Genomic DNA, 57,671 nt, shown 5'->3' with positions numbered 1-57,671 from the left:
AACAGTCCGGCGACGAGAGGAAGGACCGACCATGAGATATCGCGCGCGATCGATAGCGGCGATGTGCGGCCGAGCAGGAGCACGATCACGGTCACCATCGCCCCGCAGGCAAATGTCGGGATTCCAAGATCCAGACCCAACGCCGATGTGGCGAGCAGGACCGCCGCCGTCGCGCCGATGCCGGCGGCGACGATCGCGGCACTTCTGGCAAGCACGGCCGGCTCTCCGTCGCGCACATCGACACTACCCGACAGGCTGTTCCGCAGGCTGAGCCGGAGCATGATGAAGGTCGCTGCAATCGCCACGATCGAGGGCAGCAGGAAGTAGTGCAGCCACTGCGGCAGCGTCGGCATCCGCGCGCCGAACAACACGAGGTTGGCCGGATTAGAGATCGGCAGCACGAAGCTGGCGGCGTTGGCGATGAACGCACAGACGAAAAGATACGGCAGCGGCTCGACCTTCGCGGCACGGGTCGCGGCGTAGACCGCGGGCGTCAGCACGACGGCGGTGGCGTCGTTCGACAGGAAAATGGTGACCAGCGTACCGACCGCATAGACGATCGAAAACAACCGCGACGCTGAGTTGCGCGAATGCTTGACGGCGAGTTCGGCGAACCAATCGAACAAGCCCTCTTTCCGAGCGACCTCGGCCAGCAGCATCATGCCGATCAAAAAGAAGTAGACGTCCGTTCCCTTGCCTGCCGCCGCGACGGCGTCTCGCCACGGCAACAGGTCGAAGGCGATCAGCAGGACGGCGCCGGTCACTGCCCAGATGTATTCCGGCAGATTCCAGGGGCGCGCAATGACGCCCAAGGTCGCAAGACCGGCGATTCCCCAGGTCGCGGCGTTGTGAGTGAACATCAGGCGACACTCGCGGCGCTTGAAACCATTGCATCCGATGCGTGCCCGGGCTTTGTCGCACAAGCAGGCTTCAACAACGGCGCGAAGACGCTCCACAGCGCGACTGAGACCGTGGCGCTGCCACCGAGAATGAGAAACATCGGCCCATACCCGAACTCCTGTGCGATCCAGCCACCGATCGCAGGGCTGAGCGAGGCACCGATGTTTTGGACCGTCATGACCGCGCCATGGCCGGCATTGATCCGCCCGGTCCCGTCGAGAATCCGCGCGACGAGGCCGGGCACTGCCACGCTCTGCAATCCCGCGCCGACGCCGTCAAGAATCTGTACCGGATAAACGCCCCAGCTGTTCAGGAGCCACGCCGCGATGAGGCTCCGGACCGGCAAGGCGATGAAGGACACCAGCATGACCAGCCAGTAGCCCTCCCTTTCGGCCATCCGCATCGCAACCAGCGAGGTCAGGATCATGGTGCCCTGGGCGATGACGATGGTCATCGCGACGAAGCTCGCGGGGTCGGCCTGCTTGTCGGCCACGACCGCCAGGCCGTACAGCGGGAGCATCGCCGCATTGCCGAGGTGGAAGAACAGCAGAGTTGCGGCGAGGATCAGCAATGGCTTCGATTCGATCAGCACTTGCAACCCGCTCGCGCGCTTGTCGTCCGTGCTCTCGCGTTCGAGCCCGCGGGCTGCGTCGTCGTCGATGGACGCGCTCGGGATCATCATAACGGAAGCGATCGAGAGAACACCGAAGACCGCCGCGAGCCAGAACACCGCGGTGAAGCCGTACACCCAGCCGACGAATCCGGACAGCCCGGCGCCGACCATGTTGCCGGCGTGGTTGAAGGCCTGGTTACGGCCGTTCTGTCGATTGAAGCCTGCCTGGCGGACGATACCCAGCGTGATGCCGGCGACGGCCGGACCGATCGCGGCGCCGGCAATCGCCGTCGCGACCTGTGAGGCTGCCACGAGCCAGAACTCCTGCGACAGCAGCACGATGCCGGAGGCGACGACACTGCAGATGCCGGGGATGATGACGAACAGCTTCTTGCTGCGCGTGGCGTCGATCAGGGCTCCGGCCGGCGTCGTCATCAACATCCCGGCAACGCCGCCCGCCGTCATCACCGTCCCGATCCAGCCGGCCTGCCAGCCCTGCGCGAGCAGAAATACGCCGAGGAACGGCCCGATGCCGGCCTGCATGTCGGCGATGAAGAAGTTCAGCGCGAGCAGCGGACGGAGCGCCTTCTCTGGACTCGCGCTGTATGAGGCCGTCGGTGCTATCGACACGTTGCATCCCGATGCTTGATTAAACAAACTGCCTGTCCGATGAGATCCTCGACGCACCCGAGCCGGTTGAGTCCGGTTCGGGTCCGGTTTCCTGTTACGGTTGCTCAGAGCGGCGTCAGTCGTCCCCTAAGCGTCAAGCAGCTTCGTGTCCGTTGCCGACGAGCTTGGCTTTCCGGATTCGTCCGCCCAATTCGACGTGCAGTTCGTAGGTCTCGCCGTTGCGCCGGCCGTCTATTTCGAAATGCTTGGGCTTGCGACGGGGCGTACCCATCGGTTCGAACCCGGCCGAGCGAGCGGCCTCGATCGCTGCGGCGGGGTCTGCGGGTTCGTGGTGGGCGTGCTCGGGCTTCTTCTTGTGCTGGATCGTCACGCCCGCGCCATCGCACGCGAAATGCGTCACCTTGAGCTCAGAAGGCTTCTGCTCGCCTTCCAGTTCGACATCGGCTCCGATCCGGAGCTTGACGAGGTCTGCTCCATGCGGCGTGAGATCGGCAAGCACCATGCCTTTCGGGGTCTGAACCACAAAGCGGTGCGCAAAAACGTGCACGATCCTGCCGGACAATTTGATCTGGTCTTCCGACATCCTGATCTCCTGATTTTCTACTGTTCGTGATTTGCTCAAAGCGCTTTGGGCCCAGGGGGCGGTGGCGGTGCTCCGGGCGGTGGTGGCGGGGCGTCAGCCCGCGGTGGTGGGGGTGGTGCCCCTGGGGGCGGCGGCGGAGGCGGCCCGTCGGCCCGCGGAGGCGGCGGTGGCGCGCCGCGAGGCGGATGCGGCGGAGGACCGAAGGCTTCGGTTCGGCCGTCGGCATGCGAGACGATTTGAGCGCGGAAGATCCCCTGATCGAACATTCCCTGGACCGTCACGATCTCTCCCCTGGTGACGGCATCGGCATTATCCCCACGCGGTCCGAGATCGATCAGGGCGCGGCCGCCGCCGTCCTCCATCAAGAACATGTGGCCGAAGATCTCAGCGACGTTGCCGCGCACGGCGGACGGACCGCCGGGTTGCAGCCTGTCGATCGCGGTCGGCTGCAGCAGCATGACGTTGCGCGGCGGCCAATTCTGGGCGACGCGAACGCCAGCGGCACCGGCCGCTGCGCCGGCGACAAGCACGGCAAGCGCGGCCCCTGCCAACAGGCCACGATGCCGGACCTGCCGACGCCCAGGCAGCGACGGGCTCGTATCCCTCTGTGCATCGCTTTCGGTCATTGGACGCTCCTTTCATGATTGCGATGCCTGAAGCCTAGGACACTGTCCCCAATCCAGCCTGAACCGTTCCGTTCAGCTTGAGTTAAGCTTGGGCGCCTAGTTCCGGTCCGAGGTGTGAGCCGAATGAAAATCCTTCTGGTCGAAGACGATCGCCTGCTCGCGCAAGAGATTGCCCGAGCCCTGCGTGAGGAGAATTTCGCGGTCGACATCGCCGCCAACGGCGAGGACGGACAGCACCTCGGCGAAACCGAATCCTACGATGCCGCGGTGCTCGATCTCGGGCTGCCCAAAGTGCCCGGCGTCGAGGTGCTGCGCGGTTGGCGGAAGCAGGGCCGGCACCTGCCGGTGCTGATCCTGACTGCGCGCGACGGCTGGACCGACAAGGTGGAAGGCTTCAAGGCCGGGGCCGATGACTATCTCACCAAGCCATTCCGGATCGAGGAACTGGTCATGCGCCTTCGCGCGCTGGTCCGTCGCGCCTCGGGGCATGCTGTGCCGCGAATTTCCTGCGGACCCCTGAGCTTCGAAACGCAGACCGGCGTGTTCGAGCTCGATGGATTGCCGTTGAAGCTGACCGGGTTGGAGTGGCGTGTTCTCGAATGCCTGATCCTGCGCAAGGACACCGTGGTCGAGCGAGGCCTGCTGTCGGAAAAGGTCTATGAGGGCGACGTCGGGACGGATTCGAATTCCATCGAAGTGATCGTCGCGCGGCTCCGGCGCAAGGTCGGCAAGGCGCTGATCGAGACCGAAAGGGGCCGCGGCTACAAGCTCAACTCGGGATCCCCATGATGAGCCGGAATGCATCGCTCGGCCGGCGCCTCATGATCGGAGCCGGCGTGTTCATCACCGCGGCCCTGATCGTCGCCGCGATCCTGATATCGTTCGTGCTGCATCGATTCGTGCAGGGGCAGATCGATCAGAGGCTCGACGCGCAGATCCTCTTCCTCGCGTCCATGCTTGAAGCCGACGGCGCCGGCAACATTCGTCTGGCGGGATCCGCCGACGGGCCGCCATTCGATCGACGCCGACGCGGCTGGTACTGGCAGATTTTGGGGCCAAAGAACGCCTTGCGGTCGCGGTCGCTCGACGGAGCGGATCTGGCTCCTCCCGATATCAGCAACAGACCCCTGCCGCCCCCGCCGCCGCCTCCCCCGATCGGCGAAGATCCGCCTCCGCGAGAACGCCCGCTGCCTGCCGACGGCAAGGGTCCATACGACAACGTACTCCACTTTCGCATTTTGAACGTCGCGGTGTCCGGCACTCCTGTCACGATCGTGGCCTCCGCGCCGAGAGACGCGGTGCGCGGGCCGTTGTGGGAAGCAATGCGCACGTTGGCCTTGTCGCTCGCGGTGCTCGGCATCGCATTGATCTTAGCGATGCTGATCCAGGTTCGTCTGGGGTTGCGTCCCCTCGAACGACTTCGTCAGGCGGTCGCCGATGTAAGAGCTGGACTTCGCGACAACGTGCCCGACGCGCAGCCGGGCGAGGTGCAGCCATTGGCCACCGAACTGAATGCGCTGCTGGTTCAGAACGCCACCAACCTGGAGCGGGCGCGCAAACACGTCTCGAATCTGGCGCACGGACTGAAAACGCCGCTTGCGACGCTGGCGGTCGCGCTGCAGAAGCAATCGTCAGGCTCAGAGGATCTTCACGGTCTCGTCGTCCTAATGGACCGGCGCATCCGGCATCATCTGGGTCGCGCCCGATCGGCCGCACTTTGCGGTCCGGTTCGGACAAGAACAGTAATCGCGCCACGCGTCGCGGATCTCGGTCTCGTCCTCGGCAAAGTGAACGCCGACAAGACGATCGATTTCGTCAATCATATACCAGCCGGCCTGGCGGTAGCCTGCGAACAGCAGGACGTCGACGAGATGCTGGGAAACGTGCTGGAGAACGCCTTCTCCTGGTGCGGCAGCAAGGTTGTCGTCGAATCTCGCGAGGAGACGCGAAGTGTGGTCCTCGTCGTCGAGGACGATGGACCGGGGCTTTCGCCGGAGCAGATGTCGCAGGCGGTGCAGGCCGGCCAACGGCTCGACGAAAGCTCTCCAGGATTCGGCTTCGGGCTGTCGATCACGCGGGAACTCGCCGAGCTTTACGCCGGATCCCTTAGCCTGGACCGGTCTCCACTCGGGGGACTTCGAGTGGCGATACGTCTGCCGTCCGCGGGGCTGGAGTGAGGGAAATCCCGGATGTCTGGTGCCGGTGACCGGTCCCTCGCTGCCGCGGCGTGGGGACACGCACAATGGATAATCCGGAAGGAGTAGTGGGCTCCCCCATGGGGAGAAATAGCGCGCGCCGATGAACTGCATGAAACTACGACAAAATCACCGATCGGCGAGGGCGGAGATCCCATGGGACAGACCGCAAAAAGGGAATTGCACCCGTTGCGCATGCTGGCGCTGCTGATTCCGCTGCTCACGACCGTTCCGCTGTCAAACGTGGATGCACAGGCGCAACCTGCTGCACCGCGTCAATTGCGCCGTGAGCCGCCGCCGCAAAAGCCGCAGGTGACGATGAATGCCTGGACGATCGGCCTCGCCGGGGGCCTGCTCGAGGGCGCGCCCATTCGTCTCGCGGCCGAAATCGCCCGCGTGGTAGACGATGGCGACAAGCTGCATGTGTTGCCGGTCGTGACGCGCGGGCCGACGGAGAATGTGAACTCGCTGCTGTATTTGCGCGGCATCGATGCCGCCATCATCAATTCCGACGTGCTCGAGGAATACAGGAGCCAGGTGCCGGATATCCAGCAACGGCTGGCTTTCGTGCTGAACCTGTTTCCGTCCGAACTGCATATCTTCGTTCGTCCCGAGATCCAAAGCCTGAGCGATCTCGCCGGCAAGAAGGTGAACTTCAATAATCTGGGTACCGCAGCGGCCTATTCGGGGCCGCTGATCTTCAGCCGCCTTGGCCTCGATGTGGAAAAAACATTCATTCCCCATCAGGTCGCGCTCGAGCAGATGCGCAAGGGCGAGATGGCCGCGGTCGTCTTCATCACCTCGAAGCCGGTGGATGCCTTCGTGCGCGGCCGCTGGGACCCGGGGTTCAAGTTCCTGCCTGTTCCCTATGACAGGAGGTTCGAAGACTTTTATCTTCCCGCCTCGCTCGAGGCCACGGAGTATCCCAATCTCATCAAGCAGGGCGAGCGCGTCACGACAATCGCCGTGCCGACCGCCCTGGTGGCTTTCAACTTTCCGGCCAAATCGAACCGCTATGAGCGCCTTGCGCGCTTCGTGGAGTATCTGTTCTCGCGGATCGACAAGCTGCAGCAGCCGGGCTTCGACCAAAAGTGGAAGACGATCAATCTCGCCGCGACCGTTCCCGGCCTGACGCGCTTCCCCGCAGCGCAGGCGTGGCTCGATCGCGAGCCGCGCGCCGCCGCAAATACATCGCAATGAGACGCGCGGCGACCTGCGCGGTGGCTGGAGTCTTGCTCGCAAGCGGCATTGCTTCGGCGCAGGCGGCAGGATATCGCCAGATCGCTCAGCTCCGCGATTGCTCCGCCAAGGAACGCTCCGAACGGCCGGAGTGCTCCGAGAAGACACCGCGGGCGTCGGCGCTGCCCCAGGCGAACCTGGGTAACAGCTGGGTCGTCAGCCTGACGACTTCACCGCTCGACTATTCACCGGTCGCCACCGCCACGACGTCATCGCGCGACGGTGCTGGCGAAAGCGCAATGACGCTTTCGATTCGCTGCCATGGCGGGCGGAGCGAACTGATCGTCGCGGGCTCCCGCGTGTCCGGTCGCGGCGATGGATATGCGATTTCCTACCGCATCAACGACGGTCCGCCGCAGCAAGTCGCGGCAGCTGTGCCTGCGTCCGGGACCGGCGTTGCGTTCGGCGGCGACGTGATTCGCTTGCTGCAGTCCCTTCCGGACGGCGGAGGTCTCAGTATTCACCTCGCACCCCGTACCGGACCGGCGCTGGATGCGGTGTTTCCGTTGGGCGGGATGGATGTGGTGCGCGCGAAGATCACCGCTGCCTGCAGGTGGCCACAGCCGACCGCAAAACCCAACGGCTAGGGATTTCAATAACGTGTCTTTAACAGGAGGTATCCATGCGCGTGTTTCAGCATATTGCGAAGGTAACCATCATCGGAGCCGCAACGGCGCTCCTGGCCGCTTCATACGCTGCGGCGGAGCAAGGCGGCGGACGGTACTGGACACCGACAACAACGAACCGCACTGCGGACTATCAGCACGTTTCAGAAAAGGTCCAAAGGGTTCATATCTCGCGCAAGGCGACCACCCACAAGAGGGAACGATCTCCTCTCGACGCCAACGCCCGGCTTCCATCCAACGCCAAGTCGCACAACCTGATCCTGCAGGTGAACACGAACGATCCCGCAGCCATGAATCTCGCGCTCAACAACGCAGTCAACGTTGCGCAATACTACAAGGATCTCGGCGAGAAGGTGAAGATCGAGGTGGTCACCTTCGGACCCGGCCTGCACATGCTGCGCGACGACACCTCGCCGGTGAAAGCCCGTCTCGAGGAAATGGCGCTGAGCACGCCGGAGGTCTCGTTCAAGGCCTGTGGCAATACCCAGGAAAAAATGCACAAGGCCGAGAACAAGGATATCCCGATTGTTCGCCAGGCGGAGGTGGTGAAGTCAGGCGTCGTGCGCGTGATGGAACTGCAGGAGAAGGGCTGGTCCTATGTGAAGCCGTGACCTGTGGCCTAACCCGAAAGGGGTGGGTGGGGTCCTCCATGCGGGCTGTAGGCTTCGCGCTGCGGTACGGCGCATAATGCCGTACCTCAACAGATCGTGTCGCCACGCGACAGGTGATTGCGGATGGGCCCGGTGATCCTCAAGGACAAGGCAGTTGCCGGCTGCGACATCGCAGATTCGTCGCGCCGCCTGCTGCCCAAGGCGGGACGGTCCGCGCTGTCGTGGACGACTGCTGCCATGCTCGCAATGGTGTGCGCGCCGGAAACACGGGCTTCCCCAGATCCGGCGCGCCCTTCGACGCAACCGCAGCATTCGGCGGCGGCCGGTAGTCCCGCTTTCATCGAAGCGGCAAGGAACGGCGCTCCCGAAGCCTTGCCGCCGGGTCGAGGCGGCAATGACAGACCGGTGCAGGTCGCCCAAGCGAGCGTCGGCGACACGGGGCAGGCCTCGAAACGGGAATACAACTGGGCGGAGTCGCTCTCCTGCGAACTGACGAATGCAAGACGTGACATCGAGTTGCTGCAACGTCTCGAGCAAGAGCGCTATCGGGCCGAGTCGATGGAGCAGAGTCTCGCGGCGGCGCGCCGCGATATCGAGGCCCAGGCCGCGTTGACGGACAAGGCGGCCGAAGAGAAGCAGGCCGCGCAGGGCGGCGCGGAGTTGCTGAACTCCCTGCAAGAGACGCGTGAGCGGGCGGAGCGCCTGGAGCGGGATCTGGCGGCAGCGCGGCGTGATGTCGAAACCCAGACCGTGCTGGCGACAAAAACGGGTGAGGAAGCGTCTCGGCTGAAAGCAGCGGCGGAAGGTGGCGCGGCGGATCTGCAGCGGGAGCGCGAGCGGTCCGCGCGGCTCGAGCAGGTTCTCGAGGCATTGCGCCGCAACGTCGAGACTCAGACGGCGCTGGCGGCAAAGGCAGGCGAGGAGGTTTCCCAGCTGAAGGGGATGCGTGAAAGCGGCGCTACGGAGCTGCAGTCGGCCCTGCAAAGGGAGCACGAGCGGAGCGCGCAGCTGGAGCAGGATCTGGCGGCAGCGCGGCGCGATGTCGAGACCCAGATGGCGTTGGCGACAACGACGAAGGAAGAAGCCCTGCGGCAGAAGCAGGCAGCGGACGTCGGAGCTGCCGAGCTCAGGCAATTGCGCGAACGAGCCGAGGCGCTGGCGCAAGACCTCTCGCTGTCGCGGAGCTCGATCTATGCATACGAAGCCCAAGTCCGTAAATCCGGAGACGAAGCGACGGAGCTCAGGCAGGCGGTTGCAAGCTGCACGGCTTCGGTCAGCAAATTCACACCCGACGAAGGTGAGCGGTTCGCACGGCTGGAGCGGGACCTTGCGGCTGCCCGCAGCAACGTCGAGACCCAGGCCGCGCTGGCGACCAAAGCCGGCGAGGAGGTTTCCCGACTGAAACAGCAAAGCGAAAGCGGAGCGGCCGAGTCGCAGGGCTCCCTGCAAAAGGAGCGAGAGCGGTCCGAAAGGCTGGAGCAGGATCTTGCGGTCGCGCGGCGTGATGCCGAGACCCAGACCGCGCTGGCGGCAAAGGCGGCCGATGAAGCCCTGCGGCAGAAGCGGACGGTGGAGGCCGGGGCCGCCGAGCTGCGGGACTCGCGTGCCAAGGCCGACGCGCTGACACAGGAGCTTTCCCAGACGCGAAGCACGATCTACGCCTTCGAGGCGCAGGCCCGCAAAGCCGGTGAAGAAGCAGCGGAGCTCAGGCAGGCGGCCGAGAGCGGCGCGGCTTCGGTTCACAAATCCACACCGGACGAACGTGAGCGACTGGTGCGGCTGGAGCAGGATCTTGCGGCTGCGCGACGCGATGTCGAGACGCAAACCGCGCTGGCGACGAAAGCAGGCGAGGAAACCGCCCGACTGAAGCGGGAAAGGGAAAGCGGTGCGGCGGAGTTGCAGAACTCACTGCAAGCGGCGCGGGCCGACCGGCTGGAGCAGGATCTCGCGGCAGCGCGGCGCGATGTCGCGACCAAGACGGCGCTGGCGACGAAAGCAGACGAGGAAACGTCCCGGCTGAAGGCGGTGGAGAAGAGCGGTGCGGCCGAGCTGCAAAAGGAGCATGAGCGGTCCGCCCGGCTGGAGCAGGATCTTGCGGCAGCGCGACGTGATATCGAGAGCAAGGCCGTGCTGGTGAGCGAAGCGGGCAAGGAAACGTCCCGGCTGAAGGCGGCGGAGAAGAGCGGTGCGGCCGAGCTGCAAAAGGAGCGTGAGCGGTCCGCCCGGCTGGAGCAGGATCTCGCGGCGGCGCGACGTGACGTCGAGAGCAAGGCCGTGCTGGTGACCGAAGCGGGCAAGGAAACGTCCCGGCTGCAAGCTGTGGGAAAGAGCGCTGCGGCGGACCTGCAAAAGGAGCGTGAGCGGTCCGCGCGGCTGGAGCAAGATCTGGCGGCAGCGCATCGCGACAGCGAAACCCAGACGGCGCGGGCGGCAAAGGCAGGCGAGGAAATCTTGCTGCAGAAGCAGGCGGCGGAAGCCAGCGCTGCCGAATTGAGACAATTGCGCGCCAGGATCGACGTGCAGCCCCAGCACCTCCCTTTGTCGCGGAGCGCAATCCATGCGTATGAGGCCGAGGATCGCAAGGCGCACGGCGCGGCGTTGACGACCGGTGCGACCGCACGGGACAAGTCCATCGAAGTGGCCACCAATCCAACCGCCGAACAGACGCGAGCGGCGCCTGCTCGCGCGGTTGCCCAGCCTGCTCCCGAGCAGGCTGCGGAAGCCGGAGGGTTGGTTGCGCGGGCGAGCTCCTTGTTGCGTCAGGGCGACATAGGCGCGGCGCGGCTTGTACTCGAGCGCGCCGTGGAAATGGGCAGCGCCCAGGCGAGCTTCGCGCTGGCAGAAACCTACGATCCCCTGATTCTTGCGAAGTGGGGGACTTACGGCACGCGCGGCGACGAGCGCAGGGCGCAAGACCTCTACGCCAAGGCCAACGCCGCGGGAGTTCATGAGGCGAAATCGCGTCTGGAAGCGCTGCGCCGATAGCGCATGTGCCAATCCACCGGCAATTTCACCGCAATCGTCCTAACGACGGGCGCCACCGCGACGAGCTTCGCTCTCACGCGCGTGGCGCCCCGCCCGGCCGCAACGTCCGGCGACGGGCTTCGCTTTAGCGTTCGCGCAGGGCTTCCTGCCGGTAGCGTGCCAGCGGCGACAGCAGGTAGCTGATGATCCTGCGCGTGCCGGTCTTGATTTCGACCGTCACCGCCATGCCCGGCCCGAGCTTGACGAGCTTGTCCTCGATTTGCATGTGCGTCCGGTCGAGCGAAACGCGCGCGGCGTATTCCAGCTCCTGACCTTTAGGCTCGCTGCTGCTCTGCGCCGCGCCCAATGTCCGGTCATTGGGGTTGCCCTGTTGCTTTTCGCGCGTGATGGCATCCGTCGACACGCTGAGCACATCGCCATGAAGCAGCCCGTACCGGGTGAAGTTGAACGTATCGACCTTGATCTCCGCCTTCTGGCCGGGATGCACGAAGCCGATGTCGCGGTTCGACAGCATGGCCTCGATCTCGAGCTGGCTCTCGCTCGGGACCACGACGGCCAGCGCCTGAGCGGGCGTCACCACGCCGCCCACCGTATGAACGGCAAGCTGCTGCACGACGCCGTCGACCGGTGCGGTCAGGCTCTGCAGTTTCGTTCGCCGATCCGCCTTGACCACCTCCTGCGCGGCGCTCGCAGCTTTCTGCTCGGCCTTCGCAAGAGCATCATAGGTCGCGCGGCGATACTCCGCGGCAGTCTTGTCCTTGGTCTCCTTCAGCAGCGCGATCGCCGCATCGGCTTCGCGCAGCCGGCTCTGCTGCAGGACGAGGTCCTGCTGCATGGCGACCAGTTCCTGATATTCGGAGAGATAGACGACCTTCGACGCCAATGCCTTCTCGACGAGACCCTTGCGGATATCGACGCGCTCCTTCAGTACCGGAATCGTCGCCTCCAGCTTGTCGACGCTCGCCGATGTGGTCGCCCGTTCCGCCTCCTTCTGCCCCTGCTGACGCTCGATTTCAGAAAGCTTTGCGCTCTGTTCGGCGCGCTGGCTGATCAGGAACTGGCGATGCATCTCGATTTCGGCCGCACTTGCGTTTTGCGGCGGCCGGAAGGCCGCGAGCGGGTCTGCGGCCAGCGCGGCGCGCAGCCGCGCGACGTCCAGCTCGGCTGCAAGCAGATCGCTCTTCTGGCGTTCCTGGTCGGCTTCCGTCATTGTCGGATCCAGCTCGATCAGGACGTCGCCGGCCTTGACGCTCTGGCCGTCGCGGACGCGGATAGCGCGGACCACACCGGTCTCGAACGGCTGGATCAGCTTGGTGCGCCCGCCCGGCACGATCTTGCCGGTCGCGCTGGCGACGATATCGACGCTGCCGAGCGTCGCCCACAACAGCGCGATGCAGAACGCGGCGATGATGCAGGCCCCGATCGCGCGCCCGATCGGCGACGGCGGCGATTCGGCGATCTCGAGCGCCGCCGGCAGAAAGGCGATTTCGTGCTCGCGGCGGCGAGGTTCGCGTCTCGGGAACGCGACGACATTGCGGCTAGCGGACGTCATGGATACCGGCCTGCAGATAATGGAGGTTGGCGTAACGGCCGTTGGTGCGGATCAGCTCGTCATGGCTGCCGTCCTCGACGATGCGGCCATGCTCGAGGGTGATGATCCGGCTTGCATTGCGCACCGTCGACAGCCGGTGGGCGATGACGAACACGGTCCGGCCGGCGGAAATCCGCCTCATGTTCTGCTGGATCGCGCGCTCGCTTTCGTAGTCCAGCGCGCTGGTCGCCTCGTCCAGGATCAGGATGCGTGGATCGGTGATGAGTGCACGCGCGATTGCGATTCGCTGGCGCTGCCCGCCGGACAGGCTGCTGCCGCGCTCACCCACGACGGTGTCGTAACCCTCCGGCAGTTCGAGGATGAAGTCGTGGGCGCCGGCTAGCTCCGCCGCTTCGATGACGCGCTCCATCGGCATCGCCGGATCGGCCAGCGCGATGTTGTCGCGAACCGTGCAGTTGAACAGTACGTTCTCCTGCAACACGACGCCGATCTGGCGCCGCAGCCAGCTCAGATCGACCATCGCGAGGTCGACGCCGTCGACGAGCACGCGCCCGCTTTCCGGGACATAGAGACGCTGGATCAGCTTGGTGATGGTGCTCTTGCCCGAGCCCGACGAACCCACGATGCCGATGACCTGGCCTGGCTCGACGCTGAAGGACACGTCGTGCAGCACCTCGGGGCCGTCGATGCGGTAGCGGAAAGTCGCGTGCTCGAATGTGACCTGACCGCGGATCGGTGGCAGCGCCGCGCGGGCCGGCGTGAAGCTCGGCTCGGGAATGGTGTTGAGGATGTCGCCGAGACGATCGATCGACAGGCGGGCCTGATGGAAGTCCTGCCAGATCTGCGCGAGTCGCAGAACCGGCGCGCTGACACGCGCGGCCAGCATGTTGAACGCGACGAGCTCACCGACAGTCAGGTCCCCGCTGACCACCAGGCGGGCGCCGAAGTAAAGGGTCGCGGCGATGACCAGCTTGTTGATCATCTGGACCGCCTGGCTCGCCGTGTTGTTCAGGCTGAGCACGCGGAAGCTTGCGGACACATAGCCGGCGAGCTGCTCCTCCCAGCGGCGCTGCATCTGCGGCTCGACCGCCATGGCCTTCAGCGTCTCGATACCGGTGACGCTCTCGACCAGGAAGGCCTGGTTCTCGGAGCCGCGATTGAATTTCTCGTCGAGGCGCCGACGGAACAGCGGCGCGGCTCCCGCGGAGATGCCGATGTAGAGCGGGAAGGACGCCAGCACGATCCACGTCAACGTCGTCGAGTAATAGAACATCACTGCAAGGAAGACGACGGTGAACAGCAGATCGATCACCAGCGTGAGCGCCGAGCTGGTCAGGAACTGGCGGATGTTCTCGAGCTCGCGGACGCGCGCCACCGAATCGCCGACGCGGCGGGTCTGGAAATAGGCGATCGGCAGCGCCAGCAGGTGACGGAACAGCCTGGCGCCGAGCTCGACGTCGATACGGTTTGTCGTATGCGCGAACTGATAGACGCGCAGCGTCTCGAGAACGGCCTCGAACACGGTCAGTACGACAAGCCCGACGACCAGCACGTCGAGCGTGCTCATGCTTCGATGCACGAGCACCTTGTCGATCACCACCTGGAAGAACAGCGGTGAGACAACGGCGAAGATCTGAAGGAAGAACGACGCCGCCAGCACCTCGCCGAGCAGGCGACGATACTTTTGCATGGCGCCGACGAACCAGGAGATATCGAAGCGCCGCGCGAGGTCGGTCAGGCTGGCGCGCCGGGCCATCAGGATGATGCCGCCGTCCCAGATCGCCTCGAGTTGGGCCTGGGTGATTGCTTCGGGCCGCGGAGACAGCGGGCGCTGAACGAGAAGCTTGTCGTCGATAACCTTGCCGAGGATCAGGAAGCTGCCGTCGCGCAGAACCGCAATTCCCGGCAGCGGGGTGACGGCAAGCCTGTTCCAGCTCGTCCTCTGCACCTTTGCCTTGAGTCCGAAATCCTTGGCGCAGCGCAGGATTTCAGTAACGCCGAGGCGCGCCGCGCCGATCCGGTGACGAATTTGGCCGGGGTCGGCAGCGATGCCATGGCAACGCAGCAAGATCGCCAGCGCAATGAGCCCGGATTCATCGTCATGTTCGGATTCGACGCCGGCGGCCGGGGATTCGGTGTTTGTGTTCGCCGGATGGATTGCGGCATCGTCGCGAGGCCCGCGCATCAGGATGCCAGGTCTCATCGCCAAGAAGCTCTTCGTGAGACCGTCACGAGCCCGCATCAGGCCCTCGCCGGCGCGGTGCATCAGGCCGGCGCCGAGGTCAAACGAGCGCGTGCGGATGCCGGCAAATGCATGACGTGCGCGCTGCGCGAGGCTCTGTGATCCAGCACAGATCAAACCGCCATCCCAGATCGCTTCGAATTCCGCGCGCGTCATCCGGCTCGGATGCGGCGAGGTCGGGTGCAGCACAAGCGCCACCTGGTCGTCGATCTTGCCCAGCAGCAGAAATCCACCGTCACGCAGCGAGGCGATTCCGGGCAGCTGGATACCCGCAAGGCGGGTCCAATCCATTGTCCGCGAGCGGACCTTGACTCCGAATTCGCGCGCGCAGCGAAGCATCGCGCGGACGCCGATCTCGTCGCTCCCGCAACGATCGCGGAGCTGGTCCGGCACAGTATTCACGCCATGGAGGCGCAGGAACAGAGCTAGCGCGCGAAGCCCTAGATCTGCGGCGGGGGCATTTCCGTTCTGGATCGCCATTCTTACTCAACCCTTCGCGGCTACCCGGCCGCGTTAGTGTTCCTTCTCATGCATTTCCAAAGACTGGGAATTCCAATGCCGCGCATCGACAGAGCATGCGACATACCGCTTGCTCGCAGCCTAAAGGCGCAAGCAACATCAAAGCACTAGGGCCTCGAACCGCGAGGGGATTTCAAAGCAGTGGGATTTTAGACCTGCCCCCCGACTGCTGAACCGGTTCGTTAATGCGCAAAAATGGCGAAAAAAGTTTCAAATCTTGATTTTTGCACCGTTATGTTGCGCGCAAATTTGCCGCATACCCGAAGCTGTTGCGCCAGCACGCATTTTGATCGCTTGGAAACAGATGCGAGCGATGAAGCCAACCGAGACCCCAAGACCCGCGCGTGGCAGTCCCTTCGCCGTTACCGTCCGCGATCGACCGCCCGTTTCCGACTCCCAACACGTTGATGGTACTGCACCCGGGCGCAGAGCCCCCGGGTGCAGTAGCCGGATCAACCCTGAGGTTTGCTCAGGAACGAGTTGTGCGTCCAGCTGTTCGCATTCGACATGGCCGCCGCGATCTGACCAGCGTCGACCCGACCGGAGCTGCCGGCCAGATACTGGTTCAGCAGCGCAAAGCCCTGGCTTGCCTGGGACGCTCGCGCGCCTTGATCGGCCCAACCGGTCGTCTGCGATGCTGTGTTCGCCAGGGTGCTCGTGTCGCCCATCTGCTGCTGCAACTGCGCAAAGCCGTGGTTTGCCCAGCTCCCTGCGTTTCCGCCAGTCCAGCTGGACGGCCGGGGATCCGTCACGCGGATCGTCTGCGGGTCCGACGACATCACTGCGCCGGTGGTCGGATCCATAGCGCTCGCGGTCAGCGTGAGGTTCGCGACCGGATGAGCATTGCCCCTGTAGTACGATGTCAGCGTCAGTCCGCTGTCGACCTGCGCGGACGTCAGGGTGATGTTGTTGCCCCTGAGCGTCGTGCCGTCGCCGGTCGTGATCGTCTCGTATCGCGGCAATCCCATGATACTGAGGGTGAGGTTATCGTTGGGGTCGGTCGTCGTAATGGTCGTCCCCAGGTCGACCTGACCGCCTCTGCCGGCCACCCAGAGCGACTTGTCCGCGACGTCGAGCACCGGTGCGGTCACGCTTGGAGTCGTGGGGGTTGTCGGCGTCGTGGGGTCGGTCGGCGTCGTCGGCTGCGCCGGTATCGTGGGATCGGTCGGCGTCGTCGGCGTTGTCGGCGTCGTGGGCGTCGTCGGCGAAGAGGTGCCCTGCAGCGGAGGCGGCAGATCGCCCTGCAACTGCGCAGAAGTCATCGAGGTGAAGTAAAGGGTCTTGTAGTTCGTCGTCAGTGCGACCCAATCGCTCATCCCGGCACCGGGATTGTTAGAGAAGCCATCGACGTATGCGGCCGTCGAGTTCGACCACCAATCAGCTCCCAGATCGGCAACGAGATGCTCGTTCGGATCAGTGGTCCTCATATCGGCCTGGACATAGACGCCATCGACCGTTCCGGCAGAATAGGTGCCGCGCGAGCCCGGCCAGAAATGGTCGTTGTATCCGCTGAGGGGCGCAGCGCCCATCGCGCTGCCGTCCGCCTGCCTTGTCACGCTCCAGGCAGAGTTCGTGTTTCCGGAAAAGTCAGCGAGAAACTGAGATCCGGCGATCGGGTCCGTCGCCTGATCTTGCACGAGAGACCAGCCGCCAGTTTTCAGATGCACCCACGTCTGGAAGTTCGCGATCTGGACGTTGGCCGGATTAGAATCGTTGCTTGCCCCGGATTGGGGATAGACCTGTCCCCACCCTGTGACGGCGGTGAAATTGGAGGGCGGGGTGCTACCTGTATGGCCGGTGCTCCCGCCGTACCAGGAATAGCTTGTGGGAACGCCAAGCGGAAACCCTTCGCTGTTGCCAGGCGTATTTTGATAGGTGACATCGGTCAGCGCCACTTTAGTTCTCCATTGCAGACCAGATTTAAGGACGAGGAATTCCGCTGCCGCGCATCAGGGATGTGCGACAGATTGCATGCTCGCGACTTCAGTCGCGAACAGATTCCAATGACTTGCAGCCTCGAACCGCGAGGAGATTTCAAGCAGTGGGTTTTTTGGAAGTTGGCCCCCCCGACTGCTGAGCCGGTTGGTTAATAATCAAAAATGGCAAAAAAACTTTCAAAGTGTGATTTATACACACGTATACCTGACCGGCATTTACTCCACATGGGCGATTTTCCGCTGACATTTGCCGCGGTGGTCGGTTTCACGCCATATTTGATTTCTGCAACGTCGCGTCGGCTTCGCCTGGCTCAGCCTACGGTCTCATGGCTTGCGCAGACCGAGCGCTGCCAAGAGCTCTGGGATAAATGCGCCGTTGTCGCTGGTGATGCGAAACGACTCATCAAGGTCGTGAACGCACCAGCCAAATCCGTTGTCCTCGACGGCTTGACGCACCGACTGCAACCACATCGCCCGATCCGATAACGCGGCACCGGTGCGACCGGCGAAGTCGCCAAAACATCCGAACTCACCGCACATGATGCGCTTGCGATCGACCTTGTTCTGGTCGGACCAAGCGGCGACCTCGCCCACTCTGCGACGGATGAACTCGATATCCTGAGGGACATTGAAATATTGATCGGCGCCGCTCATCAGCTGCTGGACAAGGTACTCCTTTCGCAACACGGAGGTTTGCTCATCCGATTTCAACAGACCTATCGCTCGCTCGATCGCCCGAGCGCGGTCGCCGGGTTGCGGGGGAAACTGAAGGCGATGCAAATATTTGCTATAGGATAGATTGACGCCCTGAAGAGTGAATATGAACGGCTCGTAGTAGTGAAAAACGAATATCGTATTCGCGTCGAAGGCCTTTACGTCGATCGAGAGCAGACCATCGATGCTCGCGTAATTCATTCCTGAAAGTAGCAGCGTGTGTTTCGGAGCGGCTGATCGTACTGCGTCGTAAAGATGTTTGAGCTGTTCCGCCCAAGCCGTCTTGGAGCTGAAATCCGACGGCGGCGGCGGTTCATTGAACAGCTCCAACGCGACCGACTTGGGCTCATATCTCGTCTGCAATGCCGCCGCGATGCTCGTCTCGACTTCGACAAGACGCAGGAAATGCGGGCCTGCGAGTCCATCGGTCAACGTCTGAATGTTCCAGTCCTCGTGCTCCGTACTGACGTGAACGTCGAATAACACCTTCATGCCAGCCTGAAGGACGGCGTCGACAGATCGAAGGACAGTTTCGATGCCTGAGGTCAAATCGGCCTTGGACTCGACAGCGAGTAGCGGCGCTGGATCGACACAGATGCGCAGGAAGTCGACTCCGCTGGCAGCGATTCTTTCGAGCCGCTGTTTCGGCATCCAGCTGTCCCAGCCCCTGCGGATGTTCCAGGGCTCACCTTTCTGCCAATGCGCGAAAGGCTGCTGGATGTTTATGCCGCGCAGGCGGTCGTGCGACGACGTGAACGCGACGTCCGACTGGCGATCAAGGGACGGCGCGGCGGTTGGCTGTCCGAAGACCGGCGATCGCGTCACGCCGTACCCAACCGCGCAGGCGGCGGCCCGAAGTGCGTGACGCCGGCTCAATCCAGGTCGAGATCTAGGTGGAACGCCGTTCTTCCGCGACTGCAAGGTTACGTTCTCCAAATGCTGCGCTGGCCGGCGAACCGGCGGTCATCAAAAGCTGGCGGAAGGACCATCCGGGGTTTCGCGCGGTGACCGCTTCCGGCTGAGACAGGATTATGAAAACGGTGACGATCAAATGCGAGAACGCCACTGTTTCCCGGTTGAAGCTTTGATCGAGTAATGCAACCAGCGTCACGCCGACAAAGATGGCAACCCAGAAATGCAGAATTCCGGCTTCCGCTGATTTCTTTCCGAATGTGTTGATGATCCGTCGCCGGTCGGACATTGCAGCCAGCGGAAGGCTGAACCAAAACGCGGCAAAGGAGATCAGGCCTACCATGCCCGTATCGAAGAATATCTCCACGAACTGATTGTGTGCCTGCAGAAGGAACGGACTGTAGATCGGGGTTTGACCGGGGCCATATCCGATCCATGCTCGTTCCAACCCAAGCGTGGACAGATAGTACCAGTGGTGAATGCGCCAATGGACCGAGGTCACCGCGGTTTGCCAGTCCCACACCACATATTCGCCGTTCATGATGTAGTCCGGAACGGTCTTCAGGTCCGAAAACAACTCTCCAAATGGAGACAGCCATAGGAGGATCGCGAATGCTGCCGCGAACGCGGGAAGGAGGCGAGGCCTCTGGATGAAGAGGTATACGCTGAGGGCCACCCCGAGCAGCGCGACGCCGGTCCTTGAAGCAGAAAGGACAAGGGCAACAACAAACAGCAAGTACACCGCGAGGTGAAAGTGCTGAATGGGAAGGCGCATTTTCCGTCGCGACAGCTCGCAAACGAAAAAGGTCAGCACGATCTCCAGGCTGTAGGGTACGGGGTGCGAAGAAAGACCCGCCACCCGTTCAAACTTGTCGTATTGCGTGACGAGCTCTGCATGACCGGTCAGGTATTGACCGAGCCCCACCGCGGAAATGATGAACAACAGCCACATATAAACACGATGGAGGCGCGGGCAAAAATCCGGATGACGATAAAGGGCAGCAAGTAGTGTGACGAACATGATCAGGTGCACGTACCTGAACATCTCGTACAAGGCGGCATACTGGTTGACGATCTTGCCGGCTCCGAAGCCATTGGTGACAAAAGACAGGATGCAAGCGGCAACAAAGACGGACATGGCTATCAAGAGCACGAACAGTCTTTTATGTATCCTGACATGTCGCGCGTGCCAGGCGGCCACAACACCGATCCCGATGACGGTGAGCGACAGGATCATGGAAAAGCTCGTCCCGGACAGACGGTCGAGGCCGTTGGAGATCGATCGAAAGAACGTATAGATGAGGAAATACAGCAAAAGCATATTCATCTTGAACGTCGCTTTGGTTCGATCGGTTTGAGGCGATACCTCAATTGCGGGACGGGAATCGCGCGTTGGCCGATGCGCCGCGTGCGCAGCTCGCTAGGCGGTGCTGGGCGGCGCCGTCCGGGACCGCGCATGAGGACCGCCTCGACGAGGTTCAATCGCCCTGCGATAGCATCCGAGAGTGCGCTCTGCGATCGAGCGCCAGTCTTCCCGTTCGGCCAACCAGTTGCGCGTCTTCTCCCGCAACTCCAACGGCCACGGACTGTGTGCAAACGATGCCAGGCGATCCGCGAGCGCTGATACATCTCCCACATGAAAATAGTGCGCGTCATTCAATCCGATCTCCAGGTGAGCAGGAATGTCACTGGCCACCACGGGCAAACCGAAGCTCAGAGCTTCCAGCAGCGCGATCGGCAAGCCTTCGTGCGAGGATGGCAGAACGAAAATGCCTGCGTGGGCGTATAGCTCCCGCAGTGCGAGCCCGCACTGGAAGCCCGCCATGATGACCCCAGCAGTCGCCCCAGCGCGTGCCGCAAGCATCTCGGTGTAGGCGTCTGGATGCTCGGAGGCGCCGACGAACACGAGCTTCCATCCGGTGAGCCTGGCATCGGCAAAGGCCTGAATCAGGTCGGTGTGCCGCTTCTCCGGCACCAGCCGGCCCACCATCAACACATATCGTCCCGGCGTAAGCCCAAGCTTGTCCAGCACCGAAGTGCTTTTCGGCACGTCGGGCAAGGTGACGCCGTTTGGAATGAGGTCCGAATTCAGGCCGTACTTTTCCCGCACCAGCTTTCGGATGGTCTGGGAGATGACGATGCGGCCGTCGGAAAATCGCATGCCCCAGGCCTCGCCGGCGCGCAGGGCCATCCTGGCCAATCGGCCCCACTTCTCCCGTTCGTAATCCGGGCCGTGGTGCGTCACCACAACATGCAGTCCCAGCAAGCGCGCGAGTGGCGCCATCAGGGCCGGTCCGATGGCCTGGATGTGCAGCACGTCCGGCCGCTGCCATGCAGCGACAAGCACCCCGAGGAACGAATGGACGATTGTCTCAAGACCCGAGGTCTTCGGACACCATACCCGCTGGTAGCGTACGCCGTGCCACTCGTCGCCGCGATCAGGCGGCATATAGGAGGAGCGAACGATTACCTCGACATCGCAGCCCAGTTCCTTGAGATGGGGGCACAGGTGCTCCGCGTGAACTTCCACTCCTCCCTGCACATTGGGAAATCCACGCAAGCCAAGCATGATCACCCGCAGTACCAGATGATCCGCACTCACTGCACCCTCCTGTCGAATTAGTTATTGATAAATTCCTTGAGTGGATATCGGGCGTCGGCCGTGTCTCTCCCGCGCACCAACCGTGCCTTTTGCTTTTCGTTGAGGAATGACGTTCGCTGGACGCGCGGAGTAGGCGCGACGTTGGAATAATCAACGTATTGATCGAAACAGATCGGTCGGCCGAGCTCGACCTTTAGCTTGTTCTTCAGCACCCAGATGAGCGGCCCCATCTTCGGTGCCTGCGGAATCAGCGTTGAGCGCATTGCCGTGCGCGCGGTCGTCACCATCCAGCAGTTCTGTTGGCAAGCGTGAACCTTGGCGACGGAGTTCCTGGCCGTGTCACTGGCCATGATCTCGCTCCAGGACTGGCGCGCCAAATTACCCAGCGGCAGGTCCGACCGCACGTTGCAGGCCCACACATCGGACCATGGGTCGATGAATGCGAAATCCGTCCCCGCGCTGCAGCGGATCAACCGTGGGTGGCCGAGGATCTTTTCGATCAAGCCCAGATTCAGGTAGGCGCGAAACCAGTTCTTCGGCTTGTTGCTCTTGAGCATCGCAGTGATAAGCCCTTCGACTTGCCGGGCCACCGCGACGCGTTCATAGAAATAATTGTCGTTCTTGTAGAATTGCCACGCGTTGTGCAGCGTCGATGTCGCAAGTTCGAACCCCATCGAACGCGCCAGTTCATAGGTTCGAACGAGCTGCGCCACATTCTCATCCTGGATGACGAAGGCGAATCCAAGGTCTTGCCCACCTGCCTCCTGCAGCATGCGAAGTCCGGCGACCTTCGTGGCGTAGCCGTCCTTCTCGCCGCGGATGCAGTCGCTGGTGGTCGCGTCACCCTCGAGGCTGAAACGAACCTTGATCTTCGGGTGCTTCTTGACGATGGGCAGGAGACGCTCGGGATGCAGGCCGTTCGAGCTGATCTCTATGATCCGGGCCTTTGGGTGAAGCAGGTCCACCATCTCGGCCAGATCCTTCCGCAGGGTCGGCTCTCCGCCGGAGATATTGAGATTATCGAACCCCGCAGGAAGTTTCGCCAGGGTCTCGAGCGTGACCTCTTCCTTTGGATCGGTCGGATTTTTCCAGATGTAACACATCTGGCATCTCGAGTTGCAACGAAACGTGGAGATTACGGTGAGGTCCATTTGCAATCCTCAATGCGATGAATGCCGCTCGCTCACCAGTGATCGGTAGACGGCCATCAGCTCGGTGTTATGCTTCTCGAGGGAGAAGTCCGCTTCGACGCGACTTCTTCCTGCTGCTCCCATGCCTGCACGGCGTGAGGCGTCGTTCATCAGGCAGTCGACGTGCTGACGAAGCTCGTCCGTATTGCCGGGCTCAAACAAAAGCCCCGTCACTTGATCGTCCACGAGCTCCGGAATGCCGCCGACGCGGGTCGCTATGACCGCCTTGCCATAGGCCATCGCCTCCAGCACCGACATCGGACAGTTCTCGCACCACTCCGAAGGCACAACCACCACGGAAGCCTCGGCGATCGTCTCGTTTAAAGTCTTGCCGGATAGCTGGCCCGCGAAACGCACATTCCGGGTGAATTGCGTCTTCAAACTATCCGCCAGCGGGCCGGAGCCTGCGATGACGAGAGGCCACCGGCAGTCCGCTGCTTCGTGGGCGCGCAACAGCGTCTCCGCACCTTTTCCCGGCGCGAGCCGGCCGCAATAAAGCACGTATCCCTTGTCCCGATCGCTCGCCGAAATGCCGCTGACATCCACGCCGTTGTAGAGCACCTGTACCCGGTCCGCGGCGAACCGAGGCAACACCGACTCCCGCATGAACTGGCTCGGCGCCAGGAAGCGATCCACCTTCTCGTAGCTGCCAAACCAGCGCTGAATGACCGCTTCCATGTAAAGCGTGGCGCTCTGTGCGATCGAGCCGTCAGCGCAACGGTGCATCAGCACATGATGGAAATCGCCTGAGAGACACGATGAACACAATTGGTCCTCTCGCATGCGGGTGTGCACCGGACACACGGGCTTCGAATCGTGCAGTGTGAGCACGACCGGAATCCCGCGCGACTTGGCGACGCCGACAATCGACGGGGTCAGCTGATGATAGATGTTGTGGCAATGCATCAGGTCTGGCCGAGTCTCCTCGATCAGGGATGCGAGTTTGCTCACGGCTTCGCGTGAGTGAATCAATGACAGCGCGCTCTTGATCTTGGCGAGATGGCCGCCGGTCCGGTATTCCTGGCGAGACACGAAGTGATTTGCATAGCGGGATTCGATGTTCCGCTCGTGCTGCATCGCGAAGTCAATGACGTCCGCCCCGCTGCTCGTCAGGAACATTCTTTCCTGAAGCAGCACTGCCTCCGCGCCACCGTTGTTGAACAGAAACTTATTGGCGAGCAGTACTTTCATTGAGGCCCTCGACACGCGCATCACGAAGGCCGGCATCACCAGTGGCCGGTGCACTCTGTGTCTGACGAAAAGCTACCGTGAAAGCAGTTCGATGCAGGCGGCGCATTCAGAGTGGAGGCGATGAAATCTGGGGTACCCAGTAGTGAGTACCAGCGCCGTGGTTGCCAGAGCGGCGCGGTTTGTCGATAAATGGAGGGGTGTTTCCCATCGGAAACACTGCTGTGTTCACGAGGGCTATTTGAGATGAGCATGGGCAGATCGCGCACGCAATCACATGAGCACCGACGACGCTTGGTCGGCTTGCGCGCAATCAACCTGTCCGGTGGTGATTTCGCGTGAAGCGACTACTCAGCCGAACGATATTCCATGCGGCAAGTTGGGCGGGACTTGCGCCTGCTTTGCGCATGGCATTTGCCGGCAGGGCCACTATCCTGATGTTCCACGAGATTCAGCCGGATTGGCGCTCGGAGCTGAAGACCGGTGCATCGCCTGATTTCTTTGAATACACCCTGAAGTGGCTGCGCCAGCAGGGATGGGAGATTGTCAGTCTCGATGCATGTCTCGAGCGGCTGGCGGTGGATCCTGAACCCCGCCGCTATGCGGTGCTTACCTTCGACGACGGCTACAAGGACAACGTCACGACGGCATTGCCGATCCTTGAGCGAAATAACGCGCCCTTCACCGTATATGTTCCAACGGGTGCGGTGAAGCGAACGCTGCAACCGTGGTGGCTGGGCTTGCGCGACCTGTTTCGCTCGAGAGACAGTCTTGCGATCGACGCAATGAACATGCGATTCAGCTGTCGCGATTTTGACGAGAAAGCATCGGCCCTGGAGAAGGTGAGCAACTGGGTCCATGAAGATTACCAACGAGTCGAGATGCTCGCCCCTACGTTCAGCAAGGCCGATCTGTCGCTGGAGGCCTTGAACGACGCCTATTTCATCAACGAGCGGGAGCTTCAGCTCCTGGCACGACACCCCCTGGCTACGATTGGCGGGCATACGGAATCGCATCCAGCGCTCGCGTACCTGAATGCAGCTTCAGCGCGCGCCGAAATGGCGGGTAATCGCACCTATCTGGAGAGACTGCTTCAGCGCCCGGTTCGGCACGTCGCTTTTCCCTACGGCAACTCCAGGGCATGCGGTGATCGAGAACAACATCTCGCGGTGGAGGTCGGTTTTTCGACCGCAGTCACAACCCGGCATGGACAGATATCTGATCGGAAGCTGAATCCTTTTGGGCTCCCCCGCATCGCGGTCGGAGGTCCTTCCGACGGGAGAATTCCGTTCGAGGGGCGAATGAATGGCGTCCAGTCGGCGGTCCAGATGCTGTTCGGTCGCGGCGACTGATATCGTGCATTCCGATCGCGTCGAAGAGTTGAGGGCACGCGAATTCCGGCTCGGGCGCGCGAACTAGGTTGAGCCGCCGGCGATCTCGTGCCCAGGATCGGCGCCCGACACGATCAGGCCTGACTGGCGATTCCTGATATCCAGCGGTGGAAGCCGGATCCGGGTGGGCAGGTCGCGAAATTGTAGCCGATTTTGGGGTTCACCTTCAGGCGATCCAGTGTGCCGAGGTCACTGACCTTCGTGATTGACCCGTCTGCAGCAAGAGCAAACACCGGAAGTCCAAGTGCCTCGAACACATACCTCGTGGTCGCGTGGCTGCGATCCTGGCCATGATCTTCGTAGATGATCAGCGTGTCGCGCTTCAGAGCCTGCCGAGCGCCCTTCAGGGCCGCAACCTCCTGGCCCTCGACGTCGAGCTTGATGACGAGCCGATCGCTGTCGGTCAGCTGCTGGTCCCTTGCCAACGCATCGATCGTTATCGACATGACGGGTTCGGTGTGTGACGGACGGCTGCTCTGCGACGTTACGATGTGCCGGGCCGAATGAGGTCCGTCGTCGGAGAAGAACAGGCTGCGCCCGTCGTACTCGAACAATGCCCTTCGGCAGATCTCGAAGCGTTGATCATTCGCGTCACGGTTCTGCTCGAGAATTGCAAGCGTCTCCCGTGAAGCCTCGACGGCAATCGCGCGCTTGCGACCCAGCATTTCCGACGTGACGAGAACGGACCAGTATCCGATGTTTGCACCGCAATCGAAGAACGTATAGTCGGTATCCTTCAGCCGCAGCAGAAGCGTCGCTATGTCCGGCTCGTAGGTCATGCCGGGCTGGCCGATGAAGAACGCATTCCAATAGACGTCGTTCAGCTCGAAGTACAAGCGGCTACCGTCGGCGAAATGGACGCAAGACAGCTGGGAATGCAGAAGCGGCTTGACCGCCCGCATGGCAAGTCCCATACCGCGCCCGGTACTCCGCGCAACAACGGTGTGCAGAAGCCTCACCAGCCCCATGGAAAGCCGGCTTCCTGACACCTCGTAATCGAATGTAGACCGGCCCATCAGGTACCGCCTCCCGCGCGTAAATCCAATTGCAGCAGTCGCGTCCTCGGATGACAGCGAACGCATTCAACTATCTCCCCAATTCATGTACGTGTGTCCCGACTGCCGCGAGCAGGCTGCAGGTCAAGAATGGTGCCGCTGGCTTCTGGCCGTATTGCCTCGCTACGCGGTTCGGATACTCCTCGGCTCGTTGCGCGCCTAGCCAACGCGCGGAGCGCCGTGGTGGCGGTGATATCGATCCCTTCCGCCGAATAAATGTAGGCCGCAGTCCACACCCTGGTCGCGATGCCCGCGCAGGAGCCAGCAACCGCTGCTCCTATCGTCCCGAAGGCCCAAGTCGCACCGACCATGGCCAGGATTCCCGATACCCAAGTGATCACCACGATGTGCATCGCGGCGCGCTGATGGCCTGTCATATTCAGGGCGATGGGGCCGATCCCGAAATATGTCGACACCAGCATGCCGGTTGCCAGGACCATCAGGACGCCGTAGGCGCGGGTGAAAGTCGCTCCGAACGCCATCAACGCGAGGTCGCCGCCAAGCGCCAACGTCGCAACGCAGCCGAGCACAGCGACAAACGCAGCCAATGACGCTCCCGACGTGACGCGCGTGATTTCCGCATGACGATTCTCATCGAACAGACGTGCGATGAGGGGCGCCGCGGGAATACAAAAGGTCGCCAGGAAGAAATCAAGAAGGAGCGCGATCCGGCTGGCAGCGTAGTAATATCCTCCGGCTTCCGGGCCGACCATGACCGAGATGACGACGAGGTCGACTGTGCCGCCCATGATACTCGTGACGCTGGTTACCCAGAACGGTCCCGACGTGGAAAGGATGTCGCGAAGCCGGTCATTCGATCGCCCCACCGCCATGGTGAATACCTTACGCCCCTCCGCGAGATGCCGCAGGTAGATGTTCTGGGCGGCGATCAACACGATCAGGATTCCAGTCGCAATCAGCAGAACGTCTTCAGCCGGCAGCGGATGGCCAGACGTCGCGAAGAGAACGGCGCCCAACAATATGATGAGAAATCTCCACAGCACATCCTTCGACACGAGTGCGAGATTGACGGAGCCGAGCGCGCGCCCCAGCGAGCTCTGCATTTCGATTAAGGACAACGGCAATATCAGGAGCACGCTCATGGCATATTGCCAGCCTCCGAATATTCCGTCGCGGCCGTGAGCGGCGACGAACGGAAGGAGGGCGAGTACGGCCACGGCAACGCTGCCCAGACATGCCACGCGAACCCGCTTCGCGACAATCGAGCCGATCTCCGGGTAGTTTTTCCGGGCGGCGATGCTTGGTATTTCCCGCAACACGCGAAATTGCTGACCGATGAGGCCGACCGTGGAGGCGACGAGCGCGAACGTCATCAACGACATGAGCGCACCGTATTCCTCTATGTTCATCATCCGCGCAAAACTTACGCCGAAGAGGAGGGAGACGACGGCGCCCGAGCATCGGTATGCCAAGGCCAGCCATGACTGCCGGAAGACATTGCTGAACATGGTCGCCGGTCCGGACGGTCGAGTAAAGCTCGTCATTGCTCAAGCCAACGTTGGTGGACGCCACGCGGCGCCCAGTAATTGTGATCGAGCTCTTGCCCGGAATTCCCGGTTCGGCGCACCTCGTGGGCGGAGGAGCGGACTGCGCGGAGGCTGAGCGTTCAAATGTTACACATTGTCAAATCGGCACATTGTCGCAGGGTCGAATATAACCCCACGGCTGCGGAGAGCGTCCGGCCCTTCTGGATTACCCACTCCGGTGGCCGTAACGAGAAACATGCTGCCTTCGTCGCGATGAAGGCGGTTCGCCGACGAGCATTGTTCGACGGGTGATGTCCGGGGCGTTTCAATCGAGCTTGCGGTATCGCGATAAGCCAATTCATGCGACTATAAGTCAGGATTGGCCTCCTTGTAGGTGTGTTGTTTCTCGACCTTGAACGAACCATCGAAATGGGTCTTCACGCCGTTCGCCTTGAGTCCCTGGACGACTGCAGTTCCTCCGGATGCGGTGGCTGCAGACCTGCGCGCGGGCGCGCGTTCCCGGTCCGACCTCTCGCGCAGCAATCCTATTCCAATCCCCAGTAGCATGCCGCCGAGGATCGCTGATCCAAGTATCAAACGGGCGTTTGGCGAACTGGCCGTGTAGGGATGAGACACTCCGGTGAGCAGACGAGCCTCGAACACCGGCGCGGATTGCTGCTGCATGGCGTCCATGTAGCGCAACATCCGCAGGAAATTGTCATACGTTCTGGTGGCGGCGTCCGCCGTGGCTTCCAGTTCGCGGAGTTCGTCTTGCGCCGTTCCGGTCGACTGCGACGAGGGTGGACCTGCCCCGGTGGTGTTCGCAGGAGCCGCGATGCCATTCCTGGGCCTGTTGTAATCCGCTACGGCCTTTTTGGCAGTCGACGCCTGGTTGCTCAATTCGTTGACACGTTCCTTGACCCATTTCTCGTTTTGCAGACCCCATTTGTATTTCGCGTCCATTTGCGTCGTGATGTAGGTCTCTACGACGGTGTCCAGGACCTGCGCGGCCCGATCGGGGTCGGCGGAGCTGAAGGCGAGATCGACTATGTAGGTGAGACCGGCGCGCTTCACCGAGAGCTTGCGCGCGAATGCTTCCATCGCATCACGCGTGACGACGTCCGTGTCCTGCCTGCTCCAGCCGAGCAACCGGGATGTCGACCGACTGAGGTGGTGCAGGGCGCCGCCGGAGAATTCCCGGTCTCCCGCCAAACCGAGCTTCGCGATCGCTGCGCGAGCGACGCTCTCCGACTTCAAGATTGCGACCTGACTTTCGACGGCTGTCGTTGCCGAGGCCGTGTCGTTGGAAGAAGTCGTCTTGGCGTCGACGATGAGTTGCGCGGTTGCCGTAAACGTCGGAACTGCGACAACGAGATAGAGCAAGCCGGCGCCAAACATCAAGGAACACGTCAGCAGTATGATCGAGAGGCGGCGGCGCAAGAAGGCGAGACCCTCCGCCACGAATTCGGCCGGCGAACCAAATTCAGGCGGCATCGTGTCCTGAGGTGCCGAATTGTCAGTTCTGTGAGTTTGCAGCATTGTCTCGAACCTGCAGTTACTGGTGGCCTACCGAAGCCTCCGCCGATCAAACGGGAACGGGATCGACTGCAATGCCCTTGCGATCTTGCTGTACGGACTGCATGCAGCAATCGTCATCGCGCTAGAAGGCATTCCAATAGACCTTTCTGGAGAAGAGGGTCATGACGATGATCTTGAGATCGAGAAGGAATGACCAATTGTCGATGTAATACAGGTCATGCTCGACACGACGTTGCATTTTCTCCAGGGTGTCGGTTTCGCCACGATAGCCGTTGACCTGTGCCCAGCCGGTAATGCCGGGCTTGACGTTGTGGCGGCGGGAAAATGACGAAATCATCCGGGCGAAGCTCTCGTTCTGCGAGGTCGCGTGCGGACGAGGCCCGACGAGTGACATATCGCCGACCAGCACGTTGAAGAGCTGTGGAAGCTCATCGATATTGGTGTGGCGCATGAAGCGTCCCAACCGGGTCACGCGTGGATCGTGTCTGGTCACCTGCTTGAAATTGTCGCCGTCCTCCGTCACGGTCATCGATCTGAATTTCAACACGCGAATAGTCTCGTTGTTGTAGCCGTGCCGCGTCTGACGAAATAGCACCGGCCCGGGGGAATCGAGCTTGATTGCGATTGGAATGATGACGAAGAGGGGACTGATGATGACAAGTCCGGCAATTGCGGCCGCGATGTCGAAGGCTCGTTTGATCGCCCGGTGGAACGGCGTCAGGGGAGACTGGAAGATGCGCATCGTCACCATGTTGCCGAATTGCGTGATGCGCGACACGGCCATGAGGTCGATTGCACCGACCGGGACGACGTGAACGTCGACCGGGAGCTCTGACAGGGCGCCGGCGAGCGCGAGGGCCGCCCGAACATCCGACTCCGAAGTCAGAATGACAATGTCATCCGCTCGCAGGGGCCGGCACTCTGCGATCAGTTCGCGGACATGGGATAGCACTTCGACCGCCCCGAAGTGCTCCGATGCCGAAGAGCCCTTGCGAAAGGTCGGCAACTCGAACGAGCGAATGGTCCGGATTCCGGTGGCGCTTACTCGTGCGGAAAAATCCAGGCAGTGGCTCGGTTCACCTATGAGGATGACGCGCCTGGCGTCGATCAGTCCGGATGCGATGGCAGGCTGCAGCAACGAGAAGCATATTGCCCGCGCGAAGAGCACCATGACGATAACGCTTGCCGCCTGGGCCATCACGGTCGCGCGCGAGTAGCCGTCCGAGATCTTGAGAAGAAATATCGTTGAGATGAAGAAGGAGAATACGAAGAAGACGGCGCTGACGCCGCTCCATAGGAAGATGTGGCGGGGCTGCGTCTGGATCCGCGAATACTGCCGGAGCCCAACGGATACGAGCAGTTGCAACGTGGCAATCAGAAGAGATTCCAGGATGTATTTGGGAGTGTCCGGATAGTCGAGCGCAAGGACCAGCCGATAATAGAGGACGGCAGCGGCAAAAGCCCCAACGGCTACGAGGAGGAACTCGGCGCCTGCCGCCAGCACCAGCAAGGCGGCCAATCTGTTCTTGCCAAGGTCAGCCGCAATCGCCTTGCGGCCAGTGACCGAATGCGCCGAACGCTCGGTAGGGGCCGGCGAATTGGTGAAAAACGCATAACTCACCGGTTACTCCCAAGCAGTCCGTCACGCAGTCCGTCCCCCTGACAAAAACATAGCATTCGGGTCAGGAGGCGGATTGGCAATAAATGGGTAGCCGGGAGTAACTACGATGGTCAGTTGAGCCGAGGCGCTGCGGGATTAGATTGTCGATCAATCCGTGAGACCGAGCCATCGAGCACGCCATGCCGCACGCCAAGCTGCGTAATTTCCTCCGTCTTGACAACCGTCGCGGTCAACCAGGCCATTGCGTAAGGTGGGGCCTGGTGGCTGTTGGCCTGACGATTTCCGCGCAGGCGAAAGCCGAATATCGAGTGAGTGTCGGAGATGTTCTGGAGGTCGCGGTAGCCGGCGTGCCGGAGCTGCGGCAGCGCGCGCCCGTCCAAGTCGATGGCAATATCTCTTTGCCGCTGGTCGGGATGGTCCCGGTCGCCGGCCTGCCGTTGCAAGAGATTCGGGCCAAGGTCGGGGCCGCAATGACGAGCAAGGTCTTTCGACAGAGGACCGTGGACGGCCGCGAGGTCGTGGTCGTGATAGATGCAGATCAGGTCACGGCGATCGTGGCGGAGTACAGGCCTGTTTACGTCAACGGGGACGTGTCGAAGCCAGGGGAGTATCCTTATCGTCCCGCGAGCACCGCGCGCCAGCTCATCGCCATGGCGGGTGGCTACGACATCATGCATATCAGGATGAACAACCCGTATCTCGAGTCGGCCGACCTGAGAAGCGAGTATGGTTCGCTTTGGACAGAACTCGCCAAGGAACAGGCGCGTATGTGGCGCATCAAGAGCGAGCTCGGGGAAGGGACGCAGATCAATCCAAGCGCTTCTCTTGCCGACCTGCCGATAGCCCGGTCGGCGGTTTCGGAAATCGTCAATGCGGAAGCCGAATATCTGAAGACGAAGCAGAGTGACTATCAGCAGGAAAAGGCGTACTTGCAGCGCAGCGTTCGGCAGGGAGACGACGAGGTCCGCGTGCTGTCGGAGCAGCAAAAGAAAGATGAAGAAGGACTTCAGTCCGACGTCGAGGACCTTCAGAAAGCGACCGACCTGTTCGGCAAGGGATCGTTGATCAGCCCTCGCGTGACGGATGCGCGTCGCGCGGTTCTGCTGTCGGCGACCCGGAGGCTGCAAACCTCTGCGCAATTGCTCCAGGTCAAGAAGTTGCAAGACGAGTACGCCAGACGGTTGGCAAAGCTCGACGATCAGCGGAAGCTTGATCTGTTCCGTGAGCTGCAAGAGACCAGCTTAAAGCTCAATCAGATTCGCGAGAAACTGCAGAGCGTCGGTGAGAAGCTTCAATACACTTCGATGGTTCGATCGCAGCTCGCACGGGGAGCCGGCAGTAAGCCGGATATTGCTATTATCAGAAAGAGCGAGAAAGGGCCGGAACGGATTGTCGTGAACGAGGATGCCGAGTTGCAGCCGGGTGATACCATCGAGGTCTCGCTGCGATACCAGGATGGTCCCGACGCGGCCCCCCGAAAGCTGAGCAGTTCAAACGTTCCGGTCGTGATAGGCCGGACCGACGTGACCGCGGCAGACTCGCGGCGTGACAGCAGGTGACAAAGCCGGAAGCGGCAGAGTGATCGGGATTGGCACGTCGAGAAGACACGAGCAGCCACGGAGTTTGATGCCGCTTGTCCGTATATTTTTAGAATATTTTGTGACTTTTGCCGTTCTCGATCCGCTGTTCCGCTTCGCTGCGATCTGAACTTACAGAAGGGGCAACCTCCTTGTGCGGCTTCGTTGGCATCTTTGGATTTAAAGAATCGCTCGAGACGGCGCGCGGCCGGGCGCTCGAGATGGCCAAAACGGTCAGGCACCGCGGGCCGGACTGGAGCGGCATTTATTCCAGCGACGGCGCAGTGCTCGCGCACGAGCGCCTTTCCATCGTCGACGTGGAGCACGGCGCTCAACCCCTTCTCGACGTGACCGCGGGTCGCGCTTTGGCCGTGAACGGAGAGATCTACAATCATGTCGGTTTGCGCGAGGCGCTGAAGCTGCCGCACGCATGGAAAACGAAGTCCGACTGCGAAATCATCCTGTATCTCTACGACGAGTACGGTCCTGCCGTGTGCAATATGCTGAGTGGCATTTTTGCATTTGCCCTCTTCGATGAGCGCAGTGGCGATTTCTTCGTCGCCCGAGACCACATCGGCATTGTTCCGCTTTACATCGGATGGGGCAGCGACGGCACGACTTACGTCGCGAGCGAAATGAAAGCCCTCGATGGCGTATGCGAGACGATCCGGGAGTTTCCTCCGGGACATCATTACAGCGCCAAGGCCGGAAAGTTCGTCAAGTGGTATGATCCACAGTGGGCACATACTCTTCCAAGCAGGAAGGTGTCGCTGCAGGAGCTCCGATCTTCGCTCGAAGCTGCGGTCAAGCAGCAGATGATGTGCGATGTGCCTTACGGGGTGCTTATTTCCGGCGGGCTCGACTCGTCGCTTATCGCGGCGCTCGCGGCGCGCCACCGCTTCAAGCGGATCGAGTCGGGAGAAACCGAAGAGGCATGGTGGCCGAGGCTGCACTCGTTCTCGGTCGGCCTCGAAAACTCACCTGACATGAAGCATGCGCGAGACGTGGCGGCTCACATCGGCACGGTCCATCACGAGATTGTTTTTTCCGTGCAGGAAGGATTGGACGCATTGCCGGACGTGATCCGGCACCTGGAGACCTTTGACGTCACCACCATTCGTGCCGGCACGCCGATGTATCTCATGGCGCGCAAAATCAAATCAATGGGCATCAAAATGGTGTTGTCCGGAGAAGGCGCTGACGAGGTATTCGGCGGCTATCTCTACTTCCACATGGCGCCGTCAGCAGAAGAATTCCACGACGAGACTGTCCGAAAGATCTTTGCGCTCAGCAAGTATGATTGCTGTCGCGCGAACAAGGCAATGGCGGCTTGGGGAGTCGAAGCCCGTGTGCCCTTCCTGGACAAGGAATTCCTGGACTACGCAATGTCGATAAACCCCGCCGAGAAGATGTGCCCTGGCGAGAAAATCGAGAAGGGCATATTGCGGGAAGCATTTACCGATCTGTTGCCGCAAGCGATCTTGTGGCGTCAAAAGGAGCAGTTTTCCGACGGGGTAGGGTACAGCTGGATTGAAAGCTTGAAGCATCAAGCCGAGAATAAAGTCTCGGATCAGATGCTCGCAGAGGCGAGCAAGCGCTTTCCGCGGCAAACGCCGACGTCCAAAGAGGGATATTTCTACAGGACCATCTTTGATGGCATTTTCAACAACCCGACAGCCTGCCTGACTGTGCCCGTCGGTCCTTCGATCGCATGCTCCACGCCGACCGCGTTTCTTTGGTCTCAGCAATTTGCGAGCATGAATGACCCATCCGGAAGGGCCGTGAAGGGGATCCACGTTCAGGCCATCGATCATGTTGCATCGGTTGGAAACCTCGGCAGTCCGATTTTGAACGAACGAAATCCCCTATCAAACGAATGCCGGATTCCGTTGGCCGGTGTTCGGCGGCAATGACGCCCATCGGGCTTTATGGGTGAATCCGGCGCGGCGGCCGCGTCGGTCGCCGCGAACGGCCCGGATGCGGAGGACATCCAGGCCCCGGCCCGCCGCGCGAAGCGCCGGCACTTGGCCTTTCTGCAAGCAACGCCAGAGCGACGTCCTCAACGTCGCGTCAGGATCATGACATCGAGGCGACCACCTCAAGCATCACTTCGGTCGCGCCGCCAGCGATCGAGAGGACGCGGGCGTCACGTGCGACGCGCTCGATCGCGCTCTCGCGCATGACGCCCATGGCGCCGTGAAACTGCACGCAATCATACGCGACCTCGTTGACGAGCTCGCCACAGATGGCCTTCAGCATCGAGATCTCGCGCAGGCAATCGTAATCGGCCGCCATGCGCCAAGCGGTGGCATAGAGAAACCCGCGGCTTGACTCGACTTTCGCAGACAGCATCGCGAGCCGCTGACGGATCGCCTGCATGTCCCAAAGGACGCCCCCGAATGCCCGGCGGGTTTTCACGTAGGTGAGGGTCATGTCGATCGCTGCCTCGGCCATCCCTATCGCCATGGCGGCGAGGACAAGGCGTTCGTTCTGCAAGTTGCGCATGATGGAGTAGAAGCCTTGTCCCTCCGCGCCGAGCACGTTGTCGGCGGGGATGCGGCAGCCGTCGAAGACAAGTTCCGCCGTGTCGGAGGAGCGCCAGCCGAGCTTGTCCAGCTCGCGCGCGACGCTGAAGCCTGGCGTTCCCTTCTCGACGAGGAACATCGTGATCCCGTTGCTTCCGGCCGAGGGATCAGTCTTGGCCGCGACGCAGTAGAGATCCGCGTGGACGCCGTTTGTGATATAGAGCTTGGTGCCGTCGAGCACGTAAGAGTCGCCGTCCCGGACCGCGCGCGTGCGGATGGCTTTCACGTCCGAGCCCGCATCCGGCTCCGTGATGGCGATCGCGGTGATCACCTCGCCGCTGATAATGCCCGGCATCCAGCGGGCCCGCTGGGCTTTGGTCCCGTCGTGAAAGACGTACGAGGAAGCCATGTCGGCATGGACGAGCATCGCGTCGGCGGCGCCGCCATAGGTCGAGCGCCCGAGCTCCTCGGCGAAGACCGTTGATGCGACAGAGTCCATTTCGGCGCCACCATACTCAGCCGGGTAGCGGATGCCGAAGAAGCCGAGTTCGCCCATGCGGCGCAGGATCGAACGGGGAATGAACCCGTTCTCTTCCCAGTGATCCGCGCAGGGCTTGATTTCCTCCTTGACGAACCGGCGGACCTGGTCCCGCAAGAGCTCATACTCCGCCGCCATCCAGGGCAGCTCCGGCTCTCGTGACGCGTTCCAAGCTTTGTCCATCATCTTCATCCGATCTGCTACGAGCCTGACTCAAAGGCTCCTGTCCCGCCCAAGACCAGGCGGAGACCTTCCGGCTAGAGTTCGACCTCCTCTCTCGGTCCCTCCGAGAGGGAAGGGGCATTGGAATCGGCCACCCAGCGCATTCCGTCGATGACTTCCGCCAGTTCGGCCAGTGTCGGCCGCTCAAAGAGGTTGCGAAGCTGCACGTCGACGCCGAAGATCTTTCGCATGCGCGACACCGCCCGCACCACCAGGAGCGACTCCCCGCCCAGCTCGAAGAAGTTGTCGTGGCGTCCGATCGACTCGAGCTTCAGGAGTTGACACCATAGAGCGGCCAGCGCCTTCTCGGTCTCTGTCGAGGGGGCGGCGAAGACCTGCGCCGGCTGGATGTTTTCCGCCGTCGGCTCGGGAAGCGATGAGCGGTCGATCTTGCCGTTGGGCGTGAGCGGCATCCGCTCGAGGCGAACGTAGTGCGTCGGAATCATGGACTCCAGCAGTTCTTCGGCGAGGTGCGCGCGCAGGTCCGCCACGGTCAGGGGTTTCGACGCAACATAGTAGGCCACAAGTCGTGCGATGCCGTCTTCGGGCGTCGACGGTTTGCCATGGCCGATTTGGGCCGTTTTTTGTGTCGCTCCTTTCGTCATCGAGGTGACGACGGCGCATTCGTGAACGTCCGGGTGCTTGAGAAGCCGTGCTTCGATCTCGCCGAGCTCGATACGGGTGCCGCCGACCTTCACCTGATGATCGGCGCGGCCGAGAAATTCCAGGCGTCCTTCCGAGTTCCAGCGGGCGAGATCGCCCGTCTTATAGAGCCGCAGCTTCGAGCGCCCATCTCGGGGATCGGCGACCGTGCGGAAGCGCTCGTCGGTCAGATCGGGGCGATTGAAATAACCTCTCGCGAGACCGTCGCCGGCAATGAACATCTCACCGATGATTCCGGGCCCGGTGGGCTGATATTCCTTGCTGAGGACGTAGATTCCCGCATTCGCGGCCGGAATGCCGATCGGCACCGATGCGGATTGATCGCGGTCGGTGTCGAAACGGTGAATCATGCAGCCCACCGTGGCTTCGGTTGGTCCATACTCGTTGTAGATCTCGATAGGATGGGGAATAGCGTCGGTGATATCGCGAGCCAGCGCGGCCTTGAAGTCCTCACCGCCCACGATGAACTTGCGCAGTCTTGTGGTCTCAAGATTGCGGTCGCGGATCATCGCGAGATGCGCCGGCGTCAGCTTGATGATGTCCACCGCATTGTCGTCGATCACCTTCAGCACGACCATGCTCTGCACTCCGGGATCGCCAAGATAGACCGCGATGCGGCCGCCGGTGATGAGTGGCGTAAAGAGCGTTGTGACGGTCAGGTCAAATGCGAGAGATGAGAAAAGGGGCCATGCGAGGCTTTCGTCGGAACTGTACACCTGGGCGGCCCACCAGATGTAGTTCACCAGGCTTCGGTGCTCGATCTCGACGCCCTTGGGAGTGCCGGTCGAGCCGGAGGTGAAGATGATATAGGCGGCGCCGTCCGGCGTCGCAGCGGACGGTCGGGCCGAGGCCGGCTGATTCGAGATCGACTCGAGATCGGCGTCGAGCACGAGAATTTCGGCAAGGTTCGCGGCAATGCCCGAACGCAGGCGCGACTGGGTGATCGCCACGGGCGCCCGCCCGTCGGTCCCGTTGGAAATGTCCTGCAGGATTGTTGTGATACGCCCCTTCGGCGTTGCCGCATCCACCGGCACATAGGCCGCGCCGGACTTCAGCACGCCCAGGATCGCAACGACGACTTCAATGGAGTGCTCCATGAAGACAACGGCAATCCGGCCCGGGCCCACGCCGGTCGAGCTCAAATACGCGGCCATCTGGTTGGAGCGTTCGTCGAGCTGCCGGTAGGTCAGCGTTGCATCGCCAAAGCGGATCGCTTCAGCGTCGGGATTACGCGTCGCCTGGTCGCGGAAGAGATCGATGATCGTCCTGTCCGACGGATAGCGTGCCGCCGTGGCGTTGTAATCGACAACCAGCGCCTGATGATCGGAATCCTTCAGCAGGGGAAGCGCTACGCCCTCCGGCGCGATAGGTAGGACTTCGTTCATGAAATACGCTCCCGTCGGGAAAACTAAAAACGAAAATCACGTGTTCTGCTTCTGGGTTGCCTGGCGATAGAGGTCTGCGATGGCAGGTGCGTCAGGTTCCATCAGCATCGAGGCTTCGTTGCAGTCATCGGGCCCGAAGTAAAATTCGGCATGCGGCACTACTTGCAGCCATCGGTGTGGCGCGGCGCCCGATCGCAGCCAGGCTTTGTTGGGAAGGATGATGCAAACCCGACCCGAATACGGAGTGGGAGTGTACCGCTGAAAGGCCGCGATCGCCGTGGATTTGAGCAGAGCCCTGCTCGCCAATACCGGGTCTGTCGCGACAGGCTCATTGCTCTTGCCAACGAGGGGTACGAGGGCGCGGACGTGCTCGCGCAGGCGACTGCCGAAATATCGGAGACGGGCGCCGAATGTCGGCAGCTTCGCTGTCTCATGCAGGAACGATTCCGCCTTGCCCCTGGCAATAAAATACAGCCGGCGCGGCCATTCCCCATAGGTGGTGGGGTGAAGCGGGCCAAACAGCGCAACGCATGAGACCTCGGATTCGCGCTGTCCCAGGATTTTCGCCAGTTCAAAAGCTGTTGGAGCGCCCGAGCAATAGCCGACGATGATGTACGGACCGGTCGGCTGATATTCGACGATCTGGCGGGCGAAGTACTCGGCGATATCTTCGACGCGATCCATCGGCTCGCTCTGCCCATCGAAGCCAGGCGGTTGGAGGGCGTAGAACGGTTGATCGACGCCCAGGTGCTTCGAGAGGTCCAGGAATGAGGACGGTGCCCCGACATGACCGGGGACTGCGTAAATGGGTATGCGTGTGCCGCGAGACTGCAACGGAACGATTGCAGACGGTTGCTTGGCCGCGGCCGTGGCCATGTTCAGAAACGCGATGATCTCGCCCTTCCGCCCCTGCAACTGATCGCGAAGCTCCGCCGTCAGCGCGCCGGCCGGGGCGTTGCAGCGCAGCCGGTCGCCATCCACCCAGACCTTGATGTCCTTGACCGCGAGGTCTGCGAGCAGCTCCGGGAACTGCATCACGTGCGCTGACATCGGGCTTTTCATCGATGAAGCTGACATTTCCTGTTCCGTGCGCCATCGCGGTGACTTCGACTCCGGATGACAGTTCATTTCCGGACGACCACGCTCCCAACATATCCAGGTTGCGGTACGAAGCTTCGGACAGCCCAATCCCTTTCATCCCAGGAAATCGGCTGTCCCAAGCCACACCCCAGCGCCTTGGAGACAGCCTCCAGCCGGGTCCAACGCTGGAGGAAGCCTTCCAGCCGGTCTTCCGGATCGAGGGCGGCGTAGGACTCGTATTCGGAGGTGGAAAGGCAGAGCGCTGCGATCTCGTCCGCTTCGGGCACAGGGAGGATTGCCTCGATGTCCACGCCGACCTCTTGCCTGATCGAGAGGGCGATGACCGCTACTTCTCCAGATCGCGAGACGCTGAAGCGCACGTCGCGGGCGGGCATGCGGCGGGAGAGGTGGGGTTTGCCCAGCCGTCCATATTCCAGCTCGATCTCTGAAGGCGAAATTCCCAGTCTGGAAGCGAGGACCTGGCGCAGCTGCCCGCGGCTAACAATGAAGCGGCGGCGATCGCGCTCCAATCTCAATCCCGCGGCGCGCCGATGTTCTTCCTCGTTGAGGCAAGCGCTTAGCTCCCGGATGACGTCCTGCTCCACATGGAGCATGAATGCCAGGACCTCCAGACCATCATGCTCGAGAACGGGCGTGATGACCCCGGGTCTCAGCTCAACTGCTTTGTCCAAAAAGCTCAAAGGGGCGGTGCCGGCTCCGCGAGCCCCGCGTTCAAGTTTGCGATAGCCTCGCCCGTCAAAGGAACGACTATTTTCCCACTCGCTCTGTTCACAGGCACCTGTGCGAAAAGCCATCACAACTTGCTTTCTATTAGCCTCGATCCGGATTGCCGCCGGTAGGTTGCGAACGGTATTGCGATGGGCATTCGAGCGGACTGCTGATTGAAATTTTAATCGCGCACCGCCATGGCTCAATGGACCATCGTAATTACCCATTTTTTGCCAGTTCCCGTCCGGTGCCCCGGATCGGACTGCTTGAGTTGAGTGACCTGGTGGCAAAGTGCCGCGTCCTTCCGCCAAAAGCGCAAGCGGGGGAATATTCCTGGGGGAATCGGACCGCTAAACGGTCAATGGATGCAGTCCAGGCGTCAGCGCCTGCCCCGGCCGGCAGTCAGAGGGGGAGAAGCACCGACATGGCCACATCGCTGACCTGGACATTGGTTCTCGCCAAGGAGCCCAAACCGATCGACTAGGAGCCAGCCCCGAATACGGAATACAGAGCCGCGGTCTTTTTTGGAAGATTCGTGGCAATGGTCCGTAGCATCCGCTTGGCACTGCGGAGCTTGGCCTCGATGTGGCGCTCTGGACTGTCTCTGCCGACAGCGATCCACGTCATGGCCTGCTCCCTGTTGGCCAGATGGGACTTGTGCCCGCCGCCACCGGCCAGGAAGTCGTAGCCACTTTCCCCGCGTGCAATGCTGTCCTCAATAGCCAGCACATGGCTGACGAGCCCGGGCTTGAGCCGGCTATCGCTCTCATAGAGAAAGCCGCTCTGGTAGTTCAGGACACGGCCGTCGTGCACGAAATTGTACACGACCCCAATTGTCTCGTTCCCAACCAGCGTCCGTGAGATGCGAACGGCCCCCGTCGGGACTCCGCGCGCAATCAGCTCCTCGTGAAACGGACGGAAGCCGGGATTGGCGAAGGCTCCCCTGCGTCCCCATCGCGACCGATGAAAGTCGCCCAGCAATTCGAATGCGGCGAGGGCCTCAGTCGTCGTTTCCATGATCCGGAGTTCAACGGGGCCGCGTTCGGCATACAACCGCATGGCGCGATTCACGGCCTGGCGTGTGCTGCGGCCCAATGTGGCGCGATAATCCCCCCCTCGCTGGCGGACCGGGGCAAAATCAACCCACAATGCCGCATCAGCCTTTTTCACCTCGGTCACGAGCCCGGCCCGGCCTGCGGCGCGACTGGCAGTCGCCTCAAGGTCCGGATCAATTCCGGAGAGCACCAACTGATCCGAGCGGTGCAAGCGGGACGTCAACGCATTGAGGCCTGCCGATATGATGGCATCGGATTGCTCTGCAAGAATACCGTTGTACTCGATGAACAATCGGTCGAAGCGAGTATCTCCCGTTTCATTGAGCAGCCAGCGCGTCCGCGCATGCGGCCCGAGACTCCACGCCCTCCGCCGGCAAATAATCGCCAGGCCAACGATCTTGCCTGATGACCGAGCCACGAGGACGTGTGGTCGCGCGCCATCCGGGATATGCCGCAGCCAAGTGCCGATCCAGAGCCAGGACAGGAAGAACGAGTGAGTCACTCGCGCTTCGAGCTCCTTCCATGAGGATTCAAGCCACGCAATGCTCTCCAGGGCATCCAGGCTGACATCGGTAACCGTCTCAGGCATGCTTTCCCGTTCCAACGCCGGAGGGCTGAATGCGCGATGTGACGGGAATACCGAAGGATCGAGCTGCAATGTTCGCGCAAGATCCGATGATGGATGGCTCGTCACGCGCGGATATCCCTCTGACAGACACGTCCTGGTGGGGCGTCTCTGACCGTTGTCTCGGCGAAGGCCGATAACGGCAACTATATCCGGAATTCGATCGAGGTGCGGACCCTTTCTGATTACCCACGGTAGCTGCTTGTGCCAGCGCAGCAACTGTGCCGAGGTGAAGCTGTGATCGACCGGGTTCGAGGCGGGTGCAGCGCGGTCCGGCCTTCGGCGTCCGACGGCCTCGATGCTCCGCCCGCTCATCGGGGCGTGTCATGGCTGACGTCCGATTTCTCACGTGGCGCTCGATCCCGAGGCGAGTTTTTCAAATCTCCGCCGCAGGTGATCCACGAGCAGTTCCGCACCGATCAACAGGCAGCCCGGATGTCCGCCAGGCACCTGTATCAATTCCAGTTGAGGGCTGAGACGCCGCCACGCTCGGCCATCGTGGTCGGCCGCGTAAAAGGCCACCGGGATCTCGAGCGGCGCCGGACAATACCGCGCCATTGCGATTGAATGAGCGTCCCACAACGCCGTTGGAATTGCGACTTTGGCGATCGCAGGCTGTTCGTTCGCCGGGAGCTTCAGGTATCGCTCCAGTCTCACCATTTGCTCGAAGGTCCAACGCAAGAGATAAGGCGAAACCAGCGGCTTCAGCAGCCCCAGGATCGCCCGTGGCATTGGACGGGCACTGACGGTCGGCGGGTCCACCATCGTAACCAAATCAACCGTGTGGCCGGCAGCCATCAGCTGGCGGGCCACTTCGAACGCCACCATGGCGCCATTGCACTTGCCGCCCAGAAGAAAGGGGCCGCTCGCTTGCCTTGCCAGGATGAACGGCAGGCGGTCGGCGGCCATCGCCTCGATCGAGCCCGGAATCGGCTCGCCATGAAGACCGTGGGGATTGATCGAGATGATCGGATAATCCGGCCCCAGAAGCTCTACCACCCGCCGCACACTCGCGTGGCCGCTGACAAGATCGCCGTTGAAGAAGTACAGCGGAGACCGCGTGCCAGGCGCATGGGGCTGGAAGAACGGCGTCGTCCACGTGTCCGTTGGTGCGGAAACCCTTGCGGCAAATTGCCGGACGGTTTCTGCCCCGAACATGATGGTTTCCGGCACGGGATAGCCGACGAGCCGCTCGACCTCGATCAGCATCTCCATCGCGAGAAGGGAGTCTCCGCCGCTGGCAAAAAAATCATCGTCAACGGTCACGGCCTCGTTCTTGAGCAGCCTGCGCCAGAGGGTCAGCAACTCGGCTTCCAAATCCAACGGCCCGTTCGCGACGGGCGCCGGCGTCATCGCCTGGTGCCCGCGTGGCCGGTCGACCAGCTCGCGCAGACGTCGCCGCTGAACCTTTCCCGTCACGCCCTTCGGCAGATGGTCGAGCGTCAGAATGCGCCTCGGAATCTTGAACGAGGCCAGCTCGCGTTGCAGGAACAGGCGAAGCTCCGCAGCGCTCGCCTGCGCGCCGCGCTGAGGGACGATGGCGACTGCGACGTCCTCGCCCAGGCGCGGATGCGAGATCGCGAAGGCCGCAGCTTCGGCGATCGCCGAATGTCGCAATAGCGCGGCTTCGATCTCGGCGGGAGAAACCTTCTCACCGCCGCGATTGATCAGCTCGCTCAGGCGGCCGTGCAGCGAAAGGAAGCCGTCTTCGTCGAGGCTGCCGATATCGCCGGTGCGAAACCAGCCCTTCGTGAAAGCGGCTTGATTGAGTTCCGGCGCATCGAGATAGCCCGACGTCACGGTCGGTCCACGAATCCAAATCTCTCCGCGCTCGCCGGCTGCCAGGGGAAGTCCATCCTCGCCAACGATGGCCACGGTATCGGGCCAGGGTCTTCCGCAGGTGCCCGGCCTGTTCGGACCGGGCGGCAGCTGGTTGGCGGCGATCTGGGCCGCCTCGCTGGAGCCGTAATGCTCCAGCACCGGCACGCCGAGAGCGTGTTGCAGGCCGTCCTGCACGGCCCTCGCGAGCGGCGCGCCGCCCGACATCGCGAACCGCAGGGTGTGCGCCGGCTGTGCATTCTCGAGGCTTTGTGCCTTGTCCAGCACCGTGGTGTGAAGCGTCGGGCCTGCCGAGTACCAGGTCGGCCGCAAGACATCGAACCACTCATCGAGTGCGACGACGGCACTGTTCGCCGGGATGGCAATGCTGCCTCCCGTCAGCAACGGCGTGAAGACCGTCACTTTGAGCCCATGGGAATAGTAGGGGGGCGACACGCTCAGGCATCGGTCCCGGGACGTGAGGCCGAACCAGGCCTGAAGGCGTTCGGCCGCCGCCAGCATATTGTCATGGCTGAACGGAATGAGCTTCGGCTGCGCGGTCGTGCCCGACGTCTGCAGAATGAAGGCGGGGGAGCGCGGATCCGGCTCGGCGTCGATGGCAGGTGAGCCGGCAACTTGCACGGCGATCTCGAGTCCAAGCTGGCCCTGTCCGACCGGAGCGGCTTCTATGATGGCAAGCGTTCTGCGGGCTGCGGCCTGGCGAGCTTCAGGGGCACTGCCCTGCAGCACAACGAGGGCGCTCAAGTTCAGCATGTCGAGACGCTGCTCGATTTCAGGCTGTGAGAGGCGTGGGTCGAGGGGCACCGCGACGCTACAGCAGGCGACTGCCACGATGGCGAGAACCGCCTCCGGGCCGTTCGGCATCAAGACCCCGATCCGGGTATTGCAATCGAAACCGGCCAAGCGCAGCCGCCGGCGGATTGCCTTCAACTGGCGTTCAAGACCGTTGTATGTCAGAGGCTCGAAAGCGCTCGAGACGATCGCCGGCTGGTTCGGAAACCGACTGGCAGTTCGACCTATGACCTGGCTTATTGTGAGCCGGGCTTCCGACTCCCCATGGTCGCGAGCGTGGAAGCTCTCGGAACACATGGTGGCGCCAGGCGTCTCGTTGTCCAGAAGCATTCCGTCCTACCTTGAACAACGTAAGTCGGTTGGCAGGACCATAGCCCGCCGCTCCCGAAGATGCCTTGCCGTACAGCAAGTGAAGCTAGCAATTAAGGATTAGCCAATATTCGGTGCGTCATCCTGCCATCCTGCCGATTGCGACCATTGGTGAGTGGTGGCGGAACCAGGCAGCGGCGCGACTTGAGCTTGCCGATGAGAGCAGTCGTCTGGCTTGCGCGGGATTGAGCAGGCCTCGAACAAGACAGAAATTCTCGAAGACGCAGATGGCTCTCGCCGACTACGTGCCGCGATAGCCATTCGGGTTCTTCATCTGGAAATGCCAATGGTCGGCACACATCTGTGTCAGCGATCGCGCTGATGTCCAGCCCAACAGGTTCTTCGCGAGAGTTGGATCGGCATAGCAGATTGCGACGTCACCGACCCTGCGTTGGTCGATCACATACGGCACGGGCCGGCCACTCACTTCCTTGAATGTCCGGATCACGTCCATGACGCTACTGCCGCTTCCTGTTCCGAGATTGACCGTCAGAAGGCCGGGCTGTCTCAGTTGGCTAAGGGCGCTCAGATGTCCGGATGCAAGATCGACAACGTGAATGAAGTCGCGGATCCCGGTGCCGTCCGGAGTATCATAGTCGTTTCCCCAAACATGCACCGTCGGACGTCGTCCGATCGCCACTTGTGCCACAATCGGCAACAGATTGTTCGGCACATCCAGGGGATCTTCTCCGATCAGTCCGCTTTCGTGGGCGCCAACCGGATTGAAGTAGCGCAAGATGGCAATCCGCCAATCCTTGTCGGACTCATGAAGGTCCTTCAGTATTTCTTCGATGAAGTATTTTGTGCGGCCGTACGGATTGATCGGTGCGACGGGATGCTTCTCGTCCAGCGGCAGGTACGCGGGTGTCCCGTAAACGGTTGCGGATGAACTGAAGACCAGCGTCTTGACGGATGCTCGCGTCATGGCCGACACGAGCCGCATCGTTCCCACGACGTTGTTGTCGTAATAGGTGATGGGTTGTGCGCTGGACTCGCCCACCGCCTTGAGGCCGGCGAGATGAATGACCGCAGTCACGTCGTGGGCGCGCAGGATCTGGTAGATCGCCTCTTCATTGCGAATATCGGCATGCCGGAAAATGACCGGTCGCCCGCAGATGGCTCGTATCCGTTCGAGAGAGGCGCTGTTGCTGTTGGAAAGATTGTCGACCGCGACGACATCGAGCCCGGCGTCGAGTAGGGCGACAGCGATGTGGGATCCGATATAGCCGGCACCGCCGGTCAACAAGATCATTTCCGCTTCCGTTTCGCGTCTGCGTGGTCAATGCTCGCCGCGCGCGGGAAATCATCCCGCGCGGTGATGCCGATGCGCCAGACCGGACGAGTCTCAGCTATTTCCGCAGTCGGATCGCCCCGTCGGCTTTTGAACTCATGTCCTTGCGGGTATGGCCGTTGGTGAGGGAGACCTCGAAGTAGTTCTCCGCATGGTCGATCGCGCCAAGTGGCGCCGGCCGGCCCGCTCTCGCAATCTTGGGAATTTCCCGGCCAGGTGGGAGGAGCCGCTCGGTTACGTCAACGATCTGATGCGCCGAACTGCTGTTTCTCGACCAAGCCGCAGATCGATGGTTCAATCCCCAGATTGCTGCCTGCGTTCTGTTTTGAACCCGAATCTTGCGAAGGATCGCCTTGATGTGAACCTTCACCGTGGCTTCGGCAATCTTGATCTTGCGCGCAATGCACTTGTTGGAATCGCCTTCAATCAGGCACTGCACAATTGAAACTTCCCGCGGCGAAAGTTGCTGAGCCAGCGTGTCATCTGCCGTTGCGACGGCATGATCGTCATCGTTGGGTACAGGAGCATCGTCCACCTCGCGTTTCTCGGTCTCGAGAGCGGACTCCAAGAATGCCGGCGGGAATACCGTCCCACCCATCATGACGAGTTCGATGGACTTGATGAACGCGTCGCAGTTCATCACGTCGATGAAATATCCGGTGGCGCCGGCTCGGAATGCGGCAACCAGATCATTCAGATGAAAGTGATCCGCGACAACTGCGACACGTGCATCCGCGTGACGGCGCTTGAACGAGTCGATTTGCTCGACTGTCGGGCGAAAATCATCGCCACTATGAACGATGAGGAACAATGACGGACTCGCGGGGGCTTTCTGAAGCGCCTCATCGCTGGGCCAATCATCGGCGTCGTATATCGAGGTTAGGACGAAATTCTCCGAATTTAGAATTCTTGCAAGGCCTTCTTTGCGAAGACTATTTTCACCAACCAGTGCAATGGCAAAAGGATATCGTCGTCTCATGGAAACTCTCCCGGACGCTACAATGATACAAGCGGTTGAAGGGTTGAACCCGATTCATTTTTGGTGGCCCGCCCAGCTGAAAAGAACGACGTAAAAACAAGCTTCCTCAGATTCGGTCGATAGAACAAACCTGGGACGAAAAGCGCTTAACCCACTCAGAAAATATTTAAGAATGTTAGATGCTAATCCCCAATATCCCTATATACCGTTGGTTATAGGCATTTGGGGCCGCCAAACTGACGAGGGTGGTCTCTCGGTCCCGGTCGACAGGCACTCGCTGAGGGTGCCTCGGATCGTCGCTGCGATTACGCGTTGTGGAATCTGGTTATCGGCGCGCTCCAGGCGGTAGATTCACGGGACCAAACGACAACAAAACCTTACTGAAATATCTCATATTGGAGTAGCTTATTAATGACATTGGGCGCCGATCTGAACTGAGGGGGATTGAGGGTTGATCGGAAATGCATTTCAGTCGTGTAGTCATTGCCAGTAGATATCCAGTCGTTTTATTGGGTCTGAACTGCCTGCTCGAAGCAGAGCGTGATTTCAAAGTTGTTGCTCGCTGCAATGATATTGCGAGCTGCTTCAAGGCAATACAGAGCCTCGCGCCCGACATCGCCATTTTGGACATGTCGATGCCTGACATTTCTGGGCAGGCCATGCTCGAGGTCGCAAACTCCGGGGCGCTTGGTGTGCGGCTCGTGTTTCTTGCCGCCTCGGTTGAGGATCGCGATCTCGCCATGCTCGCAGCAGCGGGAGCTTGCGGTGTTCTTCTGAGCGAGGAGGAGCCCGAAACGCTCTTGCAGACGTTGCGGCAAGTCGCCGACGGCCAGAAGACATTGCCTCCGCCCTCGTACGAAGAAGCCATCCCTTATGCGCAAACGACGATCCCGGAGAAATATCTTGCGGTGCTGACGGACCGCGAGCGTCAGATCATGCGTTTGGTGTCGGAGGGCTTGTCGAACAAGGAGATTGGCCGCCGTCTGAAGGTGGCCGACGGTACCATCAAGGTTCATCTGCACCACATCTTCCGCAAGCTCGAGATCAGCAACAGGACCGTCCTTGCTACGCTTGCCGTCTCATATTCCGGGCCGACCGGGTCTCCATCCGTCGAATAGCGGCGACGGACCGGCGTTTTTCATCGAGCTTCATGCGCGATGATCATCCCCGCTAGGCCAACGGGCTGTCTGTCCGCCTGGAGATTACGGAAAACGAGCGTCTCAAGGCAGTTGCGATGAAAACGCCTGCACAACAGCCGGCGCCTTTGACGAACATGTCCTTTACGTATCCATGTCTGTCGGGGAGCAGTCTTTGGATGAGTTCGAAGCCGACGACCATAGCGAGAAGGACGAGCAGGATTGGCAGCACGTGCTTCGGATAGGCGAGCGAAAAGGCGACCCCGACAATGAACAGAGCTGCAAAACGATCGATGTTCGCCGATATCAACGTGTGCGGACGGAATGCCAGCGGTGTATCGGTGACGATGAAGAGGCCTAGGATCAAACCCCAAGCCAAGCATCGGAATACGGTTTGCGTCATCCCTTGTGGTTCAGCAAGAGCGCAGTAACCTGGTTTCATCATTCGCATTCGCAACTACTCTTCAGGCGCGGCCGTTTTAAAGAGATGGATCGTCGTTGCACGATGGGGGCAAGCTCAACTGCGGATCACCATGGCGGGCTAGGGTTTTGCCAAGCCACTGGCCAATGTCTCTGGATCCGATGACCCGTTTGGGCCGGTATGGGTTGATCGTTCCAGCTGAAAGTCTCTCGATGCGCTGGTCCTCCGCCAGTTTCCTTGTGAACTGCTTCGCATCCTGTTCGGATACGAATGTCGCAGTCCTTCGTGCGTGCCTGTCGGGCGGAGCATCGCGTTGATCAATGAAGGAGACGTACCAGATGTGCCTTGCTGTCATGCGGGACCTCCGAGGTCAGGTCTAGGCGCGAATACAAATTCGAGACACCAGGCGGTGATATCTGAAAGCTGATCGGCAGAAAGCTTCTTCTCCATTGTGTAGTCGTGATTGCTTTCTGCGAGCCAAAGCAGGCCGGCGATTGGTCCGTCCGCAATGGACGGGAATTGCAGCTTTCGCTCAGCGTGTCGCCGGGGCTTTCAGAGTACTCCTCCTGGACATCAAGCTTGCACGCTTCGTTCCATCGCGAAGTTTGAAGATGGCCACGAGGCGCCGCAGGCGAGCGCTGCGTTCGCTGCTATTCATGCCGCAATGGAAAACTGAAGGACGAACAGTGACTGGCCGCCCGGCTCGGGGCTGTCGCTGATTTCGACATGCCAGCGAAGATGACGCAAGAATGGCTCCGTCACGTCGTGCTTGAGTATCTCGCCGCTCAGTTCAATCGCCGTCGTCCGTGCGGCGAAAATGTCGGGAAGATCCAGGCCGACATCATCGAGCACTGAATGGCCGCCGTGGATATGAAAAAAATACCGCGGCATTGGTGTCTCCGGATGAGGCGAACATTCCGACGACTGCGACGAGTTCGACGCATCAAAGTGGTGTCATCGCACCACGGTGAGGCGGACGGCAAGCCGCTATTCTAGGAGGGCGGATCATCATTGTTGGGTACCCCGACGTGGACCTGCACCATCATCGGTTCGGAAGGTCGAGCGACGCATCGGGTCGACAGAGGAGACCAGCCGAATTCGTGTTGGCTTGTCGGCAATGAGCCAGCGATTCGGTCATCGTGATTTCGAGACAATGGCAAGCGGCCGGCGGGAAGCAGAGAGCGCCGCTCGTCACCGCGAATAAAATCACGCCGTTACAGAAGCTGAGGCAGGCGGCCGACCAGCGGGAAACGGCTGCGGACCACCGGACGCGCCGAGATCTCTCGGATGGTCAGGGAAGCGTGCGGCAATGCCTAGCACCCGAAGCTAACGAGCAGCATTTTCACGACGGCCCGTGGTGCTCGCCAGCGACGCCGGCGATCAATTATTTGTGCGGTGCGGCAATATTGATATTGCATTGCAATAATAGCTGACTAACTCTGCTTCTCACGTGCCACTGAGGAGCCTTCCGTGATCAAGATTTCCCTCTCCACCCTTGCCGCCGCTCTCGCGATCGCAACCGCCGCGTCCGCTGCGGAGCTTCCGACCTATGAGGCTGCGGGCCTGCCGATCTCGGCGGTGCAGGCCGGCGTGATTGGCGCCGCCAACGCCCGCGAGCAGGCGCCTGTTGCGACCACATCGGCGACGCCGCATCAGCTCAGCGTTCTGACGCCCCGCAACAAGATGACGACCGCGCGGGCCGCTGCCCGCACCGACCGCTCGGTCCACTGATCGGCATAGCCGTTCCCCGGGAGGCCCGCGACGACGTCGCGGGCCTTCGGCGGGCCAATCCTCCTAGACCAAAATAGATCGCGCCGCCGCCAGGTCGCGCTTGCCGGCGGGTGATACGCCTCACGCCGTTGGCGCGAACTCCCGCAGGTGGAGTTTGATTGCGGCGTCGACCCTCGTCCGGGTGATCGACCTGAGGCAGTCGCCGAGGTCGAGAAATGGTGGCCGATCGTCAAGTCGGCGAATATCAAGGCGGAATAGCTACAACGATGATTTTCGGCGTGATCGGCAGATGCGCGTTAAGGCATCCGCTGTCATGGCAGGGCTGGCAGCTTGCAGGCTCGGCACTGGAAATCGTCGCCGCGCTCGTCGGCGCGAACTTCGAATTCCTCCGAAACCCGAACAATTCGGTTGCGAAGCGGGGCGACCTCGGAAAGCTCAGCGTGGCCCGTGCGTCGGCATTTCGGGCACCGCAGGATCTCAATCCAGTAGGTTTGGGTCATGACGTCGTCTGCAAACGCTCGCGCAATGATAACCCCGTCTGGCGCGAAGAAAATTGATCCAGCTCAAAAGCGCGGCCGCATCTCCTCCAATTCCGCACCTGTTCAAACGCCAAAGCGCGTTTCGAGGCCCCGGGGCGAGCGCTGCTCAAATCGGTGAAAACCCTGACCGCGTTAACCTTTGATTAACCATGCGGTCCGATTGTTAACCATTCGACAAGACAACCGAGTCAGGGGCGATGGACGCAACTCAACAGGTCGCACGTCAGCAGGTCCGCATGCGCGGCCGTTCCTACGTTGCGTTCGTTTTCTCGCCGGTCGTGCCTGTCGTGTCCTGGCTGGCCGAGATCGACGCGACGCTGGCGAAGTCGCCGGGCTTCTTCACCGGCAAGCCCATCGTGCTCGACCTCTCGGCGGTCGATCTCAGCCAGACCGCGATCGCGCATCTGATCGGCAGCCTCGGTGAGCGCAACATCCGCATCCTCGGCATCGAGGGCGTCGACGAATCGAAGCTCGGCGCCAACATGCCGCCGCTTCTGACCGGCGGCCGGGCCTGCGCGATCACCCATGTCGAGCCGCAGAAGCCGCAGGTGCAGGAAAAAAACAAGGACAAGACCAAGCTGCCGTCGCTGCTGCTGGAGAGCCCGGTCCGTTCCGGCCAGTCGATCGTGTTTGCCGAGGGCGACGTCACCGTGCTCGGCTCGGTCGGCTCCGGCGCCGAGATCGTCGCCGGCGGCTCGATCCATGTCTACGGCACGCTGCGCGGCCGGGCGATGGCCGGCATCAACGGCAATTCGGCGGCCCGCATCTTCTGCCAGAGGATCGAGGCCGAGCTGCTCGCGATCGACGGCTACTACCAGACTGCGGAAGAAATCGCCGACAGCTTGCGCAACCGGCCCGCCCAGGCGTGGCTCGAGGGCGAAATGCTGCGCATTACACCATTGAACTGACCGACCACAAGGAGAGAGAGAATGGCCAAGGTATTGGTCGTGACGTCTGGGAAGGGCGGGGTCGGCAAAACGACCTCAACCGCCGCGCTCGGCGCGGCGCTCGCGCAAATGGGTCAGAACGTCGTCGTCATCGATTTCGACGTCGGCCTGCGTAACCTCGATCTGGTGATGGGCGCGGAGCGTCGGGTGGTGTTCGACCTCATCAACGTGGTGCAGGGCGTCGCCAAGCTGCCGCAGGCGCTGATCCGCGACAAGCGGCTGGAGAATCTCTGGCTGCTGCCGGCGTCGCAGACCCGCGACAAGGACGCGCTGAGCGACGAGGGCGTCAAGCACGTGATCGCCGACCTCAAGACCAAGTTCGACTGGATCCTGTGCGACAGCCCGGCCGGCATCGAGCGCGGCGCGACGCTCGCGATGCGCTACGCCGACGAGGCCGTTATCGTCACCAATCCGGAAGTGTCGTCGGTTCGCGACTCCGACCGCATCATCGGCATGCTCGATTCCAAGACGGTCCGCGCCGAGCGCGGCGAGCGCGTCGAGAAGCATCTTCTGGTCACCCGCTATGATGCCGGCCGCGCGGCGCGCGGCGAGATGCTGTCGATCGACGATATCCTGGAGATCCTTGCGACTCCCTTGCTCGGCATCGTCCCGGAAAGCCAGGACGTGCTGCGCGCCTCCAATGTCGGCTGTCCGGTCACGCTGAACGCAGCAAGCAGCGCGCCGGCGCGGGCCTATACCGACGCGGTACGCCGCCTGATGGGCGAGGCGGTGGAGATGACCGTGCCGGTTCAACGCAAGGGACTGATGGATCGGCTACTGCGACGGAGGGCGGCATGATGAACGTAATGCGGCTGTTCGGCGGCCGCGCCGCATCGGCGCCCGTCGCGCGGGAGCGGTTGCAGATCCTGCTTTCGCATGAGCGTGGCCGGACCGGCGCGCCAGATCTCCTGGAGACACTTCGCTCGGAAATCCTGAGCGTGGTTTCCAAGCATATCGACGTCGACCCCGACAAGGTCGTGGTCCGGATGGACCGTGGCAAGTTCGTCTCGATGCTCGAGGTCGACATCGAGGTTCCCAATGGCGTGCAACGATCGAAGATGGTGGCGGCCACATGACGGCAGACAGCGATAGTCACATTGCCTGGCAGCGCGCGCAGCTCAAGAAGCTGCGGGCGGCGTTGAGGGCGATCGAGGCCGATCAGCTCGGCAAGGCCAATTGCGGCCGCGCGACGCAGATGACGATCGACGAATTGCAGCGCAAGATCGGCGAGTCGGGCCGCTGCATCGCGGAGTACGAGCGCCGCACCCGTCGCCCGCTGGCGACGGATCTCGGCAGCCTCGCCAGCGTCAGCTGGACGCACTGGAACGCCAACATGCCGATGGCCAAGGCGCCGCGCCATCGCGCGTGATGCGATAGTCTATCCCGTCGTCATTGCGAGCCACCCGGTCGGCGCAAGGCGCCGCCGGATGACAGGCTCCGCGAAGCAATCCATTTTTCCGCATAGGCGGCTCGATGGATTGCTTCGTCGCTATCGCTCCTCGCAATGACGTGGAGAGAGCAGCGGCCTACAGCAAAAAAGCCAGCGCGCTCTCGCAACTATCCTCGATCTTGAGGGTGAGCAACTCGTCGGCGCGGGTGCGGCCTAGATTGACGGCGGCAATCGGCAGGCCGTGCTGCTCTGCCATCCGGACGAAGCGAAAGCCGGAATAGACCATCAGCGAGGAGCCGACCACCAGCACGGCGTCGGCCTGCTCGAGATGCGCCTGCGCCGACGCGACCGTATCGCGCGGCACGTTCTCGCCGAAGAACACCACATCGGGTTTCAGCACGCCGCCGCAGGCTTCGCAGGCCGGCACCACGAACGACGAAAAATCTTGCTCGAGATCGGCGTCGCCGTCGGGAGCGTCGGCGGCATCGAGCGTGAGCCAGGCGGGGTTTCGTTGCGCGAGCTCGTGCTGGAATTGTTCGCGCGGCATCGTCGCGCCGCAGCCGAGGCAGCGCACCACGTCTAATCGGCCGTGCAGGTCGATCACCCGCCGGCTGCCGGCGGCCTGGTGCAGGCGGTCGACGTTCTGGGTCAGCAGCAGCTCGCAGCGCCCCTGCTGTTCGAGCTTGGCCAGCGCGCGATGCGCGCCGTTCGGCGCGGCGCGGCCGAACCGCCGCCAGCCCACCATGCTGCGCGCCCAGTAGCGCTGCCGCGTCGCCGCCTCGCCCAAGAACGCCTGGATGGTGACCGGGCGCGTCCGCTTCCAGTTGCCGTCGCTGTCGCGATAATCAGGAATGCCGGAATTGGTGCTGCAGCCGGCTCCGGTCAGGACAAACAGGCGCTGGTGGCCGGCGACGAAATCCTCGAGGGCGGGGTGTGGCATGGCAGCACATCTAGTGCGGGGCACGCATCTGCGCCAGATGTGGGGCCTGCCGCGAGCGGACCTTTCACGCCGCCTCTGCGTTGACGGCATGGCACCCGAGGCGTGGTGCTGCGCGCGCCTGTTTGCCTGGCGCAATTGCCGACGGAGTGATCGATGCGGCCGGGATTCATCGTCGTCGTTTGCGGGCTGATGTCGTTGGCGTCATCGCCGTCCCATGGTCAGGATGCGGGCGTGTCCGGCGAGCAGGCGTTCAACAATTCCTGCCGCACCTGCCACACGGTCAAGGACGGCGACAACCGCGTTGGCCCGAACCTGCACAATGTGGTCGGCCGCAAGGCCGGATCGGTTGCGAACTTTCCTTATTCGGAGGCGATGAAATCATCCGACATCGTCTGGGATGAGAGCACGCTGCTGCGCTTCATCGAAGATCCCGAGGCCGTGGTGTCGGGCAACGGCATGAAGCCGTATACCGGCGTGCGCTCGGCGGAGGATCGCGCCAGGATCGTGGCGTTCCTGAAATCCCCCGGCAAGTGACCGTTGGCGGTAGGCCGGTCTCACTTTGCCGGCACGACGAAGACCTGGCCGGGATAGATCAAATTGGGATTGCGGATCTGCTGCGAATTGGCCCGATAAATCACGGCGTAGCGCTGTCCGGCGCCGAATGCGCGCTGGCTGATCCGCCACAGGCTGTCGCCGCGGGCGACGGTGGTCGTGGTGATCTTCGGCACGATCACAGCGGAGGCGGACTTCACATCGGATGCGGTGGCGGTTGCCGCCGCGGCGAGCTGCGGTTTGGCGATATCCGCACGGCCGGACGAGGTTGGCGATGCCGGGATCGATGCGGTCGTCATCGTGTCCGGAACGTTGAATGGCACCTCGGCACGCGCGCGGACCTTGCCGGAAGTGGGGTCGACGTCGTCAAGCCGCACCTGATAGTTGCCGGCCGTCACGCCCTTGTTGATCGTGACCGAGAGGTGCCCCGCCTCGTCGGCCGTCGCGGACGTGATCAAGCTGCCGTTGAGATAGAGCCTGACGGTCGCGCCGGGAGCTGCCTGACCGCTCACATGGAGCTTGCCGTCCGGTTCGGTTTCGACGGCCTCGATGGCCACTTTCCCAGCGGCCGGCGCCGTGGCCGCAGGTTGCGACAGCACGCGGACCGGTTTGTCCGGTGCCATCAGCGCCACCATCGGCCGCTCTCGCGTCGCAGCCTCGAGCGCCACCGCCACGCTTTGCTTGGAGGTCACCTGCTTGCCGTCGCGCGTCATGCGCAGGGTGAGGTCATAGTTTCCCGGCGGAAGCGGGCGCGGGACCATGACGAACTGGCCGGACTTGTCCACCACGACGCGATCGTGCACCTCGCCATTGCGCAGCAGTTCCACCGTCGTGCCCGGTAGCGCCCGGCCGGCAACAACGGTCTCGCCGGTCGGCTCGATGTTGACGACGTCGAACTCCGGCACCGCGTCGCCGCCTGGTGCCGGCGCCGGTCCCGCCAGCACGTCGGCCAAGGCCGCGGTCTCGGTTTGTGCCTTTGCCAGCGCGGTCTTGTTTTGGTCTCGCGCCGGAGCCGCTGGCGCGGATGGTGCCGTCGCCGTCAAAGGCGTGCTCCCGCCCAGGATTTGCTGGGTTTGGCGGATGCCGAAGACGAGCGCCGCCGTGCCGCCGGCGGCAAGTGCCAGCAACGGAATGACCAGTCGGATCGCCGTGGCGTTCATGATTGTCATCCGCGGATGATGTCCCCCGCGCATCCGCGCGCGACCCCCGCCCCCCGCGGGGATTTAGTGAGAGACTGCGCCGGTTTGCGCCGGCCATCAAGTCGGATGAAGGGATTACTTCTCTCGGGCAGGCCGGCCGATCTGGCGGCTCGCGGCGCCCGGCCCGGGTCGGGATCACGTCAGGTTCAAAATTCCAGCGCCGCATTGTCCACCACCTCCTTCATGACGAAGAAGGTGCGGGTCTGCCGCACGCCGGGCAGCGCGATCAGCTGATCGCCATGGATGCGCTTGAAGTCGTCGACGTCGCCGGCGCGGATCTTGAGGAAGTAGTCGAAATCGCCGGCGACGAGGTGGCAGTCGAGCACGCATTTGAGCTTCGCCACCGCCTGCTCGAAGCTCGCAAAGCTTTCCGGTGTCGAGCGGTCGAGCACGACGCCGACCATCACCAACGTGCCCTTGCCGAGCTTGCGCGGCGCCACCATGGCGCGGACGCCGCTGAGATAACCCTCGTCGAACAGCGCTTGCGTCCGGCGATGGCAGGTGGCGGGGCTGACGCCGACCTGATCGGCCAGCTCGGCATTGCTGAGCCGGCCGTTCTTTTGCAGCAATCTCAACATCTTGAGGTCGATGCGGTCGAGTCGGGCGGACATGGAAGAATCTCTCACTATTGGTCGATTTCATGAGAGAAAATATACCATCAGGGCCAGATCCGGCAATCTTCGGCAATTGTGCGAGCTGAGTTAGAGAGCACCTTTCGCGCCAGGGGTGATAGCTGTGGCCGCCGTTTCAGACCACCAAAGAGGATGCCAGCATGCTGGAGAAGTTCGCGCGCTATCCACTCACATTCGGGCCGACTGCCATCGAGAAGCTCGATCGGCTGTCAAAGCATCTCGGCGGCAAGGTCGAGCTCTATGCCAAGCGCGAGGATTGCAATTCCGGGCTCGCCTATGGCGGCAACAAGCTGCGCAAGCTCGAATACATCATCCCCGATGCGATCGCCTCCAATGCTGACACGCTGGTCTCGATCGGCGGCGTGCAGTCGAATCACACCCGCATGGTCGCGGCCGTCGCGGCCAAGATCGGCATGAAGTGCCGGCTGGTGCAGGAAAGCTGGGTGCCGCATGAGGACGCGGTCTATGATCGCGTCGGCAACATCCTGCTTTCGCGCGTCATGGGCGCCGATGTGCGGCTGGTCGACGAAGGCTTCGACATCGGCATCCGCAAGAGCTGGGAGCAGGCGATCGAGGAGGTCAAGGCCGCGGGCGGCAAGCCCTACGCGATTCCGGCCGGCGCCTCCGTGCACAAATTTGGCGGGCTCGGCTATGTCGGGTTCGCCGAGGAGGTGCGCGCGCAGGAGCGCCAGCTCGGCGTCAAGTTCGACTACATCATCGTCTGCACGGTGACCGGCTCGACCCATGCCGGCATGCTGGTCGGCTTCGCCGCCGATGGGCGCGCGCGCAACGTGATCGGCATCGACGGTTCGTTCACGCCCGCGCAGACCAAGGCGCAGGTGCTGTCGATCGCGCAGAACACCGCAAAGCTCGTCGAGCTCGGCCGCGACATCGTCGAGGATGATGTCGTGCTGATCGAGGACTACGCCTATCCCGCCTACGGCGTGCCGTCGGAGGAGACGAAGGAGGCGATCCGGCTCAGCGCGCGGCTCGAAGGCATGATCACCGACCCCGTCTATGAGGGCAAGTCGATGCAGGGCATGATCGATCTGGTGCAGAAGGGTTATTTCCCGGCCGGATCGAAGGTGCTCTACGCCCATCTCGGCGGCGCACCGGCGCTCAACGGCTACGCCTACGCGTTCAGGAACGGCTGAGGCGGGCGGGCCTCTGATTTCGTGGCTTCGTAGCCCGGATGAAGCGAAGCGCATCCGGGTAGGTCTCTCGGCGGCGCGAGATCCCCGGATTTGGCGGAGCCTGTCATCGGGCGCGCGTTCGCGCGACCCGTTGGCTGCATCCGGGCTATGCATTCTTACCTCCCCTTGAAAAGGGGAGGTCGCTTTGCTCGCAGAGCAAAGCGGGTGGGGATCTGCTCTCTCCGCTTGCAGCGTCGCCTGTAGCTGACCCCCATCCCGACCTTCCCCCTTTCAGGGGGAAGGGGAAGAGAAGTCCGTAGATGGGGTAACGGGCCGGCCGCCCGCTCGCTACGGCGCAATTTGGAAGCGCGCTCGCGAGCGGCCTGTTGGTTGGAAGGCGGTCGTCCCTCAAACTGATGGTGTTC

General features: G+C 61.9%; 47 protein-coding genes (1 of these 47 running past the window's edge). 19 read left to right on the top strand and 28 right to left on the bottom strand.

Annotated elements, in window-relative coordinates; translation table 11 throughout:
- The 3 genes from ACZBJS_RS21640 to ACZBJS_RS21630 all read right to left on the bottom strand — a co-directional run.
- Positions 1-860: the 5' portion of an arsenic transporter gene (locus ACZBJS_RS21640; protein ID WP_253588572.1), read on the bottom strand. It extends 400 nt beyond the left edge of the window; only the first 860 of its 1,260 coding nucleotides appear in the window; its start codon is at positions 858-860; its stop codon lies off the left edge, out of view.
- The gene (locus tag ACZBJS_RS21635; RefSeq protein ID WP_316395466.1) at positions 860-2,143 is read right to left on the bottom strand and encodes an MFS transporter; all 1,284 of its coding nucleotides are present in this window, start codon (positions 2,141-2,143) and stop codon (positions 860-862) included. Before ACZBJS_RS21635 ends, ACZBJS_RS21640 begins: the two co-directional genes overlap by 1 nt.
- A gap of 133 nt (positions 2,144-2,276) precedes the next feature.
- Positions 2,277-2,726 carry a hypothetical protein gene (locus ACZBJS_RS21630; RefSeq protein ID WP_057021152.1) on the bottom strand — a complete coding sequence of 150 codons (450 nt, stop codon included), beginning with the start codon at positions 2,724-2,726 and terminating at the stop codon, positions 2,277-2,279.
- Between the two features lie 185 nt (positions 2,727-2,911).
- On the opposite strand from ACZBJS_RS21630, the gene ACZBJS_RS21625 reads away from it, so the two are divergent.
- The 7 genes from ACZBJS_RS21625 to ACZBJS_RS21595 all read left to right on the top strand — a co-directional run bounded on the left by ACZBJS_RS21625 (position 2,912) and on the right by ACZBJS_RS21595 (position 11,008).
- Complete coding sequence (locus ACZBJS_RS21625; RefSeq protein ID WP_199805383.1) at positions 2,912-3,370, top strand: hypothetical protein; 459 nt, start codon at positions 2,912-2,914, stop codon at positions 3,368-3,370.
- A 105-nt stretch (positions 3,371-3,475) separates the two neighbouring features.
- Positions 3,476-4,141 carry a response regulator transcription factor gene (locus tag ACZBJS_RS21620; RefSeq protein WP_076834811.1) on the top strand — a complete coding sequence of 222 codons (666 nt, stop codon included), beginning with the start codon at positions 3,476-3,478 and terminating at the stop codon, positions 4,139-4,141.
- Positions 4,141-5,529, top strand: a complete 1,389-nt coding sequence (locus tag ACZBJS_RS21615) for a sensor histidine kinase (RefSeq protein ID WP_316395468.1) — start codon at positions 4,141-4,143, stop codon at positions 5,527-5,529. Before ACZBJS_RS21620 ends, ACZBJS_RS21615 begins: the two co-directional genes overlap by 1 nt.
- 213 nt (positions 5,530-5,742) lie before the next feature.
- Complete coding sequence (locus ACZBJS_RS21610; protein WP_057021156.1) at positions 5,743-6,747, top strand: TAXI family TRAP transporter solute-binding subunit; 1,005 nt, start codon at positions 5,743-5,745, stop codon at positions 6,745-6,747.
- Positions 6,748-6,779: 32 nt separating this feature from the next.
- Positions 6,780-7,373 (top strand): hypothetical protein, encoded by a 594-nt coding sequence (locus tag ACZBJS_RS21605; protein WP_229157735.1) that lies wholly within the window; start codon positions 6,780-6,782, stop codon positions 7,371-7,373.
- 35 nt (positions 7,374-7,408) lie between these two features.
- On the top strand, positions 7,409-8,023 hold the full coding sequence (locus ACZBJS_RS21600; RefSeq protein WP_057021157.1) for a DsrE family protein: 615 nt from the start codon (positions 7,409-7,411) through the stop codon (positions 8,021-8,023).
- A gap of 123 nt (positions 8,024-8,146) precedes the next feature.
- Positions 8,147-11,008 carry a coiled-coil domain-containing protein gene (locus ACZBJS_RS21595; RefSeq protein ID WP_316395469.1) on the top strand — a complete coding sequence of 954 codons (2,862 nt, stop codon included), beginning with the start codon at positions 8,147-8,149 and terminating at the stop codon, positions 11,006-11,008.
- A 124-nt stretch (positions 11,009-11,132) separates the two neighbouring features.
- On the opposite strand, the gene ACZBJS_RS21590 is transcribed toward ACZBJS_RS21595, so the two are convergent.
- From ACZBJS_RS21590 to ACZBJS_RS21555, 8 genes are all read right to left on the bottom strand, one after another.
- A complete protein-coding gene (locus ACZBJS_RS21590; RefSeq protein WP_092079172.1) occupies positions 11,133-12,560 on the bottom strand; it encodes an HlyD family type I secretion periplasmic adaptor subunit in 1,428 nt (475 codons plus the stop codon).
- Complete coding sequence (locus ACZBJS_RS21585) at positions 12,547-15,282, bottom strand: type I secretion system permease/ATPase (RefSeq protein WP_092079169.1); 2,736 nt, start codon at positions 15,280-15,282, stop codon at positions 12,547-12,549. The genes ACZBJS_RS21590 and ACZBJS_RS21585 overlap by 14 nt, the downstream gene beginning before the upstream one ends.
- A 491-nt stretch (positions 15,283-15,773) precedes the next feature.
- Positions 15,774-17,216: a hypothetical protein gene (locus ACZBJS_RS21580; protein ID WP_316395471.1), complete on the bottom strand. Its 1,443-nt coding sequence runs from the start codon at positions 17,214-17,216 to the stop codon at positions 15,774-15,776.
- A gap of 366 nt (positions 17,217-17,582) precedes the next feature.
- Positions 17,583-18,797, bottom strand: coding sequence for a glycoside hydrolase family 5 protein (locus ACZBJS_RS21575; RefSeq protein WP_316395472.1), 1,215 nt, complete (start codon positions 18,795-18,797; stop codon positions 17,583-17,585).
- Positions 18,798-18,861: 64 nt separating this feature from the next.
- Positions 18,862-20,211 (bottom strand): O-antigen ligase family protein, encoded by a 1,350-nt coding sequence (locus ACZBJS_RS21570; RefSeq protein ID WP_229189966.1) that lies wholly within the window; start codon positions 20,209-20,211, stop codon positions 18,862-18,864.
- Between the two features lie 93 nt (positions 20,212-20,304).
- Positions 20,305-21,486 (bottom strand): glycosyltransferase family 4 protein, encoded by a 1,182-nt coding sequence (locus ACZBJS_RS21565; protein ID WP_253588582.1) that lies wholly within the window; start codon positions 21,484-21,486, stop codon positions 20,305-20,307.
- Positions 21,487-21,503: 17 nt separating this feature from the next.
- Positions 21,504-22,637 (bottom strand): radical SAM protein, encoded by a 1,134-nt coding sequence (locus ACZBJS_RS21560; RefSeq protein ID WP_316395473.1) that lies wholly within the window; start codon positions 22,635-22,637, stop codon positions 21,504-21,506.
- A 9-nt stretch (positions 22,638-22,646) separates the two neighbouring features.
- The gene (locus tag ACZBJS_RS21555) at positions 22,647-23,867 is read right to left on the bottom strand and encodes a glycosyltransferase family 4 protein (RefSeq protein ID WP_316395474.1); all 1,221 of its coding nucleotides are present in this window, start codon (positions 23,865-23,867) and stop codon (positions 22,647-22,649) included.
- A 335-nt stretch (positions 23,868-24,202) separates the two neighbouring features.
- On the opposite strand from ACZBJS_RS21555, the gene ACZBJS_RS21550 reads away from it, so the two are divergent.
- On the top strand, positions 24,203-25,216 hold the full coding sequence (locus ACZBJS_RS21550; protein WP_229157725.1) for a polysaccharide deacetylase family protein: 1,014 nt from the start codon (positions 24,203-24,205) through the stop codon (positions 25,214-25,216).
- A gap of 113 nt (positions 25,217-25,329) precedes the next feature.
- On the opposite strand, the gene ACZBJS_RS21545 is transcribed toward ACZBJS_RS21550, so the two are convergent.
- From ACZBJS_RS21545 to ACZBJS_RS21530, 4 genes are all read right to left on the bottom strand, one after another.
- A complete protein-coding gene (locus tag ACZBJS_RS21545; protein ID WP_229189970.1) occupies positions 25,330-26,337 on the bottom strand; it encodes an FkbM family methyltransferase in 1,008 nt (335 codons plus the stop codon).
- A 17-nt stretch (positions 26,338-26,354) separates the two neighbouring features.
- Positions 26,355-27,779, bottom strand: a complete 1,425-nt coding sequence (locus tag ACZBJS_RS21540) for an oligosaccharide flippase family protein (RefSeq protein ID WP_316395475.1) — start codon at positions 27,777-27,779, stop codon at positions 26,355-26,357.
- 384 nt (positions 27,780-28,163) lie between these two features.
- Complete coding sequence (locus ACZBJS_RS21535; protein WP_316395477.1) at positions 28,164-29,291, bottom strand: Wzz/FepE/Etk N-terminal domain-containing protein; 1,128 nt, start codon at positions 29,289-29,291, stop codon at positions 28,164-28,166.
- A gap of 166 nt (positions 29,292-29,457) precedes the next feature.
- Positions 29,458-30,957, bottom strand: coding sequence for an undecaprenyl-phosphate glucose phosphotransferase (locus ACZBJS_RS21530; RefSeq protein WP_316395478.1), 1,500 nt, complete (start codon positions 30,955-30,957; stop codon positions 29,458-29,460).
- Positions 30,958-31,136: 179 nt separating this feature from the next.
- On the opposite strand from ACZBJS_RS21530, the gene ACZBJS_RS21525 reads away from it, so the two are divergent.
- Complete coding sequence (locus tag ACZBJS_RS21525) at positions 31,137-32,516, top strand: polysaccharide biosynthesis/export family protein (RefSeq protein WP_057021167.1); 1,380 nt, start codon at positions 31,137-31,139, stop codon at positions 32,514-32,516.
- A 170-nt stretch (positions 32,517-32,686) separates the two neighbouring features.
- A complete protein-coding gene (gene asnB, locus ACZBJS_RS21520; protein ID WP_316395479.1) occupies positions 32,687-34,447 on the top strand; it encodes an asparagine synthase B in 1,761 nt (586 codons plus the stop codon).
- Positions 34,448-34,610: 163 nt separating this feature from the next.
- Here the strand turns inward: asnB and ACZBJS_RS21515 are convergent, their stop codons facing one another.
- The 8 genes from ACZBJS_RS21515 to ACZBJS_RS21480 form a co-directional block, all read right to left on the bottom strand.
- Positions 34,611-35,789: an acyl-CoA dehydrogenase family protein gene (locus ACZBJS_RS21515; protein ID WP_463439121.1), complete on the bottom strand. Its 1,179-nt coding sequence runs from the start codon at positions 35,787-35,789 to the stop codon at positions 34,611-34,613.
- 65 nt (positions 35,790-35,854) lie between these two features.
- Entirely contained in the window at positions 35,855-37,867 is a 2,013-nt protein-coding gene (locus ACZBJS_RS21510) for a non-ribosomal peptide synthetase (protein ID WP_316395481.1), read from the bottom strand.
- 36 nt (positions 37,868-37,903) lie between these two features.
- The gene (locus tag ACZBJS_RS21505) at positions 37,904-38,944 is read right to left on the bottom strand and encodes a thioesterase domain-containing protein (protein ID WP_316395482.1); all 1,041 of its coding nucleotides are present in this window, start codon (positions 38,942-38,944) and stop codon (positions 37,904-37,906) included.
- Positions 38,945-38,991: 47 nt separating this feature from the next.
- Positions 38,992-39,903, bottom strand: coding sequence for a 4'-phosphopantetheinyl transferase family protein (locus ACZBJS_RS21500; protein WP_316395483.1), 912 nt, complete (start codon positions 39,901-39,903; stop codon positions 38,992-38,994).
- A 253-nt stretch (positions 39,904-40,156) separates the two neighbouring features.
- Positions 40,157-41,425: a GNAT family N-acetyltransferase gene (locus ACZBJS_RS21495; RefSeq protein WP_245311911.1), complete on the bottom strand. Its 1,269-nt coding sequence runs from the start codon at positions 41,423-41,425 to the stop codon at positions 40,157-40,159.
- Between the two features lie 276 nt (positions 41,426-41,701).
- Entirely contained in the window at positions 41,702-44,317 is a 2,616-nt protein-coding gene (locus ACZBJS_RS21490) for an AMP-binding protein (protein WP_316395484.1), read from the bottom strand.
- Positions 44,318-44,597: 280 nt separating this feature from the next.
- Positions 44,598-45,608: a UDP-glucose 4-epimerase GalE gene (gene galE, locus ACZBJS_RS21485; protein WP_316395485.1), complete on the bottom strand. Its 1,011-nt coding sequence runs from the start codon at positions 45,606-45,608 to the stop codon at positions 44,598-44,600.
- Between the two features lie 97 nt (positions 45,609-45,705).
- Positions 45,706-46,626: a LuxR C-terminal-related transcriptional regulator gene (locus ACZBJS_RS21480; protein WP_229189980.1), complete on the bottom strand. Its 921-nt coding sequence runs from the start codon at positions 46,624-46,626 to the stop codon at positions 45,706-45,708.
- Between the two features lie 461 nt (positions 46,627-47,087).
- On the opposite strand from ACZBJS_RS21480, the gene ACZBJS_RS21475 reads away from it, so the two are divergent.
- A complete protein-coding gene (locus tag ACZBJS_RS21475; protein WP_225162391.1) occupies positions 47,088-47,744 on the top strand; it encodes a LuxR C-terminal-related transcriptional regulator in 657 nt (218 codons plus the stop codon).
- 52 nt (positions 47,745-47,796) lie between these two features.
- Here ACZBJS_RS21475 and ACZBJS_RS21470 read toward each other — a convergent pair whose 3' ends face one another.
- Positions 47,797-48,213, bottom strand: a complete 417-nt coding sequence (locus tag ACZBJS_RS21470; RefSeq protein ID WP_316395486.1) for a VanZ family protein — start codon at positions 48,211-48,213, stop codon at positions 47,797-47,799.
- A gap of 624 nt (positions 48,214-48,837) precedes the next feature.
- A complete protein-coding gene (locus ACZBJS_RS21465) occupies positions 48,838-49,074 on the bottom strand; it encodes a DUF6894 family protein (protein WP_028335246.1) in 237 nt (78 codons plus the stop codon).
- A 579-nt stretch (positions 49,075-49,653) separates the two neighbouring features.
- Between ACZBJS_RS21465 and ACZBJS_RS21460 the strand changes: the two genes are divergently transcribed.
- From ACZBJS_RS21460 to ACZBJS_RS21435, 6 genes are all read left to right on the top strand, one after another.
- On the top strand, positions 49,654-49,914 hold the full coding sequence (locus ACZBJS_RS21460) for a hypothetical protein (protein WP_076834843.1): 261 nt from the start codon (positions 49,654-49,656) through the stop codon (positions 49,912-49,914).
- A gap of 215 nt (positions 49,915-50,129) precedes the next feature.
- Positions 50,130-50,471, top strand: a complete 342-nt coding sequence (locus tag ACZBJS_RS21455; RefSeq protein ID WP_168857653.1) for a hypothetical protein — start codon at positions 50,130-50,132, stop codon at positions 50,469-50,471.
- 179 nt (positions 50,472-50,650) lie between these two features.
- Entirely contained in the window at positions 50,651-51,361 is a 711-nt protein-coding gene (gene minC, locus ACZBJS_RS21450; protein ID WP_316395487.1) for a septum site-determining protein MinC, read from the top strand.
- A 21-nt stretch (positions 51,362-51,382) separates the two neighbouring features.
- On the top strand, positions 51,383-52,198 hold the full coding sequence (gene minD / locus ACZBJS_RS21445) for a septum site-determining protein MinD (RefSeq protein ID WP_316395488.1): 816 nt from the start codon (positions 51,383-51,385) through the stop codon (positions 52,196-52,198).
- Positions 52,198-52,476, top strand: coding sequence for a cell division topological specificity factor MinE (gene minE / locus ACZBJS_RS21440; protein ID WP_026192121.1), 279 nt, complete (start codon positions 52,198-52,200; stop codon positions 52,474-52,476). The genes minD and minE overlap by 1 nt, the downstream gene beginning before the upstream one ends.
- Positions 52,473-52,769, top strand: coding sequence for a hypothetical protein (locus ACZBJS_RS21435; protein WP_057021179.1), 297 nt, complete (start codon positions 52,473-52,475; stop codon positions 52,767-52,769). Before minE ends, ACZBJS_RS21435 begins: the two co-directional genes overlap by 4 nt.
- Positions 52,770-52,926: 157 nt before the next feature.
- Here ACZBJS_RS21435 and ACZBJS_RS21430 read toward each other — a convergent pair whose 3' ends face one another.
- Positions 52,927-53,730: an NAD-dependent protein deacetylase gene (locus tag ACZBJS_RS21430; protein WP_316395489.1), complete on the bottom strand. Its 804-nt coding sequence runs from the start codon at positions 53,728-53,730 to the stop codon at positions 52,927-52,929.
- Positions 53,731-53,883: 153 nt separating this feature from the next.
- Here ACZBJS_RS21430 and ACZBJS_RS21425 point away from each other — a divergent pair, with 153 nt between their 5' ends.
- Complete coding sequence (locus tag ACZBJS_RS21425) at positions 53,884-54,264, top strand: c-type cytochrome (RefSeq protein ID WP_246786683.1); 381 nt, start codon at positions 53,884-53,886, stop codon at positions 54,262-54,264.
- 20 nt (positions 54,265-54,284) lie between these two features.
- Here the strand turns inward: ACZBJS_RS21425 and ACZBJS_RS21420 are convergent, their stop codons facing one another.
- Positions 54,285-55,442, bottom strand: a complete 1,158-nt coding sequence (locus ACZBJS_RS21420) for an Ig-like domain-containing protein (protein WP_316395490.1) — start codon at positions 55,440-55,442, stop codon at positions 54,285-54,287.
- Between the two features lie 185 nt (positions 55,443-55,627).
- Positions 55,628-56,092, bottom strand: coding sequence for an Lrp/AsnC family transcriptional regulator (locus ACZBJS_RS21415; protein ID WP_057021181.1), 465 nt, complete (start codon positions 56,090-56,092; stop codon positions 55,628-55,630).
- A 161-nt stretch (positions 56,093-56,253) separates the two neighbouring features.
- Here ACZBJS_RS21415 and ACZBJS_RS21410 point away from each other — a divergent pair, with 161 nt between their 5' ends.
- The gene (locus ACZBJS_RS21410; protein WP_057021182.1) at positions 56,254-57,267 is read left to right on the top strand and encodes a 1-aminocyclopropane-1-carboxylate deaminase; all 1,014 of its coding nucleotides are present in this window, start codon (positions 56,254-56,256) and stop codon (positions 57,265-57,267) included.
- Positions 57,268-57,671 lie beyond the last annotated feature (404 nt).

It is taken from the genome of Bradyrhizobium sp. KZN70725 (assembly GCF_055264925.1).
Note: the sequence above shows the minus strand (reverse complement) of the source record. Positions and strands in the feature narration are given on the sequence as shown.

Bases quoted from the DNA above. Each gene is read 5' to 3' on its own strand.
- ACZBJS_RS21630 (WP_057021152.1), bottom strand. From the start codon at position 2,726: ATGTCGGAAGACCAGATCAAATTGTCCGGCAGGATCGTGCACGTTTTT.
- ACZBJS_RS21625 (WP_199805383.1), top strand. From the start codon at position 2,912: ATGCGGCGGAGGACCGAAGGCTTCGGTTCGGCCGTCGGCATGCGAGAC.
- ACZBJS_RS21620 (WP_076834811.1), top strand. From the start codon at position 3,476: ATGAAAATCCTTCTGGTCGAAGACGATCGCCTGCTCGCGCAAGAGATT.
- ACZBJS_RS21615 (WP_316395468.1), top strand. From the start codon at position 4,141: ATGAGCCGGAATGCATCGCTCGGCCGGCGCCTCATGATCGGAGCCGGC.
- ACZBJS_RS21610 (WP_057021156.1), top strand. From the start codon at position 5,743: ATGCTGGCGCTGCTGATTCCGCTGCTCACGACCGTTCCGCTGTCAAAC.
- ACZBJS_RS21600 (WP_057021157.1), top strand. From the start codon at position 7,409: ATGCGCGTGTTTCAGCATATTGCGAAGGTAACCATCATCGGAGCCGCA.
- ACZBJS_RS21595 (WP_316395469.1), top strand. From the start codon at position 8,147: ATGGGCCCGGTGATCCTCAAGGACAAGGCAGTTGCCGGCTGCGACATC.
- ACZBJS_RS21590 (WP_092079172.1), bottom strand. From the start codon at position 12,560: ATGACGTCCGCTAGCCGCAATGTCGTCGCGTTCCCGAGACGCGAACCT.
- ACZBJS_RS21585 (WP_092079169.1), bottom strand. From the start codon at position 15,282: ATGGCGATCCAGAACGGAAATGCCCCCGCCGCAGATCTAGGGCTTCGC.
- ACZBJS_RS21570 (WP_229189966.1), bottom strand. From the start codon at position 20,211: ATGAATATGCTTTTGCTGTATTTCCTCATCTATACGTTCTTTCGATCG.
- ACZBJS_RS21560 (WP_316395473.1), bottom strand. From the start codon at position 22,637: ATGGACCTCACCGTAATCTCCACGTTTCGTTGCAACTCGAGATGCCAG.
- ACZBJS_RS21555 (WP_316395474.1), bottom strand. From the start codon at position 23,867: ATGAAAGTACTGCTCGCCAATAAGTTTCTGTTCAACAACGGTGGCGCG.
- ACZBJS_RS21545 (WP_229189970.1), bottom strand. From the start codon at position 26,337: ATGCGTTCGCTGTCATCCGAGGACGCGACTGCTGCAATTGGATTTACG.
- ACZBJS_RS21540 (WP_316395475.1), bottom strand. From the start codon at position 27,779: ATGTTCAGCAATGTCTTCCGGCAGTCATGGCTGGCCTTGGCATACCGA.
- ACZBJS_RS21535 (WP_316395477.1), bottom strand. From the start codon at position 29,291: ATGCCGCCTGAATTTGGTTCGCCGGCCGAATTCGTGGCGGAGGGTCTC.
- ACZBJS_RS21525 (WP_057021167.1), top strand. From the start codon at position 31,137: ATGCCGCACGCCAAGCTGCGTAATTTCCTCCGTCTTGACAACCGTCGC.
- ACZBJS_RS21515 (WP_463439121.1), bottom strand. From the start codon at position 35,789: ATGAAGATGATGGACAAAGCTTGGAACGCGTCACGAGAGCCGGAGCTG.
- ACZBJS_RS21510 (WP_316395481.1), bottom strand. From the start codon at position 37,867: ATGAACGAAGTCCTACCTATCGCGCCGGAGGGCGTAGCGCTTCCCCTG.
- ACZBJS_RS21505 (WP_316395482.1), bottom strand. From the start codon at position 38,944: ATGTCAGCTTCATCGATGAAAAGCCCGATGTCAGCGCACGTGATGCAG.
- ACZBJS_RS21500 (WP_316395483.1), bottom strand. From the start codon at position 39,903: ATGGGTAATTACGATGGTCCATTGAGCCATGGCGGTGCGCGATTAAAA.
- ACZBJS_RS21490 (WP_316395484.1), bottom strand. From the start codon at position 44,317: ATGCTTCTGGACAACGAGACGCCTGGCGCCACCATGTGTTCCGAGAGC.
- galE (WP_316395485.1), bottom strand. From the start codon at position 45,608: ATGATCTTGTTGACCGGCGGTGCCGGCTATATCGGATCCCACATCGCT.
- ACZBJS_RS21480 (WP_229189980.1), bottom strand. From the start codon at position 46,626: ATGAGACGACGATATCCTTTTGCCATTGCACTGGTTGGTGAAAATAGT.
- ACZBJS_RS21475 (WP_225162391.1), top strand. From the start codon at position 47,088: ATGCATTTCAGTCGTGTAGTCATTGCCAGTAGATATCCAGTCGTTTTA.
- ACZBJS_RS21470 (WP_316395486.1), bottom strand. From the start codon at position 48,213: ATGCGAATGATGAAACCAGGTTACTGCGCTCTTGCTGAACCACAAGGG.
- ACZBJS_RS21465 (WP_028335246.1), bottom strand. From the start codon at position 49,074: ATGCCGCGGTATTTTTTTCATATCCACGGCGGCCATTCAGTGCTCGAT.
- ACZBJS_RS21455 (WP_168857653.1), top strand. From the start codon at position 50,130: ATGGTGGCCGATCGTCAAGTCGGCGAATATCAAGGCGGAATAGCTACA.
- minC (WP_316395487.1), top strand. From the start codon at position 50,651: ATGGACGCAACTCAACAGGTCGCACGTCAGCAGGTCCGCATGCGCGGC.
- minD (WP_316395488.1), top strand. From the start codon at position 51,383: ATGGCCAAGGTATTGGTCGTGACGTCTGGGAAGGGCGGGGTCGGCAAA.
- minE (WP_026192121.1), top strand. From the start codon at position 52,198: ATGAACGTAATGCGGCTGTTCGGCGGCCGCGCCGCATCGGCGCCCGTC.
- ACZBJS_RS21435 (WP_057021179.1), top strand. From the start codon at position 52,473: ATGACGGCAGACAGCGATAGTCACATTGCCTGGCAGCGCGCGCAGCTC.
- ACZBJS_RS21430 (WP_316395489.1), bottom strand. From the start codon at position 53,730: ATGCCACACCCCGCCCTCGAGGATTTCGTCGCCGGCCACCAGCGCCTG.
- ACZBJS_RS21425 (WP_246786683.1), top strand. From the start codon at position 53,884: ATGCGGCCGGGATTCATCGTCGTCGTTTGCGGGCTGATGTCGTTGGCG.
- ACZBJS_RS21420 (WP_316395490.1), bottom strand. From the start codon at position 55,442: ATGAACGCCACGGCGATCCGACTGGTCATTCCGTTGCTGGCACTTGCC.
- ACZBJS_RS21415 (WP_057021181.1), bottom strand. From the start codon at position 56,092: ATGTCCGCCCGACTCGACCGCATCGACCTCAAGATGTTGAGATTGCTG.
- ACZBJS_RS21410 (WP_057021182.1), top strand. From the start codon at position 56,254: ATGCTGGAGAAGTTCGCGCGCTATCCACTCACATTCGGGCCGACTGCC.